General features: G+C 73.9%; 57 protein-coding genes and 1 pseudogene (2 of these 58 cut by a window edge). 37 read left to right on the top strand and 21 right to left on the bottom strand.

Going from position 1 to position 56,770, the window contains the following annotated elements:
- Both V6U77_RS04605 and V6U77_RS04600 read left to right on the top strand, forming a co-directional pair.
- Positions 1-163, top strand: the end of a protein-coding gene (locus V6U77_RS04605) for an HAD family hydrolase (protein WP_334604918.1). Its footprint begins 461 nt before the window's first position; only the last 163 of its 624 coding nucleotides appear in the window; its start codon lies beyond the left edge, outside the window; its stop codon occupies positions 161-163.
- A 34-nt stretch (positions 164-197) separates the two neighbouring features.
- Positions 198-584: a cold-shock protein gene (locus tag V6U77_RS04600; RefSeq protein WP_334604917.1), complete on the top strand. Its 387-nt coding sequence runs from the start codon at positions 198-200 to the stop codon at positions 582-584.
- Here V6U77_RS04600 and V6U77_RS04595 read toward each other — a convergent pair.
- Positions 545-1,405, bottom strand: coding sequence for a 1,4-dihydroxy-6-naphthoate synthase (locus V6U77_RS04595; RefSeq protein WP_334604916.1), 861 nt, complete (start codon positions 1,403-1,405; stop codon positions 545-547). The two genes, V6U77_RS04600 and V6U77_RS04595, sit on opposite strands and share 40 nt — an antisense overlap.
- A 398-nt stretch (positions 1,406-1,803) precedes the next feature.
- Here V6U77_RS04595 and V6U77_RS04590 point away from each other — a divergent pair, with 398 nt between their 5' ends.
- Positions 1,804-2,676 (top strand): GNAT family N-acetyltransferase, encoded by an 873-nt coding sequence (locus tag V6U77_RS04590; protein WP_334604915.1) that lies wholly within the window; start codon positions 1,804-1,806, stop codon positions 2,674-2,676.
- Here the strand turns inward: V6U77_RS04590 and V6U77_RS04585 are convergent.
- Positions 2,659-3,324, bottom strand: a complete 666-nt coding sequence (locus tag V6U77_RS04585; protein WP_334604914.1) for a futalosine hydrolase — start codon at positions 3,322-3,324, stop codon at positions 2,659-2,661. The genes V6U77_RS04590 and V6U77_RS04585 overlap by 18 nt on opposite strands.
- Before the next feature lie 265 nt (positions 3,325-3,589).
- Positions 3,590-5,000 (bottom strand): annotated as a pseudogene (locus tag V6U77_RS04580) (MFS transporter); the annotation flags it as partial.
- Between the two features lie 87 nt (positions 5,001-5,087).
- Here V6U77_RS04580 and V6U77_RS04575 point away from each other — a divergent pair.
- Entirely contained in the window at positions 5,088-5,927 is an 840-nt protein-coding gene (locus tag V6U77_RS04575) for a DUF3027 domain-containing protein (RefSeq protein ID WP_334604912.1), read from the top strand.
- Positions 5,928-5,973: 46 nt separating this feature from the next.
- Here the strand turns inward: V6U77_RS04575 and V6U77_RS04570 are convergent, their stop codons facing one another.
- Positions 5,974-6,222 (bottom strand): DUF2530 domain-containing protein, encoded by a 249-nt coding sequence (locus tag V6U77_RS04570; RefSeq protein WP_334604911.1) that lies wholly within the window; start codon positions 6,220-6,222, stop codon positions 5,974-5,976.
- An 87-nt stretch (positions 6,223-6,309) separates the two neighbouring features.
- On the opposite strand from V6U77_RS04570, the gene V6U77_RS04565 reads away from it, so the two are divergent.
- The 5 genes from V6U77_RS04565 to thpR all read left to right on the top strand — a co-directional run bounded on the left by V6U77_RS04565 (position 6,310) and on the right by thpR (position 10,916).
- Positions 6,310-7,788 (top strand): NCS2 family permease, encoded by a 1,479-nt coding sequence (locus tag V6U77_RS04565; protein WP_334604910.1) that lies wholly within the window; start codon positions 6,310-6,312, stop codon positions 7,786-7,788.
- A 121-nt stretch (positions 7,789-7,909) separates the two neighbouring features.
- Positions 7,910-8,359 carry a MarR family winged helix-turn-helix transcriptional regulator gene (locus V6U77_RS04560; protein ID WP_334604909.1) on the top strand — a complete coding sequence of 150 codons (450 nt, stop codon included), beginning with the start codon at positions 7,910-7,912 and terminating at the stop codon, positions 8,357-8,359.
- A gap of 68 nt (positions 8,360-8,427) precedes the next feature.
- Entirely contained in the window at positions 8,428-9,711 is a 1,284-nt protein-coding gene (locus V6U77_RS04555) for an MFS transporter (protein ID WP_334604908.1), read from the top strand.
- Between the two features lie 102 nt (positions 9,712-9,813).
- Positions 9,814-10,326, top strand: a complete 513-nt coding sequence (locus tag V6U77_RS04550; protein ID WP_334604907.1) for a hypothetical protein — start codon at positions 9,814-9,816, stop codon at positions 10,324-10,326.
- A gap of 11 nt (positions 10,327-10,337) precedes the next feature.
- The gene (gene thpR / locus V6U77_RS04545; protein WP_334604906.1) at positions 10,338-10,916 is read left to right on the top strand and encodes an RNA 2',3'-cyclic phosphodiesterase; all 579 of its coding nucleotides are present in this window, start codon (positions 10,338-10,340) and stop codon (positions 10,914-10,916) included.
- A gap of 10 nt (positions 10,917-10,926) precedes the next feature.
- On the opposite strand, the gene V6U77_RS04540 is transcribed toward thpR, so the two are convergent.
- From V6U77_RS04540 to V6U77_RS04525, 4 genes are all read right to left on the bottom strand, one after another.
- Positions 10,927-11,913 (bottom strand): aldo/keto reductase, encoded by a 987-nt coding sequence (locus V6U77_RS04540; RefSeq protein ID WP_334604905.1) that lies wholly within the window; start codon positions 11,911-11,913, stop codon positions 10,927-10,929.
- A gap of 151 nt (positions 11,914-12,064) precedes the next feature.
- Positions 12,065-13,147 carry a septation protein SepH gene (sepH, locus tag V6U77_RS04535; protein WP_334604904.1) on the bottom strand — a complete coding sequence of 361 codons (1,083 nt, stop codon included), beginning with the start codon at positions 13,145-13,147 and terminating at the stop codon, positions 12,065-12,067.
- A 188-nt stretch (positions 13,148-13,335) separates the two neighbouring features.
- Positions 13,336-14,463 (bottom strand): phosphoserine transaminase, encoded by a 1,128-nt coding sequence (gene serC / locus V6U77_RS04530; RefSeq protein WP_334604903.1) that lies wholly within the window; start codon positions 14,461-14,463, stop codon positions 13,336-13,338.
- Positions 14,464-14,765: 302 nt separating this feature from the next.
- Entirely contained in the window at positions 14,766-15,872 is a 1,107-nt protein-coding gene (locus tag V6U77_RS04525; protein ID WP_334604902.1) for a citrate synthase 2, read from the bottom strand.
- A gap of 285 nt (positions 15,873-16,157) precedes the next feature.
- Here V6U77_RS04525 and pdxH point away from each other — a divergent pair, with 285 nt between their 5' ends.
- The 6 genes from pdxH to V6U77_RS04495 all read left to right on the top strand — a co-directional run bounded on the left by pdxH (position 16,158) and on the right by V6U77_RS04495 (position 21,113).
- The gene (pdxH, locus tag V6U77_RS04520) at positions 16,158-16,787 is read left to right on the top strand and encodes a pyridoxamine 5'-phosphate oxidase (RefSeq protein ID WP_334604960.1); all 630 of its coding nucleotides are present in this window, start codon (positions 16,158-16,160) and stop codon (positions 16,785-16,787) included.
- Positions 16,784-18,091: an MFS transporter gene (locus tag V6U77_RS04515; RefSeq protein WP_334604901.1), complete on the top strand. Its 1,308-nt coding sequence runs from the start codon at positions 16,784-16,786 to the stop codon at positions 18,089-18,091. Before pdxH ends, V6U77_RS04515 begins: the two co-directional genes overlap by 4 nt.
- 53 nt (positions 18,092-18,144) lie before the next feature.
- Positions 18,145-19,074 carry an aldose 1-epimerase family protein gene (locus V6U77_RS04510; RefSeq protein WP_334604900.1) on the top strand — a complete coding sequence of 310 codons (930 nt, stop codon included), beginning with the start codon at positions 18,145-18,147 and terminating at the stop codon, positions 19,072-19,074.
- Between the two features lie 13 nt (positions 19,075-19,087).
- Positions 19,088-19,690: a nitroreductase family protein gene (locus V6U77_RS04505; protein ID WP_334604899.1), complete on the top strand. Its 603-nt coding sequence runs from the start codon at positions 19,088-19,090 to the stop codon at positions 19,688-19,690.
- 199 nt (positions 19,691-19,889) lie between these two features.
- Entirely contained in the window at positions 19,890-20,195 is a 306-nt protein-coding gene (locus V6U77_RS04500; RefSeq protein ID WP_089002310.1) for a type II toxin-antitoxin system VapB family antitoxin, read from the top strand.
- Positions 20,196-20,348: 153 nt separating this feature from the next.
- Complete coding sequence (locus V6U77_RS04495; RefSeq protein ID WP_334604898.1) at positions 20,349-21,113, top strand: DUF4230 domain-containing protein; 765 nt, start codon at positions 20,349-20,351, stop codon at positions 21,111-21,113.
- Between the two features lie 90 nt (positions 21,114-21,203).
- Here the strand turns inward: V6U77_RS04495 and V6U77_RS04490 are convergent, their stop codons facing one another.
- Positions 21,204-21,410, bottom strand: a complete 207-nt coding sequence (locus V6U77_RS04490; RefSeq protein WP_334604897.1) for a PspC domain-containing protein — start codon at positions 21,408-21,410, stop codon at positions 21,204-21,206.
- A gap of 311 nt (positions 21,411-21,721) precedes the next feature.
- On the opposite strand from V6U77_RS04490, the gene V6U77_RS04485 reads away from it, so the two are divergent.
- The 9 genes from V6U77_RS04485 (at position 21,722) to V6U77_RS04445 (ending at position 34,131) form a co-directional block, all read left to right on the top strand.
- Complete coding sequence (locus V6U77_RS04485) at positions 21,722-23,092, top strand: L-serine ammonia-lyase (protein ID WP_334604896.1); 1,371 nt, start codon at positions 21,722-21,724, stop codon at positions 23,090-23,092.
- A gap of 59 nt (positions 23,093-23,151) precedes the next feature.
- The gene (locus V6U77_RS04480) at positions 23,152-23,979 is read left to right on the top strand and encodes an ABC transporter permease (protein ID WP_334604895.1); all 828 of its coding nucleotides are present in this window, start codon (positions 23,152-23,154) and stop codon (positions 23,977-23,979) included.
- A gap of 2 nt (positions 23,980-23,981) precedes the next feature.
- Positions 23,982-24,728 (top strand): ABC transporter ATP-binding protein, encoded by a 747-nt coding sequence (locus tag V6U77_RS04475; protein WP_334604894.1) that lies wholly within the window; start codon positions 23,982-23,984, stop codon positions 24,726-24,728.
- Entirely contained in the window at positions 24,725-26,698 is a 1,974-nt protein-coding gene (locus V6U77_RS04470) for a DUF5941 domain-containing protein (protein ID WP_442934370.1), read from the top strand. Before V6U77_RS04475 ends, V6U77_RS04470 begins: the two co-directional genes overlap by 4 nt.
- A gap of 16 nt (positions 26,699-26,714) precedes the next feature.
- Entirely contained in the window at positions 26,715-28,919 is a 2,205-nt protein-coding gene (locus V6U77_RS04465) for a bifunctional glycosyltransferase/CDP-glycerol:glycerophosphate glycerophosphotransferase (RefSeq protein ID WP_334604893.1), read from the top strand.
- Between the two features lie 215 nt (positions 28,920-29,134).
- Positions 29,135-30,433 carry an ABC transporter ATP-binding protein gene (locus V6U77_RS04460; protein WP_334604892.1) on the top strand — a complete coding sequence of 433 codons (1,299 nt, stop codon included), beginning with the start codon at positions 29,135-29,137 and terminating at the stop codon, positions 30,431-30,433.
- A 49-nt stretch (positions 30,434-30,482) separates the two neighbouring features.
- On the top strand, positions 30,483-30,947 hold the full coding sequence (locus V6U77_RS04455; protein ID WP_334604891.1) for a DUF4442 domain-containing protein: 465 nt from the start codon (positions 30,483-30,485) through the stop codon (positions 30,945-30,947).
- Between the two features lie 62 nt (positions 30,948-31,009).
- Positions 31,010-31,762 carry a beta-phosphoglucomutase family hydrolase gene (locus V6U77_RS04450; protein WP_334604890.1) on the top strand — a complete coding sequence of 251 codons (753 nt, stop codon included), beginning with the start codon at positions 31,010-31,012 and terminating at the stop codon, positions 31,760-31,762.
- Positions 31,759-34,131, top strand: coding sequence for a glycoside hydrolase family 65 protein (locus V6U77_RS04445; protein WP_334604889.1), 2,373 nt, complete (start codon positions 31,759-31,761; stop codon positions 34,129-34,131). The genes V6U77_RS04450 and V6U77_RS04445 overlap by 4 nt, the downstream gene beginning before the upstream one ends.
- A 73-nt stretch (positions 34,132-34,204) precedes the next feature.
- Here V6U77_RS04445 and V6U77_RS04440 read toward each other — a convergent pair whose 3' ends face one another.
- Positions 34,205-34,381: a hypothetical protein gene (locus V6U77_RS04440; RefSeq protein ID WP_334604888.1), complete on the bottom strand. Its 177-nt coding sequence runs from the start codon at positions 34,379-34,381 to the stop codon at positions 34,205-34,207.
- A gap of 168 nt (positions 34,382-34,549) precedes the next feature.
- Between V6U77_RS04440 and V6U77_RS04435 the strand changes: the two genes are divergently transcribed.
- Positions 34,550-35,209 carry a dienelactone hydrolase family protein gene (locus V6U77_RS04435; protein WP_334604887.1) on the top strand — a complete coding sequence of 220 codons (660 nt, stop codon included), beginning with the start codon at positions 34,550-34,552 and terminating at the stop codon, positions 35,207-35,209.
- Between the two features lie 14 nt (positions 35,210-35,223).
- Here V6U77_RS04435 and V6U77_RS04430 read toward each other — a convergent pair whose 3' ends face one another.
- Positions 35,224-36,348, bottom strand: a complete 1,125-nt coding sequence (locus tag V6U77_RS04430) for an AI-2E family transporter (protein ID WP_334604886.1) — start codon at positions 36,346-36,348, stop codon at positions 35,224-35,226.
- Between the two features lie 199 nt (positions 36,349-36,547).
- Between V6U77_RS04430 and V6U77_RS04425 the strand changes: the two genes are divergently transcribed.
- The 3 genes from V6U77_RS04425 (at position 36,548) to V6U77_RS04415 (ending at position 38,404) form a co-directional block, all read left to right on the top strand.
- A complete protein-coding gene (locus V6U77_RS04425) occupies positions 36,548-36,730 on the top strand; it encodes an antitoxin (protein ID WP_089002298.1) in 183 nt (60 codons plus the stop codon).
- Positions 36,731-36,956: 226 nt separating this feature from the next.
- Entirely contained in the window at positions 36,957-38,162 is a 1,206-nt protein-coding gene (locus tag V6U77_RS04420; RefSeq protein ID WP_334604885.1) for a cytochrome P450, read from the top strand.
- A gap of 5 nt (positions 38,163-38,167) precedes the next feature.
- Positions 38,168-38,404 carry a ferredoxin gene (locus tag V6U77_RS04415; protein WP_334604884.1) on the top strand — a complete coding sequence of 79 codons (237 nt, stop codon included), beginning with the start codon at positions 38,168-38,170 and terminating at the stop codon, positions 38,402-38,404.
- Between the two features lie 67 nt (positions 38,405-38,471).
- On the opposite strand, the gene V6U77_RS04410 is transcribed toward V6U77_RS04415, so the two are convergent.
- From V6U77_RS04410 to eccB, 9 genes are all read right to left on the bottom strand, one after another.
- Positions 38,472-39,074, bottom strand: coding sequence for a hemerythrin domain-containing protein (locus V6U77_RS04410; RefSeq protein ID WP_334604883.1), 603 nt, complete (start codon positions 39,072-39,074; stop codon positions 38,472-38,474).
- A gap of 163 nt (positions 39,075-39,237) precedes the next feature.
- A complete protein-coding gene (locus tag V6U77_RS04405) occupies positions 39,238-39,897 on the bottom strand; it encodes a C39 family peptidase (RefSeq protein ID WP_334604882.1) in 660 nt (219 codons plus the stop codon).
- Between the two features lie 332 nt (positions 39,898-40,229).
- Positions 40,230-40,637, bottom strand: coding sequence for a pyridoxamine 5'-phosphate oxidase family protein (locus V6U77_RS04400; RefSeq protein ID WP_334604881.1), 408 nt, complete (start codon positions 40,635-40,637; stop codon positions 40,230-40,232).
- A 31-nt stretch (positions 40,638-40,668) separates the two neighbouring features.
- Positions 40,669-41,019, bottom strand: a complete 351-nt coding sequence (locus tag V6U77_RS04395; protein WP_334604880.1) for a YkvA family protein — start codon at positions 41,017-41,019, stop codon at positions 40,669-40,671.
- 46 nt (positions 41,020-41,065) lie between these two features.
- On the bottom strand, positions 41,066-41,884 hold the full coding sequence (locus V6U77_RS04390) for a hypothetical protein (protein ID WP_334604879.1): 819 nt from the start codon (positions 41,882-41,884) through the stop codon (positions 41,066-41,068).
- 237 nt (positions 41,885-42,121) lie between these two features.
- Complete coding sequence (locus tag V6U77_RS04385; RefSeq protein WP_334604878.1) at positions 42,122-42,502, bottom strand: hypothetical protein; 381 nt, start codon at positions 42,500-42,502, stop codon at positions 42,122-42,124.
- A 190-nt stretch (positions 42,503-42,692) separates the two neighbouring features.
- Positions 42,693-43,976, bottom strand: coding sequence for a WXG100 family type VII secretion target (locus V6U77_RS04380; RefSeq protein ID WP_334604877.1), 1,284 nt, complete (start codon positions 43,974-43,976; stop codon positions 42,693-42,695).
- On the bottom strand, positions 43,969-44,310 hold the full coding sequence (locus tag V6U77_RS04375) for a hypothetical protein (protein ID WP_334604876.1): 342 nt from the start codon (positions 44,308-44,310) through the stop codon (positions 43,969-43,971). Before V6U77_RS04375 ends, V6U77_RS04380 begins: the two co-directional genes overlap by 8 nt.
- A 134-nt stretch (positions 44,311-44,444) precedes the next feature.
- Positions 44,445-45,992, bottom strand: coding sequence for a type VII secretion protein EccB (gene eccB, locus V6U77_RS04370; protein ID WP_334604875.1), 1,548 nt, complete (start codon positions 45,990-45,992; stop codon positions 44,445-44,447).
- 258 nt (positions 45,993-46,250) lie between these two features.
- On the opposite strand from eccB, the gene V6U77_RS04365 reads away from it, so the two are divergent.
- On the top strand, positions 46,251-47,324 hold the full coding sequence (locus V6U77_RS04365; RefSeq protein WP_334604874.1) for a type VII secretion protein EccE: 1,074 nt from the start codon (positions 46,251-46,253) through the stop codon (positions 47,322-47,324).
- Positions 47,325-47,346: 22 nt separating this feature from the next.
- Here V6U77_RS04365 and eccD read toward each other — a convergent pair whose 3' ends face one another.
- A complete protein-coding gene (eccD, locus tag V6U77_RS04360) occupies positions 47,347-48,744 on the bottom strand; it encodes a type VII secretion integral membrane protein EccD (protein ID WP_334604873.1) in 1,398 nt (465 codons plus the stop codon).
- Between the two features lie 168 nt (positions 48,745-48,912).
- On the opposite strand from eccD, the gene eccCa reads away from it, so the two are divergent.
- The 8 genes from eccCa to V6U77_RS04320 all read left to right on the top strand — a co-directional run.
- On the top strand, positions 48,913-52,875 hold the full coding sequence (gene eccCa / locus V6U77_RS04355; protein ID WP_334604872.1) for a type VII secretion protein EccCa: 3,963 nt from the start codon (positions 48,913-48,915) through the stop codon (positions 52,873-52,875).
- 95 nt (positions 52,876-52,970) lie between these two features.
- On the top strand, positions 52,971-53,393 hold the full coding sequence (locus tag V6U77_RS04350) for a YbaB/EbfC family nucleoid-associated protein (protein WP_334604871.1): 423 nt from the start codon (positions 52,971-52,973) through the stop codon (positions 53,391-53,393).
- An 18-nt stretch (positions 53,394-53,411) separates the two neighbouring features.
- Positions 53,412-53,705 carry a hypothetical protein gene (locus V6U77_RS04345; RefSeq protein ID WP_334604870.1) on the top strand — a complete coding sequence of 98 codons (294 nt, stop codon included), beginning with the start codon at positions 53,412-53,414 and terminating at the stop codon, positions 53,703-53,705.
- Positions 53,706-53,736: 31 nt separating this feature from the next.
- A complete protein-coding gene (locus tag V6U77_RS04340) occupies positions 53,737-54,462 on the top strand; it encodes a hypothetical protein (RefSeq protein WP_334604869.1) in 726 nt (241 codons plus the stop codon).
- 45 nt (positions 54,463-54,507) lie between these two features.
- Positions 54,508-54,753, top strand: coding sequence for a hypothetical protein (locus V6U77_RS04335; RefSeq protein WP_334604868.1), 246 nt, complete (start codon positions 54,508-54,510; stop codon positions 54,751-54,753).
- Between the two features lie 169 nt (positions 54,754-54,922).
- Positions 54,923-55,231, top strand: coding sequence for a WXG100 family type VII secretion target (locus V6U77_RS04330; protein ID WP_089002280.1), 309 nt, complete (start codon positions 54,923-54,925; stop codon positions 55,229-55,231).
- A gap of 28 nt (positions 55,232-55,259) precedes the next feature.
- On the top strand, positions 55,260-55,538 hold the full coding sequence (locus V6U77_RS04325) for a WXG100 family type VII secretion target (RefSeq protein ID WP_334559164.1): 279 nt from the start codon (positions 55,260-55,262) through the stop codon (positions 55,536-55,538).
- Between the two features lie 82 nt (positions 55,539-55,620).
- A protein-coding gene (locus V6U77_RS04320) for a S8 family serine peptidase (RefSeq protein ID WP_334604867.1) crosses the window boundary here: on the top strand, positions 55,621-56,770 show its 5' portion. Its footprint extends 329 nt past the window's final position; only the first 1,150 of its 1,479 coding nucleotides appear in the window; its start codon is at positions 55,621-55,623; the stop codon falls past the right edge of the window.

Genomic DNA, 56,770 nt, shown 5'->3' with positions numbered 1-56,770 from the left:
CATGGTGGCCGCCGGGGCGGCGGGCGTACCCGGAATCGCGCTCGCCACCGGCCCGTGCACCGCCGACGAGCTGCGCGCGGCCGGCGCGGAGGTGGTGCTGGATGATCTCACCGGATTCCCGGGGGCACTGGACGGCATGATCCGGCTAGCCTTGGGGCGGTAGACGTCTCAAGCTCAAGCGAAGCAGGGGTTCTCAGGTGCCGACGGGTCGAGTGAAGTGGTATGACGCGGCCAAGGGATACGGGTTCGTCACCAGCGACGAGGGTGGCGACGTGTTCCTGCCCAAGGGCGCGCTACCGGCGGGTGTCGCCGACCTCAAGGGCGGTCAGCGGATCGACTTCAGCGTGGTGGACAGCCGCCGGGGCTCGCAGGCGATGGGGGTCAAGCTGCTCGAGGCCCCGCCGTCGATGGCGGAGCTGCGTCGCCGGCCGGCGGAGGAACTGCACGGCCTCGTCGAGGACATGATCAAGGTGCTGGAGGCGAAGGTGCAGCCGGACCTGCGCCGGGGGCGCTTCCCGGACCGCAGGACGGCGCAGAAGATCGCTCAGCTGGTCCACGCGGTCGCCAACGAGCTGGAGGTCTGAGGCACCAGCCCGGCGTCGGCGGCCCGGCCGAGCAGCGCCTGGACGGCGGCGAACCCCGCGTCCCCCAGGTCGGCGGTGAACTCGTTGACGTAGAGCCCGATGTGCCGGTCCACCACGTCGGGCTCCATCTCCTGCGCGTGTGCCAGCACGTACTCCCGGCTGGCGGCCGGGTCGGCCCAGGCCCGGCGCACCGACTCGCGGATCCACCCGGCCGCCGCCTCGGGGTCGACCGCGCCGCGCCGGGCCAGGATGGCGCCGAGGGGGATGGGCAGGCCCGTGTCGGCCTCCCACCACTCGCCGAGGTCGACCAGGGCGGTGAGGCCGTGCCGCGGGTAGGTGAACCGGGCCTCGTGGATGACCAGCCCGGCGTCGTACCGGCCGGCGGCGACGCCCGGCATGATCTCGTGGAACGGCACGACCTCGATCCGCGCCGGGGGCCGCTCGGCCGCCCAGAGCCGGAAGAGCAGGTACGCCGTGGTCCGGTCGCCCGGCACCGCCACCGTGGCACCACTCAGGTCGGGCCGGCCGGGGCTGTCGGGCTGGCCGGGGTCGCGGTCGCCGCGGGTCAGCACCAGCGGGCCGCAGCCACGGCCGAGCGCGCCCCCGCAGGGCAGCAGGTGGTAGTCGTCCAGCAGCCACGGCAGCGCCGCGTAGCTCACCTTGACCAGGTCGAACGCCCCCCGCTCGGCGGCCGTGTTCGTGACGTCCACGTCGGCGTACGTGACGTCGACCGGCGGGGCGCCGGGCACGAGGCCGTGCACCAGGGCGTGGAAGACGAACGTGTCGTTGGGGCAGGGCGAGATTGCCAGGGAGAGCGCCACTCCCTCACGGTATCCCCGCCCCTCCCACGGACGAGACGTGCCCGGCGGGCGGGGCGCGTGTTCCGCGCTGTCGGCAGACCTCGTCCGACGGCCCCTTTCGAGCTGATGTCGTAAACGATTCAGCCCCGCCCGCCCGCCGCGTGTGGCGGTGAAATTCAGGTGTGACAGGGACATGGGCACCCGTTACGCGGCACGGTCGGCAAGCGGCTCCTGATGTCGCAGACGATTCAGCTCGACAGCGTCGTGGCAGCGTCCTCGTCGCTCGTCGGCCGGGCGGTCCTGGCCGGTTGCCACCGTGCGACGGTCCGAGCCGCTGGCGGCCGACGTTGTCCACAGGTTTGTCCACAGGCGGTGGGTAGGTGTTGAGGAGTCCGCGCTGCGCCGGGAAGCATGTTCTCGTGGCAGAGCTGACGGAAGCCGTCGACCTTGGCGCGGCCCTGCGGGCCCTACGACGCCGCGCGGATCTGAGCCAGCGGGAACTGGCCGAGCGGTCCGGGGTGCCCCAGGCGACCCTGGCCCGGATCGAGTCGGGCCGGGCCGCCGATCCACGGTTCCGCACGGTGGAGCGGCTCGTCCGGGCCGCCGGTGGGGAAGTGCCGATCGGCGTACGCGACACCGCACCCGTACCAACCGCCGACCTGTCGCTGCCGGCGGTGCCGCACGACGCGTTGCGGGACGGAGCAGGGCGTCGCTATCCGGCGCACCTCGACGCCTGGGAGGTGAAGGAGCCGAAGGACTGGCCGGGTGCCTGGTGGGCGAACTGGTACAACCTGCCGCCGGCGCTCTGGCCGTTGCCGGTGCCGCCGGCCACGTACCAGCGGAATCGTCGATACCGGGACCGGCGCCGACGTGCCGAGGAGATCCGGCGGACGGTACGACTGCGTCGGGTGACGGGCGGCGGCCTGCCGTCGACGTCGTGGCGGTTCGTGGCCGAGCTGCCGGGTGGCGAACTGGTCGGTGAGCTACGGGCCCACGAGCGCAGCCCGCACCTGATGGACGGCGACGACCCGAGCGACGAGCGGGAGGTCGTGCTCGACGGTGTTCTCGTCGCCGAGGACTGTCGACGGCTCGGCATCGGGCGCCGGTTGGTCGCGATGCTCTCGGCCGAGATGGACCGCTCGGGCATCCGTACCGCCCACGCGATCGCCGAGGGCGGTGGGGTCGACCTGCTGCTCGCCTGCGGATACCACTTCAAGACGAGCCGGCCGTGGGCCTTGCGGCACGACCGTCGGCCCGCGGCTGCGAACCGACTGTCAGGACCGGCCGGGTGAGGTCAGGGCCGCGGCGGCGGTGGTGAGGGCGGCGAGCGCCTCGCGCATGCGCCAGGCGTCGCGGTCCCGGGGGCCGATCGGGTTGGAGACCGTACGCAGCTCGACGAAGGGGACGCCGGCCTGCGCGGCGGCGACGGCCACGCCGTACCCCTCCATGGCCTCGGCGACGGCGTCGGGATGACGCCGGCGCAGGGCGTCCGTGCTCGCGGCGGTGCCGGTCACCGTGCTGACGGTGAGTACCGCGCCCACCGTCGCCGTCGGCAGCTCGGCCCGCAGGGCGGCCAGCAGCCCCGGGTCGGCGGCGAGCGCGAGGCCGCCACCGAGCCACTCCGGCGGCATGCCCAGCTCGTCGACCGGGAGGAAGCCCGTCGGTGACTCCGCGCCCAGGTCGGCGGCGACGGACACGGAGCCCAGCACCGTCGCACCGACCTCCGCCCGGCCGGCGAAGCCGCCCGCCACGCCCGCGCTGACCACCCCGCCGTACGGGCGCCCGGCCGCCTCGGCCAGCACCAGCAGCCGGGCGGTGGTGGCGGCGGCGACGGCGGGCCCGACCCCCACCGGCAGCACCGTCGTCGACGGATCCACGAGGCCCGCGCGGATCGCCTCGGCCTCGGCGGGTACGGCCGTGACCACCAGCAGGCCCGTCACGGCACGGGTCCCTGCGGTTCCCGCCGGGTCTCGTCGTCCGCGCCGCCGGGCCCGCCGACTGCCGACGACGGTCGGTAGATGTGGTAGCCGGGCGGGGCGAGGGCCGGGTCGTCCAGCGGCGAGCCGCCCTGCGCCGGGGCGGGCGAGACGGGCGCCACCCCCGTCTCGGGTCCGGCCTCCGCCTCGGTGCCCGCGCCGCTCGTGGTGCCCGCGCCGCTCGTGGTGCCCTTGTCGTCTCCGGCGGTGCCGGCGTCGTCCCCGCCCGTGTCGTCGGCCAGTTCCTCGTCGGCGAGCGGGCGACCGGCCAGGCGCTCGGCGCGCAGGCGACTCGCCACCACCACACCCCGGACGGCGGCCAGCGTGCCGGCCCCGGCGACGACGGCGATCCCCACGCGGCCGTCGAAGGGCACGAGGCCCAGCCCGCCACCGGCGACGAACGCGAGCATCAGCACCGTCTCGGAATGGGCGAACGAGCTGGCCCGCAGCCGCTCCGGGATGCGTTCCTGGATCGAGGCGTCGACGGCCAGCTTGGAGATGCCGCTGATCAGCGCGGCCACCAGGCAGAGCAGGGCGACCATGGGCAGCGAGAACATCAACGCGGCGAGGATGCCCACCCCGCCCACGATGATCATGCCGCTGGACTGGATCGCGACGGGTCGGTGGATGCGCAGCCGGGTGCCGATCGCGGTGGCGAGGAAGGTGCCCACGGCCAGCGCGGCGCCGACGAGGCCCAACGCCCCCTCGTCGCCCAGGTCCCGGCCGAAGACGACGGTGGTCAGGTCGCCGGCCTTGATCGCGAAGGCCAGGAAGAGCAGCAGGAAGCCGTACGTCCCGCGCAGCGTCGCGGCGCCGATCAGGGTGGCGATCACGAGTCGGCCGGCCGGCCGCCCCCGACCCAGCGGGCGGTCACCGTTGCGCCGGCCGAGGGCCCGCAGCGGGCGGGGCACCCGCTCGGGCGGCTCGGAGTCGGCCTTCGGCGGCAGCCGCAGGGAGACCACCATGCCGACCAGGAAGATGATCGAGGCGACCCGGAGCGGCCACTGCGGCCCGAACCAGAAGGCGGCCAGCCCGATCGGGGCGACCAGGGCGCCCGCCACCGTGCCGTAGACGCTGGCCCGGGCGCCCACCTGGGAGAGCCCGAGCCCCTCGGGCAACAGCCGCGGGACGGCCGCCGAGCGGGCCACCCCGTACGCGCGGGAGAGCGCCAGCACGCCGAAGGCCGCCGGATAGAGGCCGAAGCCGTGGATGTAGTCGGAGATCAGCCAGGCCAGGAAGGCCCGGCCGAGCATGGTGGCGGCCAGCGCGTAGCGGCGGCCGTGGCGGAAGTGGTCGAGCAGCGGGCCCACCACCGGGGCGAGCATGGCGAACGGCACCATGGTCACCAGCAGGTAGAGCGCGACCTTGCTGCGCGCCTCGCCGAGCGGGACGTTGAAGAAGATCGTCCCGGCCAGGCCGATGGCGATCAGCGTGTCACCGGCGCAGGAGACCGCGTGCAGGTCGAAGAGGCGGACCATGCCGACCTCGCCCCCGGCGCCCCGGGCGCGGGCCCGGCCCGCCCGGCGGGTCATCCACCGCCCGCCGCTGAGCGAGCCGCGGAACAGCAGGCGGACGGCCTTGATGCCGGTGCCGACGGTCCGCCCGAGTACGGACCGCCCGGAGCGGGAGAACAGCGGCATGTCCACCATCCTCGCCCATCCGGTCCGCCCGTGCCGCACCACTGTCCCAGAACGTCATCGGCGGGTGCCTGTCGGTCGGCGGTACGCATGGGGAACAATGGTCGGGTGACCAGGCCTGCCTCCGCCCGTGCCGCTCGTCTCGACCAGGTCTGCGCCGCCGCCGTCGAGGTGGCACGTGACGCCATCACCGAGGTCGACCCCTCGGACATCGGCGACCACCTGCAGGCCGTCGCGGAGGGCGACCGACTCGTCACGCACTACTTCGAGTGTCGGCTCGCCGGCTACCGGGGCTGGCGGTGGGCGGTGACCGTCACCCGCGTGCCGCGCAGCCGGCACGTCACCGTCTGCGAGACGGTGCTGCTCCCCGGCACGGAGGCGATGCTCGCCCCCGGCTGGCTGCCGTGGCAGGAGCGGCTCAAGCCGGGCGACCTCGGCCCCGGTGACCTGCTGCCCACCCCGGCGGACGACGACCGGCTCCAGCCCGGCTACCTGCTCTCCGACGACCCGGCGGTCGAGGAGACCGCCTGGGAGCTCGGGCTCGGCCGGGCCCGGGTGCTCTCCCGGGAGGGGCGCATCGAGGCCGCCCAGCGCTGGTACGACGGCGACCACGGCCCGTCGGCCGCGATCTCTGCCGCCGCCCCCGCCGCCGCCCGCTGCGGGACCTGCGGCTTCTACCTGCCGCTCGCCGGTGCCCTGCGCCAGGCGTTCGGGGCCTGCGGCAACTTCTACGCCCCCGACGACGGCCGGGTCGTCAGCGCCGACCACGGCTGCGGGGCGCACTCCGAGACCCTGATCGAGGCGGCCGAGACCCCGGTCGACGAGATGCCGACGGTCTACGACGACAGCGCGGTCGAGCCCGTGGCGGTCAGCCGGGCACCGGGCTCCGTCGAGGCCGCGGAGCCGGCGGAGCCGTACGGCCACCCCTGACACCACGGGCCGCGGCGCCGGCCTCCGGACCGGCGTCTGCGCAGGTTCAGCGGCCGGCGCGACGGCGACGCCGGTTGGCGTCGTGCCGCATCATCACGGCCAGACCGGGGAAACCCCACAGGAAACCGGCCAGGCAGGTCCACAGCCAGTTCTGGTGACCGTGGGTGGCCAGCCAGTCGCGGAAGAAGAGCAGCAGCACCAGCCCGGCGAGCGCCCAGGCCGCCATCCCGGCGAGGGCGAACGGCACCATCGGCGGGTCGAGCGGCTCGGGCCGCGGTGGCTGCTCCTTCGGCACGCGGCAAGCGTACGCGATCAACTTTTCCTGGTGGCCGGTGATCTGCGACGATGCGCGCGACAACGGAAGATCACCTGCGAGGATCTGATGAAAGTAGCGCCGCCCGAGAACGGCACACCACCCGACGCAGTGCACCCGCGTAACGGTTTCGACCGGTACTTCGAGATCTCCGCCCGTGGCTCGACGATGAGCCGCGAGGTACGCGGTGGCCTGGCGACCTTCTTCACGATGGCGTACATCGTGGTGCTCAACCCGCTCATCATCGGTGGTGCCGTCGACGGCGACGGCAAGAAACTCTCCATCGCCGCCCTCGCCGCGGCAACCGCCCTGGTCGCCGGCCTGATGACCATCCTGATGGGCGTGGTCGGCCGGTTCCCGCTGGCACTCGCCGCCGGCCTCGGCGTCAACGCGCTGGTCGCGTACGAGATCGCCCCGGAGATGACCTGGGCGGACGCGATGGGCCTCGTGGTGATCGAGGGTCTGATCATCGCGGTGCTGGTGCTGACCGGCCTGCGTACGGCGGTGTTCCGCTCCGTGCCGACGCAGATGAAGACGGCGATCGGCGTCGGCATCGGCCTCTTCCTGACCATCATCGGCCTGGTCGACGCCGGGTTCGTCCGCCGGGTGCCGGACGCGGCGAACAGCACCGTTCCCGTGGGGCTGGGCATCGACGGCAGCCTCGGCAGCTGGCCGATGCTGGTCTTCGTGGTGGGCCTGCTGCTGACCGTCGTGCTGCTGGTGCGCCGGGTCAAGGGCGCGATCCTGATCGGCATCCTCGGCTCCACCGTGCTGGCGATCATCGTCGAGGCGGTCGCGAACGTCGGGCCGTCCTTCGTCGACGGCAAGCCCAACCCGAAGGGCTGGGCGCTGAACGTCCCCGAGCTGCCCAAGACCTGGGTGGACGTGCCGGACCTGTCGCTGCTCGGCAACTTCAACGTGTTCGACTCGTGGGGCCGCGCCGGCTGGGTCGTCGTGCTGATGTTCGTGTTCACCCTGCTGATCACGGACTTCTTCGACACCATGGGCACGATGGTGGCGGTCGGCCAGGAGGGGAACATGCTCGACGAGCGGGGCACCCCGCCGCGGGCCAGGGAGATCCTGCTGGTCGACTCGATCGCGGCGGCGGCCGGCGGTGCGGCGAGCACGTCCAGCAACACGTCGTACATCGAGAGTGCGGCCGGTGTGGCGGAGGGTGCCCGTACGGGCGTGGCCAACCTGGTCACCGGCGGGTTGTTCCTGCTGGCGATGTTCCTGGCGCCGCTGGTCGTGGTGGTGCCGTTCGAGGCGGCGTCCACCGCGCTGGTGGTGGTCGGCTTCCTGATGATGACCGCGGTGCGGACGATCGACTGGTCCGACTACGAGATCGCCCTCCCGGCGTTCCTGACGATCGTGCTGATGCCCTTCACGTACTCGATCTCCAACGGCATCGGCGCCGGCCTGATCACGTACGTGGTGGTGAAGCTCGCCCGGGGCAAGGCCCGGGAGATCCACCCGCTGCTGTATGGGGTGGCCGTCCTCTTCGTGCTCTACTTCCTGCGTGGTCCGATCGAGGCCCTGGTCTCCTGAAACACCGCTGGCTGCGGGCCGGGTGGCCGAATCGGGTACCCGGCCCGGAGCAGGGCGAACTTCTCGTGAGCGTGGTCATATCAGTGGTCATTCGCCAAGCTAATTAGTTAGGCTAACTATCGTGACGGAGCGGACGGTGACGGCGAAACGCGTGCCACCGGCGCAGCTGGCACCTCAGCTGCGTGATGCGATCACCCGGCTGAACCGACGGGTCCGCCAGGCCCGGCCGGTCGGCGACCTCACGGTCACCCAGCTCTCCGCACTCACCAGCCTCCGGCTGGCGGGTGCGTTGACGCCACGGGAACTGGCCGATGTGGAACGGGTGCAGCCGCCCACGATGACCAGGATCGTCGCGAAGTTGGAGGAGCGCGGGCTCGTGCAGCGCACCCCCCACCCGACCGACGGCCGGCAGGTCATCCTGGCGGTGACCGAGGGGGGACGGGCGGTGCTCGACCAGTTCGAGCGCGTCCGTGACGAGTGGCTGGCCCGCCGGCTCGACGAGCTGACCGAAGCCGAGCGGGACACCCTGCGGCAGGCCGCTGAGATCCTTCAGCAGCTCGCCCGCGCCTGACCCGCGCGTCGTGCCACCGCGCCGTCCGACGTCGATGACGCGTACGACCGCGAGGAGGCGCACCAAGAGTGCAGGCGAAGCTCAGCACGATGTTCCAGTCCCTACAGGTCCGCAACTACCGGCTCTTCGCATCCGGGCAGCTGATCAAGCTGATCGGCGTCTGGATGATGTTCATCGCCCAGGACTGGCTGGTCCTCGAGCTCACCGACAACTCCGCCACCGCGCTGGGCGTGGTCACCGCACTCCAGTTCACCCCGGTGCTGCTGCTCACCCTGCTCTCCGGGCGGCTCGCCGACCGCTATGACAAGCGGATGCTGCTCTTCTTCGCCAACGCCTTCTGGACGGTGCTGGCGCTCGCCATGAGCCTGCTGGTGATCACCGGGCTCGTGCAGCTCTGGCACGTCTTCGCGTTCGCGGCCCTGCTCGGCGTCGCCAACGCCGTGGAGACCCCGGTCCGGCAGGCGTTCGTCTCCGAACTGGTCGGCACGCCGCTGCTGCCGAACGCGCTCTCGCTGAACGCGGCCGTGTTCAACTCGGCCCGGATCGTCGGCCCGGCCGTCGCCGGCCTGGCCATCGCCGCCTTCGACGTCGGACCGGTCTTCCTGTTCACCGCGCTCAGCTCGATCGCCCCACTGGTCACCGTGATCCAGATGCGCCCCGCCGAGCTGCACCGCGACGCCCTGCCGCCGCGCGACGAGCGGGCGTCGGCCAAGGTGGTCGACGGCCTGCGCTACGTCTGGCGCCGGCCCGACCTGCTGCTGCCCATGGCGATGATGTCGGTGATCGGCATGTCGCTGTTCAACTTCCAGCTCACCCTCGCCGCGCTGGCCAAGACCGTGTTCGAGACCGGTGCCGCCTCGTTCGGGCTGTTCAGCACCGCGCTGGCGGTCGGCGCGCTGGTGGGGGCGCTCGCCGGCACCGGGCGGCGCAGCCGCCCGTCGGTCTGGCTGGTGCTCGGCGCGGGGGTCGGCTGCGCCAGCTTCGGCACGCTGGTGGGGCTCGCCCCGGCGTACTGGATGGTGGTGACGCTGCTGCTGCCGACCGGGTTCTTCATGGTGTTCTTCGCCCAGGCGGCCAACCAGCGGGTGCAGCTCGGCACGGACGCCGCCTTCCGCGGCCGGGTGATGGCCCTGTGGGTGCTGGTCTTCCTCGGCACCAACCCCGTCGGCGCGCCGCTCATCGGCTGGGTCGCCGAGACCTACGGCGCCGGCGCCAGCATCTGGATCGGTGGGCTGATCTCGCTGGCCACCGTCCTGGCCGCGCTCACCTGGCAGCTCCGCCGCTCCGGCGCCCGGCTGCGCTTCCGCGTCCTGCCCATGCCGCGCTTCTACGTCACCTCCGCCGACTGCTGAGCGCCCCGCCCGCCAGGTGGGGACGATCCGCTGTGCGCCACCGCTTCCGTGGATGCCGCGAAAGCGGTGGCGGTAAGGGGGAAAGAGGCTTAGCGTCGATACGTGGAGCCCGGGCGCGCGCTGCTGCTGATCCTGGCCTTCGTCGCCGTGGCCAGCCTGCCGGCGGTGATCGCCCTGGTCTTCTGTGCGGACGAGATCATCGACCGGATCGCCTGCGCGTACGCCGAGTGGCGTGAGCGCCGCCGCGAGCGGCGCACCATCGCCCGGCTGGACCGGGCCGTCGAGGCCGACGTGCTGGCCCGCGACATCGACCTCACCGACTTCGACCGGCCCGACCGGCGCCCGTTGGAGGAACTCGCCGCCGACCTGCGCCGCCTGCGCGGCGGCCACGGGGCCGGCGCGGACGGCCGTCAGCCCGTCTGGCACGGCCTGATCCTCCAGGCGTACGACGACCGGCTCCGGCTGGCCTGCCGGGCCCTCGGGCTCGCCGAGCACCTGACCGAGCTGCAGGGCCTCGACCTGGAGCTGGAACGGGTCCGGGTGGAGGGCCTGCTGCACGCCGCCGGGCTGACCCTGCCCGCCGCCCGGGCCGGCCATCGGCAGCGCCACCGCTGAGGACGGGCGGTGTGAGGCTCTTCGTCGCGCTCTGCCCGCCGCCGGAGGCGGTCGCACACCTCGGCGCGCAGGTCGCCCGGCTGCGCGTCGGCGCGGCTTCCGCCGCCGGGATCAACGTCCGGCTCGCCGACCCGGCGAAGGCACACGTCACCCTCGCCTTCCTCGGCGACGTCGAGGCGGACCGGCTGGTCGCCGTGGAGAGCGCGCTCGGGCTCGCCGCCGAGTGGGCCCGGGACGGCCGCCAGGCCGCGCCTCGGCTCCGGCTGGCCGGCGGCGGGCGGTTCGGGCGGGGCCGGTTCACCGTGCTCTGGGTCGACCTGCGGGGCGAGGTGGAGCCGGTGCAGGTGCTGGCCCGGCTGATCCGTTCCCGACTGCGGCACGCCCGCCTGCCGTACGACGAGAAGCCGTTCCGCCCGCACCTGACGATCGCCCGTCCCGGCGACCGCGTGCCCCCGGTCGACGTGGCGGCCGACCTGGCCACCCTCGACGGCTACGAGGGCCCGCAGTGGCCGGCCGGCGAGATGGTGCTCGTGCGCAGCAACCCCGGCCCCCGCCCCACCTACGAGCGGCTGGCCGCCTGGCCACTCTGACCCGGTCGCCTCACCAGGCCCAGGCCTCCGGCCCGGGACCGCCGTTGCCGACGGGCGGGAAGAGCTCGTCCAGGCGGGTGAGGGTGTCCTCGTCGAGGCTGACGGTCAGGGCGCCCAGGGACCGGTCGAGCTGGTCGGCGGTGCGCGGCCCGATGATCGGCGCGGTCACCCCGGGTCGCGACAGCAGCCAGCCGAGGGCCACGTCCGCTGGGTCGTGACCGAGGTCGCCGCAGAGTTCCTCGTACGCCTCGATGGTCGGCCGGTGCGCGGCGAGCGCGTCGGCGGAGCGGCCACTGGCGCCGCGCGCGGCCCCGCCCTCGGCCATCTTGCGCAGCACCCCGGCGAGCAGCCCGCCGTGCAGCGGCGACCACGGGATGATGCCCAGCCCGTGGTGCTGCGCGGCGGGCACCACCTCGAGCTCGACGTGCCGGGTCATCAGGTTGTAGATGCACTGCTCGGAGACGAGGCCGAGGAAGTGGCGCTTGCCCGCCGCCTCCTGCGCCACCGAGAGGTGCCAGCCGGCGAAGTTGGACGATCCGACGTAGAGGACCTTGCCCTGGGCGACCAGGGTCTCCATGGCCTGCCAGATCTCCTCCCACGGCGTGCTGCGGGAGACGTGGTGCATCTGGTAGAGGTCGATGGTGTCGGTCCGCAGGCGGCGCAGCGAGTCCTCGCAGGCCCGGACGATGTGCCGGGCGGAGAGGCCCTGCTCGTTGGGCCAGTCGCCCATCTTGCCGTAGACCTTGGTGGCCAGCACGACCTTCTCCCGCCGGCCGCCGCCCTGGGCGAACCAGCGCCCGATGATCTGCTCGGTGATTCCCTCACCGGTCTGCCAGCCGTAGACGTTGGCGGTGTCGAAGAAGTTGATCCCGTGCTCGAGGGCCCGGTCCATGATCGCGAAGCTGTCCGGCTCGGTGGTCTGCGGCCCGAAGTTCATCGTGCCGAGGCAGAGGCGGCTGACCGACAGGCCCGTGCGGCCGAGGTGCGTGTACTCCATGAGGCCACCCTGCCACGGCCGCAGGCCGAGTGCCTCGCGACGACCCGGCCGACGGGCCGCCGGCGTACGTGCCGTGGCGGTGCTCGGCCAGGGGCGGCGAGGGTGGCGTCGCGGCGACTCCGGCGACCGGGTGGTCGCCGGAGTCAGGCGGTCACGAGGACTCGCGGGCCGCCGGGCCGCTGCCGAAGAGCACGTCGTCCCAGCTCGGCAGGCGCTTGCGCGGCTTGCCGCCGGCGTCGGTCGACTCGCCCGCCGCTGCCGCCGGCGCGCCCGTGCGCCGGGGCCGGAGCACCGCCAACGACGGCACGGCCGGCACCTCCTTGGGCGCGTCGGAGTCGTCGTCGAACGCGGAACCCTGGCCACCGCCGAGCAGCGCCGCGGCCCCGCCGCCGACCGGCCGCTGGCGCGGCGCGTCCTGCCCGGCCAGGGCGGCCGGGGTGCGGGGTTCGAGCCCGCGGCCCGAGGTGGAGCCGAGCGGACGGTCGAGGGAGGCGAGCAGGGCGTCCCGCCCGGCGCGGATCGGGTCGCGCCCGGGGCGGCTGTGCTCGGCCGCCGCCGGCAGGCCGTGCCCGCCCCGGCTCGGCTCACCGCGCGACGGGCCGGGCAGCGCGTGGCCGCCCCGCTCCGGCGCCGGCTCCTGGCCGAGGATCGGGGTGGGCCGCTCGGCGCAGAGGTATTGCGCCATGTCGTCGTGCGGGGTGACCGCCTGGCGGGTCTTGTCGAGATCCCAGATCGCCTGCGCGGTCGCCTTGCCCGAGGGCCAGGTCGCCACGATCCGCCAGGTGCCGTCGTCGCGGCGCCACGCGTCCCAGGAGATCTTCTCGGTGTCGATTCCATGCTGGGCCAGCCGGCCGTTGACCACCTCGGCGAGCGGGGTGGGCTTCTCCGCGCCCTTGAGCCGGGTGCGCCGGGCGTGCTGGGCGAGCATGGCCCGCTCCTGGAGCACCGGGCCGGCGTAGCGCAGCACCCGGTCGACCGGCACGCCGGCGATGCGGGCGACGTCCTCGGCGGACTCGCCGGAGCGGATCTTCGCCTGGATGTCCCGTGGGGAGAGTGAGGGCACCGGGTCGGCGGCCGTCGTCGGGGCCACCGCGAGCGGCGGGGCGCCGGGCTCGGCGTGCAGCGCGCCGGCGATCCGCTCGTCGATGGGCAGGGCGAGCAGTCGCCCGACCTCGTCGGCGAGCACCAGGGCCTGGCCGTCCTCGGAGAGGGCGACGAAGCGTACTGGGCGCATGGCGTTGCCTCCGTCCCGCTTCGCTGGCCGTCACGCCACGAGCCGGCCACCCGGGCGTCCTCGCACCACCGTACGCGCATCTGCCCGCAGGTGGGGGATGCGACACCCGCATGTCGCGACTGAGCTGCGACGATGATCACGGTCGGTGGCCGCCGTGCGCGTCGGCGGCCACCGACCGTGACGGCGGTTCAGAGTCGCTCGACCACGTAGTCGATCGACGCCGTCAGGGCCTCGACGTCGGCCGGCTCGACGGCCGGGAAGAGCGCGACGCGGAGCTGGTTGCGGCCCAGCTTCCGGTACGGCTCGGTGTCGACGATGCCGTTGGCCCGCAACGCCTTGGCGATCGCGGTGGCGTCGACGGACTCGGCGAAGTCGATGGTGGCGACCACGTTGGAGCGCAGCGCCGGGTCGGTGACGAACGGCGTCGCCACGTCGGAGCGCTCCGCCCAGCCGTACACGATCGCGGCGCTCTCGGCCGTGCGCTTGGCCGCCCAGGCCAGCCCGCCCTGGGAGTTCATCCAGTCGGTCTGCTCGGCGGCCAGGAAGATGGTGGCCAGCGCCGGGGTGTTGTAGGTCTGCTCCAGCCGCGAGTTGTCGATCGCGGTGACCAGGTCGAGGAAGGCCGGGATGTAGCGGCCCGACGCCTTGATCTCGGCGGCCCGCTCCAGCGCGGCCGGGGACATCAGGGCCAGCCACAGCCCGCCGTCGGAGCCGAAGCACTTCTGCGGGGCGAAGTAGTAGACGTCGGTCTCGCCCACGTTGACGTCCAGGCCGCCCGCGCCCGAGGTCGCGTCGACCAGCAGCAGCGAGCCGGGATCGGCGCCGGCGACCCGGCCGATCGGCACGGCGACGCCCGTCGAGGTCTCGTTGTGCGGGGTGGCGTAGACGTCCACCCCGGCCTCGGCGGTCAGGGTGGGGGCGGTGCCGGCCTCCGACTTGCGGACGGTGGGCTCGCCGAGGAACGGGGCGTCCTTGACGGACTTGGCGAACTTCGCGCCGAACTCGCCGAAGCTGGCGAACTGGGCCCGGTCGCGGACCAGGCCGAACGTCGCCACCTCCCAGAACGCCGTGGTGCCGCCGTTGCCCAGCACCACCTCGTAGCCCTCGGGGAGGGAGAAGAAGTCGGCGATGCCACGGCGCAGTCGGGCCACCTGGTCACGGACGGTCTTCTGCCGGTGCGAGGTGCCCAGGTAGCTGGTCGCCACCTCGGTGAGGGCGGAGACCGCCGCCGGACGGACCTTGGACGGCCCGCAGCCGAACCTCCCGTCGGCGGGCTTGAGGTCGTCGGGAATCCGGATGGTCGGTGCGTCAGCCACGGTTGTCGAGATCCTTCCGCATGGGCGAGGGCGGGCCCGGTGTTCAGGCGGGCGCGGATCGACGGCGGACGCGCGCGCAGGCGCACGACGTGGCCGGGACCCGGGCCCGGTCCGGCGACACTGCCGGCCTTCATCCTCCCACCCGTGCGGGCCGCTCCGACCGCTGGTCCCACGCCCGGGTGTGAGGCGTCCACCACAACCCGCGGCGGAGGGCAGCAGGGCGTCGCGCCTGGTCGCGCCCGGACACGCGGAAGGGTTCCTCCCCGTCGGCACGCGACGGGGAGGAACCCTTCCACCACCTCTCAGACGCCGTGCGGGATGGCGTCCCAGCCCTCGACGTCGCTGGGCTTGCGGGTGCCCGGGCCGACGTAGCGGGCCGACGGGCGGACCAGCCGCTGGAGCTTCTTCTGCTCCAGGATGTGCGCGCTCCAGCCGCCCATCCGGGCGCAGGTGAACATGGAGGTGAACATGTGGGCCGGCACCTCGGCGAAGTCCAGCACCACGGCCGACCAGAACTCGACGTTGGTGGCGAGCACCCGGTCCGGGCGGCGGGCCTGCAGCTCGGCCAGGGCGGCCTTCTCCAGCGCCTCGGCGATCTCGAAGCGCGGCGCGCCCAGCTCCTTGGCGGTGCGCCGCAGCACGCGGGCGCGCGGGTCCTCGGCCCGGTAGACGCGGTGGCCGAAGCCCATCAGCCGCTCGCCCCGGTCGAGGACACCCTTGACGTAGCCCTCGGCGTCGCCGCTGCGCTCGACCGCCTCCAGCATGCTGAGCACGCGGGACGGGGCGCCACCGTGCAGCGGGCCGGAGAGGGCGCCGATGCCGGAGGAGATGCAGGCCGCGGCGTCGGCGCCGGTGGAGGCGACGATCCGGGCGGTGAAGGTGGAGGCGTTCAGGCCGTGCTCGGCGGCCGAGATGAAGTAGGCGTCGACGGCCTTGACGTGCCGCGGGTCCGGCTCACCCCGCCACCGCTTCATGAAGCGCTCGACGATGGTGGACGCCTTGTCGATCTCCTTCTGCGGCACGGCCGGCAGGCCCAGCCCGCGCGCCGACTGGGCGACGAAGGAGAGCGCGGTGACCGAGACCCGGGCGAGGTCCTCGCGGGCCTGCTCGTCGGAGATGTCGAGCAGCTGGTGCAGACCCCAGTACGGGGCCAGCATCGCGACCGCGGACTGCACGTCGACCCGGATGTCGCCGGAGTGCACCGGCACCGGGAACGGCTCCGCCGGCGGCAGGCCCGGGCCGAAGCGCCCGTCGACCAGCAGCGCCCACACGTTGCCGAAGGAGACCTGGCCGATCAGATCCTCGATGTCGACACCGCGGTAGCGCAGCGCGCCGCCCTCGCGGTCGGGTTCGGCGATCTCGGTCTCGAAGGCTACGACGCCCTCGAGACCGGGTTTGAAATCGGCCATGTCGCTCTCCTGGATCTGCTCGGTGCGCCCGCCCGGGGCTCCGGTCCCGGCCCAGCCGGGCGAGCGCCTTAGGCGACCCTCAGGGATGTGTTCGTGACATCTTGCCTGCTGGGTAACCGGATGCGCGACCCACTGCGACTGTGCTGCACGCGACATCCCCGGTCCGGGCGGCGCGGTCCGCGTCGGTGACACTGTGCGGTACGGGCTGGCCTGCGCCGCAGGGGGTGGGGCGGGCCCACGAGGAGGAGAGGGAACGTGACGGGGGACACAGCCCGGCCGGCGGCCATGCGTAACGAGTACGCCGCGGAGCTGGGCCTTTCCGAGGCCGACCTGGCAACCGACTGGCACGGGCAGTTCGCCCGCTGGTTCGCCGACGCGGTCGCCGCCGGGCTGCCCGAACCGAACGCCATGGTGGTCGGCACCGCCGACGCCGAGGGCCGTCCGAGCGCGCGGACCGTGCTGCTGAAGGGGTACGACCCGGAGGGCTTCGTCTTCTTCACCAACTACGGGTCCCGCAAGGCCGCCGAGGCGGCCGTCAACCCGCACGTGAGCCTCGTCTTCCCCTGGTTCCCGATGCACCGGCAGGTGGTGGTGGCGGGCCGGATCGAGCGGGTCGACCGCGCGGAGACGGAGGAGTACTTCGTCAGCCGACCGCGCGGCTCGCAGCTCGGGGCCTGGGCCAGCACCCAGTCCCGGGTGATCCCCGACCGGAGGGTGCTGGACGAGGCGTACCGGGCGGCGGCGGAGCGGTTCGCCGAGGTCGAGCCGATCCCCGCCCCGCCGCACTGGGGTGGGCTGCGGGTGCGACCGGAGTCGGTGGAGTTCTGGCAGGGCCGGGCCAGCCGGTTGCACGACCGGCTGCGGTTCCGGCTCACCGGGCCCGGGGAGTGGGCCGTCGAGCGGCTCGCGCCGTGACCCAGCTCAAGGGCTCCCGGCCGGGCGGGCTGCGCCGGTTCGCGATCGACCTCAGGCCGCTGGCCGTGCCCGACTACCGGCGGATGTGGCTGGGCAACGGCATCGCGATGTTCGGCATCCAGCTCACCGCCGTCGCGGTGCCGGTGGAGATGTACGCGCTGACCGGCAGCTCGCTCTGGGTCGGACTGATCGGGATCGCGGCGTTCCTGCCGCTGCTGGTCTTCGGGCTCTGGGGCGGGGCGGTGGCCGACGCGCACGACCGGCGCAAGGTGCTCCTGGCGACCGCGGCCGTGCTCTGGGTCGCCACGTCCGGCCTGGTGGTGCAGGCGGTGCTCGGGATCGCCAGCCCGCTGCTGCTGCTCGCCCTGGTGGCGGTGCAGTCGGTCGCCTTCGCGGTCAGCTCGCCCACCCGCAACGCGATCCTGCCCCGGCTGGTGCCGGCGGAGCTGGTGCCGGCGGCGACCACGCTGAACTTCACCACCCACACGGCCGCCTCGGTGTTCGGTCCGCTGGTCGCCGGCCTGATCTTCGCCTGGTGGGGGACGGACCTGGGCCTGCCGCTGGCGTACGCGGCCGACGCGGTGCTCTACACGGTCGCCGTGTGGGCGACCGTGAAGCTGCCGGCCATGCCGCCGGAGCCGGACCCGGACGCGGACCCGGCCGCCACCCCACGCCGGGCCGGGCTGGCCAGCGTCGTCGACGGGCTGCGCTATCTGGCGACCACGCCGGTGCTGATGCTCTCCTTCGTGATCGACCTGATCGCCATGGTGCTGGCGATGCCCCGGGCGCTCTTCCCGGAGATCGCCGAGTCCCGCTTCGGCGGCGGCGCGGCGGTCGGCTGGCTCTACAGCGCGATCGCGGCGGGCGCGATGCTCGGCGGGCTGACCTCCGGCTGGATCGGCCGGCTGCGCCGGCAGGGGCTGGTGCTGGTGCTGGCGGTGGTCGGCTGGGGGCTGGCCGTGGCGGCGGCCGGGCTGGCCGGGCAGCTCTGGCTGATGGTGCTGCTGCTCGCGGTGGCCGGGGCGGCCGACCTGGTCAGCGCGGTGCTGCGGCAGTCGATGCTGCTGGTCTACGCGCCGGACCGGATGCGCGGGCGGCTCATGGGCGTCAACACGGTGGTCATCGCCGGCGGCCCGCGCCTGGGCGACCTGCGGGCCGGTGCGGTGGCGGCCGGCTTCGGCGGCGGCGTCGCCTGGGTCAGCGGCGGGCTGATCTCGGCGGCGCTCGCGGTGCTGCTCGCGGTGGCGTTCCCGGTGCTGCTGCGCTACCGGGCGGCCGCCCGCCCCGGCGGCGACCGGGCGTGACGGGCCCGGTCGGGGCGAGCGACGGCGGGGCGGAAACCGTTAGGGTCCCCCGCATGGACACCTCCGACCAGCGTCCGCCCTCGGGCGCACAGTGGACCATTTCGGCCGCCGGCCACGAGGCCGTCATCGTGGAGGTGGGCGGTGGGGTCCGGACATACCGGCACGACGGGACCGACCACCTCGACGGGTACGCCGCCGACGAGATCTGCCCCGGCTGCGCGGGGCAGGTGCTGGCCCCCTGGCCGAACCGGATCCGCGACGGGCGCTACACCTTCGGCGAGCGGTCGTTGCAGCTCACGCTCAGCGAACCGGACCGGGGCGTGGCCATCCACGGGCTGGTCAACTGGGTGCGGTGGTCGCTGGTGGAGCAGTCGTCCGACGCGGTGACCGTCGGCTACGACCTGCCGCCGCAGCCGGGCTACCCGTGGCCGCTGCGGCTGCGCACCCGGTGGAGCGTCGGCCCCGACGGCCTGCGCGCGGAGCACGAGGCGACGAACCTCGGCGGCGAGCCGGCGCCGTTCGGCTTCGCGGTGCACCCGTACCTGCGGGTGCCCGGGGTCGCGGTGGACGACCTGTCGATGCGGCTGCCCGCCCGCACGCGGTTGCAGGTGGACGGGCGGCTGCTGCCGATCGGGGTCACCCCGGTGGCCGGCACCGAGTACGACTGGACCAGCCCCCGCCGGATCGGCGGCGCCCAGCTCGACCTCTGCTTCGGCGACGTGATCCGCGACGAGGACGGCGGTTCGGTGGTCAGCCTGGCGGCCCCGGACGGCGCGGCGGGCGTGCGGCTCTGGGCGGACCGGGAGTTCGGCTGGTGGCAGGTGTTCACCGGCGACGCCCTGCCCGGCGAGCGGCGGCGCCGCTCCGTGGCGGTGGAGCCGATGACCTGCCCGCCGGACGCGTTCCGCTCGGGGCGGGACGTGATCACCCTGAAGCCGGGCGCGACCTGGCGGGGTGTCTGGGGCGTACGGCCCGGGGTCTGAACGGGGGAGCGTGATGGAGTTCGGCGAGGTGGTCCGGCGGCGCCGGATGGTGCGCAACTACGACCCGGATCGGCCTGTCCCGCCCGACGTGGTGCAGCGGCTGCTCGACCACGCGGTCCGCGCGCCGTCGGCCGGTTTCGCCCAGGGCTGGGGTTTCCTGGTGCTGGAGACGCCGGAGGACCGGGAGCGGTTCTGGACGGCCACCACCCCGGGCGGCGGCGGCCGGGAGCGGTGGCTGGCGGGGATGCGCCGGGCCCCGCTGATCGTCGTGCCGCACGCCAACCGGTCGGCCTACCTGCAGCGGTACGCGGAACCGGACAAGGGCTGGGCGGACCGCTCGACGGAGCGCTGGCCGGTGCCCTACTGGTACGTGGACACCGGCTTCGCCGCCCTGCTGATGCTGCTGACCGCCGTGGACGAGGGGCTGGGGGCGTGCTTCTTCGGCATCCCCGCGCCGCGCCTGGACGCCTACCGCGAGGCGTTCGGGGTGCCGGCGGAGTACGAGCCCGTCGGGGCCGTCACGGTGGGCTACCGTGCGCCCGACCACCGGTCACCGTCGCTGCGCCGGGGGCGCCGCCCGGTGGACGAGGTCGTCCGGCGGGGGCGGTGGAGCTGACCGGCGCCGGACACCCGTCACCTGTCCCGTCCGGTGGCGAACCGGACGGCGGGTGGCGAAACTGGCATCGGGGAGCAGAACGCGGTGTGGTGCGGCCGGCTACGCTGGCACGGCCATCGGTGCCGCGGGTGCGGCGCCGCGCCGCGACCCGACCCGGTGTCGCGGGTCGGACCGGCCAGGGGGAGGGGAGCGTGCCGTCGTGATCTTCAGAGCGGTCCGGGACGGGCGTCCCTACCCGGAGCACAACCTGACGCTCAAGCAGTGGGCGGAGATCCCGCCGAGGCCGCTGCGCCTGGACCAGTTGATCACCACCAAGCGCGAGCTGGCGCTGGACAAGCTCCTCGCCGAGGACTCCACCTTCTACGGCGACCTCTTCCCGCACGTGGTGCAGTGGAACGGCGGGCTCTACCTGGAGGACGGGCTGCACCGCGCCCTGCGTGCGGCGCTGCAGCAGCGCAACCAGATCCACGCCCGGGTGCTGGTCCTCTCCGGGCCGATCGAGTGAGCCCGGCCCGCCGGTCGCCCGACCCGTCCTGACCTGCGGTTTCGCCGGATCGACGCGGCGGGGCCGCCCGGTGGCACCCTTCGGCGAGCGGCTGTCGCACCGGAGCCGTACCGTCATTCCCAGACGACGTGTCTGACGAGGACGGTGAGGGCCATGGCCCGCGACGGCGACATCAACGAGCCCACCAGGGAGTTCCCCGGCTACCCCACCGGCGAGGCGCTCAAGGAACGGTCGGCTGTCCCGACCGAGCCCGAGCCGGGCGCGCCACCGCCGGCCGGCGGGCCCGCCCGCGGCCTGCTCTGGGTGCTCGGCGCGGCGGCGCTGGCGGTGGTGGTGCTGCTCGGCGTGCAGGCCACCGGCCTGCTGCCGGACTTCCGCAACCCGTTCGCCAAGGAGCAGACCGACCGCAGCCAGCCGCCGCTGCTCAAGTCGATCCAGGATCTCAGCCGCTACGTCGCGGCCGAGGGTAACTTCCAGGTGGTGGTCGATCTTCAGAACGACCGGCGCAACGTGCCCGACTGGCTGCTCAGCCAGCGCACCCTCTTCGTGGGGGCGGGCAGCGTGGAGGCGTACGTCGACTTCACCAAGATCTCCGAGGGCGCGGTGGTCCAGTCGGCCGACGGCAAGTCGGTCGAGATCAGGCTGCCGGCCCCGCAGCTCGGCAAGACCAACCTCGACCTGGAGAAGAGCTACGTCTTCGCCGAGGAGCGCGGGCTGCTCAACCGGGTCGGCGAGCTGGTGAAGGGCGACCCCAACCGGCAGCAGCAGGTCTACCAGCTCGCCGAGGAGCGGATCACCACCGCCGCCCGCGACAGCGGCCTGACCCAGCGGGCCGAGGAGAACACCCGCAAGATGCTGGAGGGGCTGCTCCGCTCCCTCGGCTACGAGAAGGTGACGGTCACCTACACCGCCCCGTGACGGCGGACCCACCGACGCGACGGCGCCCGCCCCGCTCGACGGGACGGGCGCCTCGTGCCCACCCCCGCGTCGGGCGGGGGCGGGTGGGGCTCAGTAGCGGGTGGCGGCGTAGCGGTCCTCGTTCGGCATCAGGACCCAGAGCACCAGGTAGACGACCACCTGGGTGCCGGGCAGCAGCAGCGACAGCAGGAACAGCAGCCGGATGAAGCCGGCCGACCTGCCGAAACGCTGGGCCAGGCCGGCGCAGACGCCGGCGATCATGCGCCCCTGACGGGGGCGGACCAGTTTGCGACTCATCGTCGTACTCCCACTCTGCGGCGTTCGCCGCCTCTGCCCTCAACGGTAGGAAGGGGTGGCCACCGCGCCCTCGGTCGAGAGGAGGACCGGTGGCGCCCGTACCCGTAGGTGGTTACCCGGGAACCCGTCCCGCGACGCCCCCGGACCCGGCCGGTCCGGGCGGCCGTCGTGATCGACGGGCGGCCGGTGAGCTGGGCGGGTAGGCTCGCCGGTCGGGCGCCCACACCCCCGGGTGCCGGACGGCCGCCCGGACCGGGCCGGCCACGACCGTGCCGCGGACCCACGAGGTACGACGGCGAGGAAGTGCAGCCATGATCAGCGTTTTCGACCTCTTCAGCGTCGGCATCGGGCCGTCCAGCTCCCACACGGTGGGGCCGATGCGGGCCGCCCGGACCTTCGCCGCCGGGCTCAAGGCCGACGGGCTGCTGACCGGCACGACACGGGTGCAGGCGGAACTCTTCGGCTCGCTCGGCGCCACCGGGCACGGCCACGGCAGCGATCGGGCGGTGCTGCTCGGGCTCGCCGGCGAGGCGCCGGAGACGGTCGACACCGACACGGTCGACGCGCGCATCACCCGCATCCGCGCCGAGCGGCGGCTGAGCCTGCTCGACGCCCACGACATCGACTTCGACCCGGACCGCGACCTGGTGCTGCACCGGCGCCGGTCGCTGCCGTACCACCCGAACGGGATGACGTTCGCCGCGTACGACGACGGGGGCGCGGAGCTGCGGGCGCGGACGTACTACTCGGTCGGCGGCGGGTTCGTGGTGGACGAGGCGGCGGCCGGGGCGGACCGGATCAAACCCGACGCCACCCGGGTGCGGCACCCGTTCCTCACCGGTGCGCAACTGCTCGGCGTGACCGCGTCGACGGGGCTGTCGATCAGCGAGGTGATGCTCGCCAACGAGCTCTCCTGGCGCAGCGAGGGCGAGGTGCGCGGCGGCCTGCTGGAGATCTGGCGGGTGATGCGCGAGTGCGTCGAGCGGGGCTGCTCCCGGGACGGGGTGCTGCCCGGCGGCCTGAAGGTCCGCCGCCGCGCCGCCGAGCTGCGCCGCAGCCTGGAGACGGAGTCCGATTTCGCCGACCCGCTGCGGGCGATGGACTGGGTGACCCTCTTCGCCCTCGCCGTCAACGAGGAGAACGCGGCCGGCGGCCGGGTCGTCACCGCGCCGACGAACGGGGCCGCCGGGATCATCCCGGCGGTGCTGCACTACTACACCCGCTTCGTGCCGGGCGCCTCCGCGGAGGGCGTGGTCCGGTTCCTGCTGGCGGCGGGCGCGATCGGCGTGCTGTTCAAGGAGAACGCCTCGATCTCCGGCGCCGAGGTGGGCTGCCAGGGCGAGGTGGGTTCGGCCTGCTCGATGGCCGCCGCGGGGCTGGCCGAGGCGCTGGGCGGCACCCCCGAGCAGGTGGAGAACGCCGCCGAGATCGGCATGGAACACAATCTCGGGCTGACCTGCGACCCGGTCGGTGGGCTGGTGCAGATCCCCTGCATCGAGCGGAACGCGGTGGCTAGCATCAAGGCGATCGCGGCCGCCCGGCTGGCGCTGCGCGGCGACGGGGTGCACCACGTCTCGCTGGACAAGGTCATCAAGACCATGCGCGAGACCGGCGCGGACATGAAGGTGAAATACAAGGAGACGGCGCGCGGCGGACTGGCCGTCAACGTGATCGAGTGCTGAGGGGGCGTTCGTTCACCGGCTGCTAGCCTGTCGACCGTCCGGTGAGGCGGGAGGCGGCGGTGACCTCTGGCGTCGCGGCGTTGTGGGCGCACCGCACCTCGCTGCGCATCCTCGTCCGGCGCGACCTCGCCGTGAAGTACCAGCAGTCCGTGCTCGGGTACCTCTGGTCGCTGATCGAGCCCCTCGGCATGGGGGCGATCTACTGGTTCGTCTTCGGCGTCCTCTACTCCCGCGACACCAACCGCCACCTCGGTGACGCGGCCGACTCGTACCCGCTGTTCCTGCTCACCGGGATCTTCGCCTGGATGTGGACCAGCTCGGCGTTGAGCGAGGCGACGAACGCGTTGACGGGGCAGGCCCGGCTGATCACGACGATGAACGTGCCCCGGCAGGTCTTCCCGATCGGCCGGGTCACGGGCCGCTTCGCCGAGTACGCCGCCGGCCTGCCGATCCTGCTCGCCGCCGCCGTCGGGTACGCCGCGGCCGGGCGGGTCGAGCCGGGCTGGTCGATGCTGGCCCTGCCGCTCGCGGTGGCGGTGCAGGCCGTCCTGCTGGTCGGCCTGGCGCTGCTGCTCTCGGCGGTCAACGTGCTGATGCGCGACGTCGAGCGCTTCATGCGGCTGGTCATCCGGGTGCTCTTCTACGCCACCCCGATCATCTATCCGCTGAGCCTCGTGCGCGACGCCGACCTGCCGGGCTGGCTGAAGGTCGCCTACGAGCTGAACCCGCTGGTCGGCATCTTCCAGCTGCACCACGCGGTCTGGTACCCGGACGAGTTCCCGGACGCCCGGCTGCTCGCCACCGCCGTCGGTGTCAGCCTGCTGGTGCTGGCCGCAGGCTGGTGGTCGTTCCGCCGGCTCGAGCCCGCCGTGCTCAAGGAGCTGTAGGGGTGGCCGAGGCGATCATCGAGGCGGAGGGGCTCGGCATCCGGTTCGTCCGCAACCGGCGGCGGCAGCTGCGGCTGCGGGAGCTGTTCATCCACCGGGGGCGTCGCGCCGCGGACGACGGCCGGTTCTGGCCGCTGCGGGACGTGTCGTTCTCGGTCCGGCCCGGGGAGACCGTCGGCGTGGTGGGCCGCAACGGCACCGGCAAGAGCACGCTGCTGCGGCTGATCGCCGGCGTGCTCATTCCCGACGAGGGTCGGATCCGGGTACGCGGGGACGTCGCGCCGCTGCTGGAGCTCTCCGCCGGGTTCTCCGGCGACCTGACCGGGCGGGAGAACCTCTACCTGGTGGGTGGTCTGCACGGGCTTGCGGCGGGCTACCTGCGGCGGCACTTCGACGACATCGTCTCGTTCGCCGGTGAGCAGGTGGAGCGGGCCATCGACACGCCGGTGCGGCACTACTCCTCCGGCATGAAGGTCCGGCTCGGCTTCGCCATCATCTCGCACCTGCCGCACCCGGTCCTGCTGATGGACGAGGTGACCGCGGTCGGGGACGAGGAGTTCCGCAAGAAGTGTTATGCGACGATCGACCGTCTGCTCGGGGAGGGGCGCACTCTGGTGCTGGTGTCACACAACGAAAAGGATCTGACCCGGTTCTGCCGTCGGGGGCTCTACCTCGACGCCGGCCGGCTGAGCGTCGACGGCACGATCGCCGAGGCGCTGCACGCGTACCACGCCGCGGTTGCGCGGTGACGCTCGCGATCGTGCTCGCCGCCGACGCCAAGGCCGCGAGCCTGCCGACCCGGTCGGGCGAGCCTCTCGCCGACCGCCTGGCCGACCAGCTCCGCCGCGCCGGGGCGGACGAGGTGCGTCACGCCGCCGACCTCGGCGAGCTGGCCGCCCTGGCCGACGCGGCCACGCGCCCGGTGCTCGTGACGGGCGCCGACCTGGTCGCGCACACCGCCGTCCTGCGGCACCTGGCCACCAGCCCCGTCGGGCCGACGGTGGCGCTGGTGCTCACCGACCCGCCCGGCGAGGGCCGCACGGCCGTGCGTGAGGAGCGCGGTCAGGTGGTCGGGGCCGGGCCTCCGGAGGCGCTGGACGGCGGGGCCACCGGCGTCTTCGGCGGCGCGCTGCGGGTCGGTGTCGACGACCTGCCGTCGCTCGCCGCCGCCGCCCGCGCGGCCGCTGCCGCGCCGTCGGTGTCCGGGCCCGCCGTGGACCGGCTCTTCGCGGGCCTCACCGGGCTCGGCACGTTGACCTTCGCCCAGCGCGTACGCCTGCTCGTGGCGCGCCGGGTGGGCGACGCGGCGGGGCTGGCCGCCGCGGAGGCGGCCGTGGCCGCCGTCGACGAGGACCGGGCCGAGCTGAGGCTCTCGGTGAAGGAGCGGGACGACTTCTTCACCACGTTCTTCGTCAGCACCTGGTCGCCGTACGTGACGAAGGCGTCGGCGAAGCTCGGGCTCGGCCCCACCGCCGTCACGATGATCTCGGTGGCCTTCGCGGTGGCCGCCGCCGTGCTCTTCGGCACGGGTGGCCGGGTGGCGCTGGTCGCCGGGGCGGTGCTGCTCTACCTCGGCTTCGTGCTCGACTGCGTGGACGGCCAGCTCGCCCGCTACACCCGGCACTTCAGCGCCTGGGGCGGGTGGCTGGACACGATGGCCGACCGGGCGAAGGAGTACGTGGTCTACGCCGGCCTCGGCTACGGGGCCACGCAGGCCGGCTTCCGGTACGGCTGGGCGCTGGCGATCGCCGCGATCACGCTGCAGACCGTGCGGCACATGACGGACACCTGGTACGGCGTGCTGCACGACGAGGCGGCCCGCCGGCCGAAGACCGTCGGCACCGCCGGCGGCGGCATCGGCGACAAGCTGAACGCCGCCTCCAACCGGGTGCAGGCCGACACGGGCTCGGTGTCGTACTGGCTGAAGCGGACGGTGGTCTTCCCGATCGGGGAGCGGTGGGCGCTGATCGCGATCACCGTGGCGCTGTTCGGCCCGCTGGTCAGCCTGTACACGGTGCTGGGCTGGGGGGTGCTGGCCTTCGCGTACACCGGGGCGCTGCGTACGCTGCGGGCCCGCTGGATGCGGGTGCCGGTGCTGGACACGGTCGACGCCACCCTGCACCGCGACGACGGGCCGCTGGCCCGGCTCCTGCCGGTGCTGCGGCCGGTGGGGCCGCTGGCGCTGGCGGTCGTCGCGGCGCTGGGCCCGGCGGCGCTGCTGGTGGCGGCGCTGCTGACCCGCGACGGGGCGGAGGGCCTGCGCTGGGCGGTGCCGGTCGCGCTGGTGGTGCTGCTGGCCGCCGGGCTGGGTGCGGGCGCGGCGCACGACGGGCCGCTGGACTGGCTCGTGCCGGCCGTGCTGCGGGCGGGTGAGTTCCTCTTCGCCGTGGCGGTCGGGGTGGTGGGCGACGTGCCGCCGTGGCTGATCTTCGGGTACGTCTTCGTGCTCACCCTGCACCACTACGACCTGACCGCGCGGCTGGAGAAGCGGCAGTCCGCCCCGCCGCTGCACGGCGCGACGCTGGGCTGGGAGGGGCGCTCGGTGCTGCTGACCGTGGCGGCAATTGCCGGTTTTGCGGGCATCGGCATGGCTACACTCGGTACGTACCTTCTCGTGGTTTTCGTGGGGAGTGTCGCCCTCGCCTGGGTCGTCCTGCCCGCCCGCGCCGCGCGGGCGTCGGTGGGCCTGGTCGGCGCGGGAGGCCGCTCGCCGGGCTGACGACAGGGGCCGGCCGATGACTCTGATCAGCTTCGTCGTGCCGGCCTACCGGGTGCAGGGCTACCTGCGCGAGTGCCTGGACTCCATCCTCGACCAGCCGGTCGCCGACTTCGAGGTGATCGGCGTCGACGACTGCTCGCCGGACGACAGCGGCGAGATCCTCGCCGAGTACGCGGCCCGCGACCCTCGGGTGCGCGCCGTGCGGCTGGCGGAGAACGTCGGGCTCGGTCCGGCCCGCAACATCGGGCTGGACCGGGCCGCCGGCGAGTACGTCTGGTTCGTCGACGGCGACGACTGGCTCGCCCCGGAGTGCCTGCCCGAGGTGGTCGCGCGCCTGCGCGCCACCCGTCCCGACGTGCTCCTGGTCGACCACGTCCGGACGCACTGGAACAACGCCGTCAGTCGCAGCGCGATGGCGGAGGTGTTCCCGCAGCCTCCCGGCGACGAGACCTTCCGGCTGCGGGACCGGCCCGAGACGCTGCGGCTGCTGCACACCGCCTGGAACCGGCTGGTCCGCCGGCAGTTCCTGCTCGACGAGGGACTGCGCTTCGCCCCCGGCTGGTACGAGGACGTCTCGTTCAGCTACCCGGTGCTGATGGCCGCCGAGCGGGTCGGCGTGCTGGACCGGGTCTGCGTCAACTACCGGCAGCGCCGGACCGGGGCGATCACGAGGACCACCGGCGAGCGACACTTCGAGGTCTTCGGCCAGTGGCACCGGGTGTTCCGGCTGATGGACGACCGGGGCCCGGCCCTCGACGACCTGCGTCCCGCGCTGTTCGAGCGGATGATCTGGCACTACCTGACCGTGCTCGGCAACGGGCAGCGGATCGCCCCCGAGCTGCGCCCGGCCTTCTTCGCCCAGATCACCGCCGACCACGCGCGCTGGCTGCCGACGGGCGGCTACCCGGCGCCGGCGGGTGCCGAGGGGCTCAAGCACCGGCTGGTGGCCGCCGGCCGCTGGCGTACGTTCAGCGCGCTGCGCACCGCCTACCGGGCGCGGGACGTGGCCCGGCGTACCGCGCGGGGCACGAGGCGGCGGGTCGCGCCCCCGGCCCGGCGCGCGGCCCGGCTGGCCCGGGACATCCTGCTGCGCGAGTACTACCGGGCCGAGCTGCGCCGGCCGGTCGACCCGACGCTGGCGGTCTACGCGGCCTACTGGTACCGGGGGTACGCGGACAACCCGGCGGCCATCTTCGAGGCGGCCCGGCGGCTGGCGCCCGGCATCCGTGGGGTGTGGATCGTGCGGCGGGACCGCGTGCACACCGTGCCCGAGGGTGTCGCGTACGTGGTCGCCGGCACGCCCGCGTACTACCGGGCGCTGGCCCGGGCGCGGTGGCTGGTCAACAACGTCAACTTCCCGGACTTCGTCCGCAAGCGGCCGGGCACGGTGCACGTGCAGACCCACCACGGCACGCCGGTGAAGGTGATGGGGCTCGACCAGCAGCGGTACCCGATCGGCGCGGTCGGGATGGACTTCGCCGGGCTGCTGCGCCGGGTGGACCGGTGGGACTACAGCGTCAGCGCGAACAGCTTCTCCAGCCAGATGTGGGAGCGCGCGTACCCGGCCGCGTACACCACCCTGGAGGTCGGCTACCCGCGCAACGACCGGCTGGTCACCGCGACCGACGAGGAGGTGCTCCGGCTGCGCGCCGGGTTCGGCCTCGGGCCGGGCGAGCAGGTCGTCCTGTACGCCCCGACGCACCGCGAGCACCTGCCCGGCTACCGGCCGCCGTTCGACGCGGAGCGGCTGCTCGACGTGCTCGGCCCGGCCGGCCGGCTGCTGGTGCGCAGCCACTACTTCCACGACCGGGACCGCCGCGCCCGGCGCCCGGCCGACCGCGACCGGGTACGCGACGTCAGCGGCCATCCGTGCGTGGAGGACCTCTATCTCGTGGCGGACGTGCTGGTCACGGACTACTCCTCGGCGATGTTCGACTACGCCGTGCTCGACCGCCCGATCGTGCTCTACGCCCCCGACTGGGAGGCCTACCGGCTGGCCCGTGGCGTGTACTTCGACGTGACGGCGGAGCCGCCGGGCGCGGTGGTCACCAGCTTCGCCGACCTGCTCGAGCTGTTCCGTGCCGGCGCGGTCGACTCGGAGGCGGCGCGCAAGGCCCGGCAGCGGTTCCGGGCCCGGTTCTGCGCGCTCGACGACGGCCACGCCGCCGAGCGGGTGGTCCGGCGGGTCTTCCTCGGCGGGCGGGCCGACGCCGACCGGTAAGCGCGCGAGCCGGCGCCGGGACCACGACCCGCGCGGCGCCCGTGCCCCGGGACCCCCGCCCGGCAGGACGGACCCGCCGGTGGTGGCCCGTCTGGCCAGGTGGGGCGTGACAGGGCCGTCACGAGCCGAACATGGCACGTTTACCCGATGTGCGAACCGGATGATCCTCGTCACAGTCATTCGGGGTTCGCCCGACGAGCTGGGGGGAGGGCACGGTGACCGCCGTCGCGCTCAAGGATGTCACGAAGGTGTTCAGGGACGGCACCCTCGCCGTCGACAACGTCAACCTCGACGTCAACGACGGCGAGTTCATGGTGCTGCTCGGCCCGTCGGGCTGCGGCAAGTCCACCGTGCTGAGGATGGTGGCCGGGCTGGAGGACCCGACGTCGGGCGCGGTGATGCTCGACGGCGAGCTGACCAACGACCTGCCTCCGCGCGACCGGAAGATCGCGATGGTCTTCCAGGACTTCGCGCTCTACCCGCACATGACCGTCGGCGACAACATCGCCTTCCCGCTCCGGCTGGCCGGGCTGGAGCCCGAGCCGCGCGGCGAGCGGGTCACCGACGTGGCCAGCGCGCTCGGCATCGGTGACGTGCTCGGCCGCAAGCCCAGCCAGCTCTCCGGCGGGCAGCGGCAGCGGGTCGCCATGGGTCGGGCGATCGTGCGCCGGCCGGGCGTGTTCCTGATGGACGAGCCGCTGTCCAATCTCGACAGCGGGCTGCGGGCCGAGCTGCGCGCCGAGATCTCCGGCCTGACCCGGGAGCTGGGCGTCACCACCCTCTACGTCACCCACGACCAGGCCGAGGCGCTGACCATGGCCGACCGGGTCGCCATCATGCGCAAGGGCGTCCTGCAGGACGTCGGCACGCCCACCCAGGTGTACGGCCGCCCGGCGACGCTCTACGTGGCCGCGTTCCTCGGCAGCCCGCGGATGAACCTGCTGGAGGCCTCGGTCTACGTCCACCTCGACCGCTACGTCACCCTCACCCTCGGCGACCAGGCGCTCCACCTGCCGTGGGACGACATCCGCAGCCGGGCGGTCGCGCACTACCACGGGGAGCGGATCGTGGTCGGCCTGCGGGCCGAGGCGCTCACCCCGGTCGCGCCGGACACCCAGGGGGCGGTGCTGCACGGCCGGATCCGCTACCTGGAGCACCACGGGCACGAGTCGCTCGCCTTCCTCGACGTCGGGGCCACCGCGATCGTGGTGGACGAGATGGGCGCCAAGGTCGACGAACCCGCCGGCCAGCGTCGGAGCCGGGGCCGCTTCGGGCAGGCCGTGCAGCGGCTGACCCGGCGCGCCGCCGGGGAGGAGCCCGCCCCGGCCTCCGCCGCCCGCACCAGCGTGCTCAACGACCCGGGGCGACACCACCGTCGCCCCGCCGAGTTGGCGGTCCGGCTGGCGCCGTACCCCGGGGTCTCCGCCGGTCACCCGCTGGCCGTCTCCGTACGCATGGACGCGCTGCACTTCTTCGACGAGCGTGGCGACCGCATCGACGTGGGCTGGCGCTGACGCGGGACGCCTCCTTGCCGAGGAAGTTACCGGCAAGTAACGTCGGGTCATGACCATCGACTCGCGCCAGGTGGCGGCCGGCCTGCTGGAGGCTGTGCCGTTCGCCCGTACGCTCGGCATCGAATTCGTCGAGGTGGCCCCCGAGGCGGAGGGCGGCGTACGGGTGACCGTCCGACTGCCCGACTCGCCGGCCATCCACAACCACGTCGGCGGCCCGCACGCCGGGGCCATGTTCACCCTCGGCGAGACCGCCTCCGGCGCGGTCGTGCTGGCCGCGTTCGGATCGCTGCTCGACCGGGCCACGCCGCTGGCCGTGCGGGCCGACATCGCGTACCGGAAGCTGGCCATGGGCCCGGTGCGGGCCACCGCGCGCCTCGCCCGACCGGTCGCCGAGGTGGTCGCGGAACTGGAGTCCGGCCGCCGGCCGGAGTTCCCGGTGCAGGTCGAAATCGCCACCGAGGAGGGCAAGCCGACCGGCGAGATGACCGTGGTCTGGACGCTGCGCCCGCACTGAGCGGCGGCGGCAAGCGGACGGAAAGCGGTTTGCGGGTCCGGAGGTCTGGATAGATTCGTACCGTGTTGGGCCTGCCTGCTCATGTGACCGCCTGTCTCTTCGATCTGGATGGTGTGCTGACGCAGACCGCCCGGGTGCACAACGCCGCGTGGACCGAGACGTTCGACGCCTTCCTGCGCCGACACGCCGTCGCCACCGGCCAGGAGTTCCGCCCCTTCGATCCGGGGCCGGACTACAACCGCTACGTCGACGGGCGGCCGCGCGCCGACGGGGTGCGCACCTTCCTCGCCTCCCGGGGCATCGTGCTGCCCGAGGGATCACCCGACGACCCGCCGGAGGCGGACACCGTCAACGGCGTCGGCAACAGCAAGAACGTGCTGCTGCTGGAGCGGCTGCGTACGCACGGGGTGGACGTCTATCCCGGCTCCGTCGCCTACCTGGAGGCGGCCGTCGCCGCCGGCCTGCGCCGGGCGGTCGTCACGGCCAGCGCGAACGGCCGGGAGGTGGTGGCCGCCGCCGGACTGGAACCGCTGCTGGAGGCCCGCGTGGACGGGCTCGTCGCCCGTGCCCAGGGGCTGCGCGGCAAGCCGGCCCCGGACACCTTCCTGGCCGGCGCGAAGCTGCTCGGGGTCGACCCGCGCGAGGCCGTCGTCTTCGAGGACGCCCTCGCCGGGGTCGCCGCCGGGCGGGCCGGCGGATTCGGCTACGTGGTGGGCGTCGACCGGGTGGGCCAGGCCGCCGAGCTGCTCGCCCACGGCGCCGACGTCGTGGTCACCGACCTCGCCGACCTGCTCGACCCCGGGACACCCGCGTGATCCGGGAACGCGCCTATCCGGTCGAGCCATGGCACGTGCGGGAGACGCGGCTCGACATGGACGTCCTGGCCCAGTCGGAGTCCGTCTTCGCCCTCTCCAACGGGCACGTCGGGCTGCGCGGCAACCTGGACGAGGGGGAGCCGCACGGCCTGCCCGGCACCTACCTCAACTCCTTCTACGAGCTGCGCCCGCTGCCGTACGCGGAGGCCGGCTTCGGGTTCCCCGAGTCCGGTCAGACGATCGTCAACGTGACCAACGGCAAGCTGATCCGGCTGCTGGTCGACGACGAGCCGCTCGACGTGCGCTACGGCGAACTCCTCGCCCACGAACGGGTCCTCGACCTGCGCGCCGGCACCCTGCACCGGGAGCTGCACTGGCGCTCCCCGGCCGGGCGCGAGGTCAAGGTCCGCAGCACCCGGCTGGTCTCGTTCACCCAGCGCGCCGTCGCCGCGATCAACTACGAGGTCGAGGCGGTCGACGGCCCGCTGCGGCTGATCCTGCAGTCGGAACTGGTGGCCAACGAGGCGCTGCCCCCGCAGAGCAAGGACCCGCGGGTCGCGGCCGTACTGGAGTCGCCGTTGCAGGCCGAGGAGGAGCTCACCACGGCCGACGGCGGGCTGTTGATCCACCGGACCAAGGTCTCCGGGCTGCGGGTGGCCGCCGCCATGGAACACGAGGTGTACGCCCCGGCGCGCAAGACCATCCAGTCCGAGGGGTACGAGGACTGGGTGCGTACCACGATCGGGTGCGTGCTCCAGCCGGGCGAGAAGCTGCGCGTGGTCAAGTACCTCGCGTACGGCTGGTCGAGCCGCCGGTCGCTGCCGGCGATGCGCGACCAGGTCGAGGCCGCCCTGACGGGGGCGCGCCTCGACGGCTGGGACGGGCTGCTCCGGGAGCAGCGCGAATATCTCGACGAGTTCTGGGACGCCTCCGACGTGGTGGTGGAGGGCGACCCGGAGATCCAGCAGGCCGTCCGGTTCGGCATGTACCACGTCCTGCAGGCCGGTTCCCGGGCGGAGCGGCGGCCCATCGCCGCGAAGGGCCTCACCGGCCCGGGGTACGACGGGCACGCGTTCTGGGACACGGAGATGTTCGTCCTGCCGGTGCTCACCTACACCCACCCGGCAGCCGTGCGGGACGCCCTGCACTGGCGGTACGCCACCCTGGCCGCCGCGCACGAGCGGGCCCGGACGCTCAACCTGGAGGGCGCGGCGTTCCCCTGGCGCACCATCGAGGGACCGGAGTCGTCGGGGTACTGGCCGGCGGGCACCGCCGCCTTCCACATCGCCGCCGGCGTCGCCGACGCGCTGCGGCGCTACGTGCAGGTCACCCAGGACACCGAGCTGGAACGCGAGATCGGGCTGGAGCTGCTGGTGGAGACCGCCCGGCTGTGGCGGTCGCTGGGCCACCACGACCGGCACGGCCAGTTCCACATCGACGGGGTCACCGGCCCCGACGAGTACACGGCGGTGAAGAACGACAACATCTACACCAACCTGATGGCGCAGCGGAACCTGATCAGCGCCGCCGACGCGGTGATGCGCTACCGGGACGAGGCGTTCCACCTCGGCGTCACCGACGAGGAGGCGGCCGCCTGGCGGGACGCGGCGGCGTCGATGCACATCCCATACGACGAGGAGATCGACGTCCACGAGCAGGTCGAGGGCTTCACCCGGCTGCAGGAGTGGGACTTCGCGCACACGCCGCCGGAGAAGTACCCGCTGCTGCTGCACTATCCGTACTTCGACCTCTACCGCAAGCAGGTCGTCAAGCAGGCGGACCTGGTCCTGGCGATGCACTGGCGGGGCGACGCGTTCACGCCGGAGCAGAAGCTGCGCAACTTCCTCTACTACGAGCGGCGTACGGTGCGCGACTCCTCGCTGTCGGCGTGTACCCAGTCGGTGCTGGCGGCCGAGGTGGGCCACCCGGAGCTGGCGCACATCTACCTGCGCGAGGCCGCGCTGATGGACCTGCACGACCTCAACGAGAACACCCGCGACGGCGTGCACATGGCCTCGCTCGCGGGCGCCTGGATCGCCCTGGTGGCCGGGTTCGGCGGGCTGCGCGACCACGACGGCAACCTCTCCTTCGCGCCGCGCCTGCCGAGCCGGCTCGGCAAGATGGAGTTCTCGCTCCAGTGGCGCGGGATGCGGCTGCGGGTCGACGTCCGGCCGCACCAGACCACGTACGCGTTGCGCCACGGCGATCCGGGCGACGTGCTGGAGCTGCGGCACCACGGCGAGTCGGTCCGGGTGGTGTGCGGGGAACCGGTGACGATGCCGATCCCCCCGGCGGAGGTGTCCGGGCCGGCCCCGGAGCAGGCCCCGGGCCGCGCTCCGCTGCTGCGCCTGCCGGAGAGCGAGCCGTGACGGGCCGCCGGCCCGCGTAGGTCGTGACGGGCCGGCGGCGCCGGTGGTGCCGCCCGGGACGGCGGCGGTGCGGTCAGACGGGCTTGCCCTGCGACGGCCGGCCGGCCGCGTCGTGGGGCGCCATCGCCCGCGGGTCGTCGGCCGTGCGCGCCTCGGCCGCGTCGTCCGCCCAGTCCCGGCCGCGTTCGGTGTCCTGTTCCCGCCGGTCCCGGTCGGTGTCCTGCTGCCGGGTCTCCCGCTGCTGCGCCATGGCGTTCCTCGCGATCCGTCGGGGGCGCGGTTGCGCCGGTACGGTCTGCGGTCACCCGTCGCCTACCCGGGCCCCTCGGCGGCAAACGCCGCGTGCGCCGGGCCGCTTGCCGGCGCCGGCGGCGGGTATGCGGCCGGGCGGGGACGACCGAGGACGTACGGAGGCGAGATGGACGTGCGCAGCAGTGCGGTGACGATCCCGGCGGGCGACGCCGAACTCCCGGCCGACCTGCTGGTCCCGGAGGATCCGGCCGGCGTGGTGCTCTTCGCGCACGGCAGCGGCAGTTCCCGGCACAGCCCGCGCAACACGGCGGTGGCGCACGTGCTCAACCGCAGCGCCCTCGGCACCGTGCTGGTGGACCTGCTGACCCCGGCCGAGGACCAGGTGGACGCGCGGACCGCCGAGTTGCGCTTCGACATCCCCCTGCTGGCGGGTCGGCTCGCCGCCGTCGTGGACTGGCTGGCCGCCGAGCGGCCCTTCGGTGCCGTGCCGATCGGGCTCTTCGGGGCCAGCACCGGGGCCGCCGCCGCCCTGGTGGCCGCCGCGGACCGACCGGACCTCGTCGGCGCGGTGGTCTCCCGGGGCGGCCGTCCCGACCTGGCCGGCCCGGCCCTCGGCCGGGTACGCGCGCCCACGCTGCTGCTGGTCGGCGGCCGGGACGAGCAGGTGATCACGCTCAACGAGCAGGCGCAGGACGCGCTGCCGGCGACGGCCGAGCTGACGGTGATCCCGGGGGCGACCCACCTCTTCGAGGAGCCCGGCGCCCTGGAACAGGTCGCGCACTGCGCCGCCGACTGGTTCGCCACCCACCTGCCCGCCGCCCGCTGAGGGGCGCCGAGGGATCAGGCGGGGGCCGGGGGCATGGTCGTCGGGGACTGGCGGTGCCGCTGGACGGTGTCGACGACCCGCCAGAGCACGGCGGTGATCGGCACCGAGACGAAGGCCCCGGCGATGCCGGCGATCAGGGTGCCGGCGGTCACCGCCACCAGGATCACCGCCGGGTGCAGGCGCACCTGACGCTTCATGATCAGCGGCTCGAGCAGGTTGCCCTCGATCTGCTGCACCGCGATCACGGCGGCCAGGACGAGCAGCGCGGTCACCGGCCCCTTCGCCGCGAGGGCGACCAGCACCGCCACGGCGCCGGCCACGGTAGCCCCGATGATCGGGACGAAGCCGCCGAAGAAGGTGATGAGCGCGAGCGGAAGGGCCAGCGGCACGCCGAGCAGCACCAGCGCCAGGCCGATGCCGATCGCGTCGATCGCGGCGATCATCATCGTGCCCCGGCTGTACGCCCCCAGCGTCCGCCAGCCGACCCGGCCCGCCTCGGCGGTCACCGTGCGGTTCGGCCCGGTCGCCCGGGACAGCGTCCAGTGCCACATGGACCGGCCGTCCTTGAGCAGGAAGAACAGCAGGACGAGCGCGAGCAGCGCCGAGCCGACCACCTCCGCCGCCGTCCTGGCGCCGGAGACCGGGTCGACCGAGCCCTGCCCGACCCCCTGGCGGGCCTGGCCGAGCAGCCGGTCGAGCTGCTGGTCCGTGACCGGCAGCGTCGAGGTCACGAACTCCCGGGTGCGTCGAAGGCCCTGCCCCAGCTCCTGGCTCAACTCGCTGAACTGGCCCGCGGTGAGGCTCCACACCAGCGCGCCGACGCCGAACAGCAGGCCGAGCAGCAGCAGCACGGTGAGCAGGGCGGCGAGGGCGCCGGGCAGGCGCAGCCGGCGCAGCGCGAGCTGCACCGGGTCGAGCAGCGCGGCGAGGAAGACGGTGGCGGCCATCGCGATGGCCAACGGCGCGAGCAGCACCGCGATCCTGCCGAGCAGGTACAGCCCGGCGACGATCACCACCAGGCAGGCGCTCCACACGACGGCCGAGCGGACCAGCCAGGGAAGCGCGGCCCAGGTCTGCCGGGCGCCCGTGCCCCGGTCCGTCGGCCCCCCGGGCGCCCGCCCGGCATCGTCAACGCCCACGTCGACCCTCCTCGATCTCCGGCGAGTCGGTACCCGGTCGGCGTCCTTCCGACACCCGTTCCCTGCACGCTAGATGGGCGGACGGGCCGTCGGGGGCCGTCCGACCGTTTCCCGGTCGCCCGCCGGTCGCCCCCGCGTCGCGTTTGCGCCCGCGGCCCCAGGGAAGGCAGAGATCGGACCCGGATTCGAGGAGGACCCGATGAGCGACTTCATGGACAAGGCCAAGGACTTCGCCGACAAGCACGACAAGCAGGTCGACCAGGGCCTGGAGAAGGGCGGCGACATGGCCGACAAGCGCACGGGCGGCAAGTACGACGAGCAGATCGACAAAGGCGTCGACCAGGCCCAGACGCGTACCGGCGAGGGCGACCAGGTCCGCTGATCCCGCTCCCGTCACCCCGGGCCCCGGCCCGGGGTGAGGGGTGTCCCGGGTCGCCGCGCGGTCGGCGGCCCGGGACACCCGTGTGGTGACCGATCGACGCGTACCGCTAGCCAAGGATCGACCACTCTCGCTACTATCCGCAGTCGGAACATGACTCAACGTGGAGTCGTCCCCGACCGGACCGGTGCCCACCCCTTGGGGCGCCGTGACGAGAGGAAGTCATCCGGTGACCGAGGCCCCCGAGGCGACCGTCCCACGGCGCTATCCGTTCAGCGACCCCGACCGGCTCAACCTCGACCCGCGCTACGCCCGGCTGCGTCGGGAGGAACCGCTCTGCCGGATCCAGCTGCCGTACGGCGAGCCGGCCTGGCTCGCCACCCGGCACGCCGACGTCCGGACCGTGCTCGGCGACGCCCGGTTCAGCCGGGCCGCCTCAGTGGACCGGGACGAGCCCCGCAACTCTCCCCATCGGCAGGACGGTGGGATCCTGTCGATGGACCCGCCGGAGCACACCCGGCTGCGGCGACTGGTGGCGAAGGCGTTCACCGCCCGGCGGGTGGAGCAGCTGCGACCCCGGACCAGGCAGGTGGCCGACGAACTGGTCGACGGAATGCTCGCTGCCGGCGCGCCGGCGGACCTGGTGGAGCACCTGGCCACCCCGCTGCCGATCCGGGTCATCTGCGACCTGCTCGGCGTTCCCGTGGCCGACCAGGACCGGTTCCACACCTGGTCCGAGGCGATCGTGTCGACCACCTCCCTCAGCCCGCAGCGGGCCCAGGAGTACATCGACAGCCTGTTCGCGTACATGGGCGAGCTGATCGCGCGGCGTCGTGAACAGCCCACCGACGACCTGCTCGGCGCGATGGTCCGGGCCCGCGACGCGGACGACCGGCTCGAGGAGGACGAGGTCGTACGGCTGGCCGCCGGGCTGCTCGCGGCCGGGCACGAGACGACGGTGACGCAGATCCCGAACTTCGTGTACGCGCTGCTCACCCATCCCGACGAGTGGGCCCGGCTGCGGGGGCGGCCCGACCTGGTGCCGGGCGCCGTCGAGGAGCTGATGCGGTTCGTCCCGCTCGGCGCGTCCTCGGCCTTCGCCCGCTACGCCCTGGAGGACGTCGAACTCGGCGGCGTGCTGGTGCGGGCCGGCGAACCGGTGGTGGTGTCGATCCCGTCCGCCAACCGGGACGAGACGGTCTTCCCCGAGGCGGACCGGCTGGACCTGACCCGGCGGACCAACCCCCACCTCGGCTTCGGGCACGGGGTGCACCACTGCGTGGGCGCCCAGCTCGCCCGGATGGAACTCCAGGTCGTCCTGGAGACGCTGATCGCCCGCACGCCCGAGCTGAGGCTGGCGGTGCCGGAGTCCGAGCTGACCTGGAAGAGCGGCCTGCTGGTCCGGGGGCTCGTCGCCATGCCGGTGAGTTGGTGAGCCCGATGGGTGCGACGGACGAGCAGTGGCGGCTGCACGTGGACCCGACCCGGTGCATCGGGTCGGGGATCTGCGCGGGCACCGCGCCGAAGCACTTCGTGCTGGTGGGCGGGCTGGCCCGTCCGCTGGCCGAGCGGGTCGCGCCGGACGACGCGGTGCTGGACGCTGCGGACTCCTGCCCGATGGAGGCGGTCATCGTGTCCGAGGCGGACGGCCTGCGCCGGATCGCGCCGGAGCCCTGACCCGCCCCGCAGGCCGTACGCCGGTGGCCACGCCCTTCAGGGGCGTGGCCACCGGGAGCGGGGACGGTCAGCGCTGCTTCTCGCCCAGCTCCGCCACGGAGGTGGCGCGACCGCTCAGGGCGTCGCGCATCCGGTCGACGAGGCCGGCGCCGGGGTTCAGCAGCCGGTTCGCGGGCGGCCGGTCGGGTGCCGCCGGATGCGGCCGGGTCGGGGCGGTCTTCTTGGTCGCCTCCACCTTCTCGGCCAGCTCCACCATCTCCTCGTGGGCGACCGCGGCGCGCAGGCGGGGGAAGAGGTCCGACTCCTCGTCCTTCACGTGGTGGCGGATCGTGCTGGTCAGGTGCCCCAGCAGGTCGTCGAAGCGTGGGTCGGACGGATCGAGCGACTCCAGCTCCTTCATCGTCCGCTCGGCGTCGGCGTGCTCGGAGATCTCGTGCTCGGCGATCTGGTCGCCGTCCGGCAGCGCCTTGCGGGCGGTCGGATAGACGTGCATCTCCTCGGCGACGGCGTGACGGACCAGTTCGGCGATCACCACGTCGGCGAGCTGCCGGCGGTGTTCGGGGGTGCCCTGCCGGCTCTCCAACTGCACGAAGAGCGCCTCGACCTCACGATGGTCGGCGGTGAGGACGTCCACCACGTCCTGACCCGCGACGTGTTCGGGATTGCTCATGTCTGCCCCTTACCGGTTGCGGAACGGTCGGCTGCGAGAGCCTGGTACCCGCGAACCGTCGACCGAACCCACCGCGCCGTCGATCGATGTCACTCAGCGCCGGGCGCCGGCACCCGGGCGAGACCGGGCGCCGGCGCGGAGCAGCGTCCCCCGTCGGTCTGGATCAGGACGAGTAGCCGCGCTCGGCGATCCAGTGGGCGACCTTCTCCAGGGTCATCCAGTACCCGCCCTCGGGGGCGGCCGGGTCGGCGAGGCGGATCAGGTCCCCGCCGTCCCGGTAGCCCACCAGGGTCAGGTAGTGCCCACCCTCGTACGAGTGGGGGTTGCCGCTTGTGTCGACAGTGGTGCCCTTGACGTTGGCCACCACCGGGCGGCCCTCGTCGAGGGCCGTCACGACGTCGGACCGCAGCCGCTCGACCTGCTCCGGCTTGGCCACCGAATCGCGGATCTCGGTGGTCCGGTACCCGCGGCCGGTCAGCTCGTTGAGCACGCGGGTGATGTCCAGGGCCGAGGCGGTGCCCGCCTCGGTAGTGCCCAACCTCTTCGCGACCTCGTCCTGGGAGAGCACGCTGCCCAGCGCCGACAGGGCGATCCGGGTCGCGGCCGGGCCGCAGTAGTAGAAGTTGGGCTGGGCCTGGTACTGCACGCCGACCGTGCGCTCGGCACGCCGGTCGGCACGGCCGTCCCGGTCGGTGTGCGCCAAATCGACCGGGACCACCGCCGCCGGTGCGGCCTGGGCGGTGACCGGCGGGCCGGCGAGGCATCCGCCGGCCACCAGCAGGCCGGCGACGGAGAGGCCGCTCCTCTGCACGATCGAGTTCATGGTCGGGCTCCAATCGGGGGTTGGCGCCGCCGGAGGGCGGGCGCACAGCACCGGGAGAGGCGCTCGGCTCGGGGACTCCAACGGCCCGCAGCGGTGGGCCCACGGGTCTCGCCGGATGCAACGGCCCTGCTCGGCAGGGCATTCCGGGACGTCGGCCGGGCGTGCCGGCCGCACGTCGGAATTCAACCGGGCCGGGGGCAGCACGATTCCGGCGTACGGATGCCCCGCGTCACAGCCGGTGCGGTGCCGGGCCGGCGCGCCGACCCACCCCGGAACGGCGGACGGGACGGCGCTGTCGGAGAGGGATGCTCCGGGACGAACCGGTCAGACGGTCACAGGCTGCCCAGCAGGCGGGTCACCGCGATCTCGATGACCACCCGGTCCGGATTCGGGCGGGGCGTCCGATAGCGCTCGGCGTACCGGCGCTCGGCCTCGGCGACGGCCGACCGGTCGGAGCGTACGACGGCCCGACCCTCGATGGTGAGCCAGCGTCGCCCGTCGACGTGGCAGACGGCCACCGGGGCGCCCGCGGGGCCGGCGGCGGCGACGTGGCGCGCCTTGCGGGACGCGCCACCGGTGATCACCCGAGCGAGGCCGGCCGACGCGTCGAACGTGACGCCCACCGGAACGACGTGCGGGGTGCCGTCCGCCCGCAGAGTCGTCAACGTGGCCAGGTGCCGTTCCCGACAGAACGCCTCGACCCGCTCGTCGTCAGGTGCCAGTCGATGGTCGCCGGGCATGTCCGTCCCCTGTCTCGCGCTGCGGCACCGATCATGGCACCCGGCGCCGGGCCGGGTCCGGGTCGGCCGGCAGGCCGGGTGCGGCCGGCACGTCGGGTGCGCCGGTCAGCGGGTGGTTGGCGGCGCGGCGCTGCCGCACCAGCCGGCCGAGGTAGAGCAGCGCGCCGGTCAGCACCGCCATGTCGTCCAGGTAGATGGGGTCGGGAAGCAGGTCGATCGGCAGGACGGTGTAGAGCAGCGCGCCGTAGAAGGCGACCTTGCCGCTCACCCCGAGCGTGCCGAGCAGCCGGCGGGTGCGGATCACGCGGACGGCCAGCACCACCGCGCCGACCAACGTGACGACCGCCACGATGCCGACGACTATCCACGCCTCCCTGGACACACCGTCACGCTAGCCCAACCGACCCCGTTCCGCCCGGCCCCGCCGGTCAGTAGGCGACGACCGCCGCCCGGCCCCGGGCCACCGACGGCACGTCGCGGCCGGTCACCACCGGGAACTCCCGGGTCTGCTCCACCGTCGCGGCGCCCTCGATCAGCGGCAGCAGCGACGGCGACTCCTCCGGACGGCGGTTGACGGCGGCGAACGCCTCGTCCCGAAGGCTGCGGGCCGCCTCGGCGGCGGTCTCGGCGGCCCGCCACGCGGCCTGCTCCCGCTCCCGGGCCGCCCGCTGCCGGGCGAGCAGGTTGTCGCGTACCGCCCGGCGCAGCACCAGCTCCTGCTCGACCGGGTGCAGCCGCGGGTCCCAGCCGTCGCGGTGCGCGAAGACGTCGCTGAGCTGCTCCACCGACAGCTCCTTGCGCCAGTACGCGTCGAGGGCGGCCCGGTGCAGGAAGCGCTCGCGCTCGGCGTACTCGGCGGGCGTGCGGACGGTACGGGGGAGGGGCATGGCCGCGGTGGACCCCAACCTCCGGACGTCCGCCTCGGCGGCCTCGTACGCCTGCCAGGCCGCCTCGACCTCCTCCTGGGCGGTCAACCACTCGGCCCGCAGCCGGGCGGCGGTGGCGGCGGCCCGTTCCGCGGCGACGGAGACCTCACCCGCGTACCGGGAACGTTCGCGCGCCTCCTCGGCCCGTTCCAGCTCGCTCGGCATCGCGGCGCGCCGGATCCGGGAACCGGCGTCGAAGCGGAGCCGGCCGGGCCGCAGCAGCAGGCCGGCCACGGTGACGGCGACGACGCCGAGCAGGCTCAGCCAGATCACGGCGGCCCGGGGAACGTCGAGAAGGACGGAGGAGAACGCGTCTTGCATGGTCAGCACCTCACGGTCGATCGAGGGAATCGACAGGGTCTGTGCCCGGCGTGCGGGCGGGTGGGCTTCGGGCGCGCGTGCGGGGCGTACCGCGACGTGGCCGCCACGGCGGCGGACTCACGGGTGACGCCCGGCGTCGGCGACCGGAGCTGAGGGCGGAGGCGGTCGGGCCGGCGTCGTGCGACTGCGGCCCGTCGTGGCGGCGCCCTGCGGGTGTGGAACCGGGTGGCCGACGGGTCAGGCGGCGGGCGGACCGCGCCGGGCGGGGACGCCGCGACCGGGGTCGCGGGCAAGCCCGTCCTGGTGGGCGAGCGGAACGGCGGTGGTGTCGGTCGACGTCTCGTGACGGAGCGTCGACGGGGCGGCGGTAGCACCGCTGACCTGCTCGACCACCGGCTCGCGGCGCGGCAGCGACAGGGTGGGTCGGGTGTTCGCGGCGATCGGGCCGGCGGTGGTGACGGCGGCCGACCCGGTGACGGACGATGCCGGGGCCGGTGCCGCGCTCGCGCCTCCGAGACCCACGGCGAGCACCAGCGCGGCGACCGCCAGTCGGGTCAGCTCACGCAGGGAGCGCAGCGTGACCGACCAGAACGGGTCGACGGACGCTACGGACGGCACCCGTCCAACCTATCGTCCGGAAGCGGCTCGTGCAGGGCGGTGCCGGCCCGGGATCGGGTGACCGCCGCCACGGTGTCCGAAAAGGATCGTCGGGCGGGAGCGGGCGTGCCCGCCCGGGAACGACGCCGGACGTGCGACGGCCCACCCGGTGCTACGCGCGCCGGGTGGGCCGTCGTCGTGCCGGTGTGCGTCAGCCGTCGGTGCCGAGCACGGGCGGAGCGGCGACCGTGCCGTCCCCCCAGACCATGTCGTCCTCCGTCAGCCAGGTCAGCCGGCCGTCGGTGTCGTCGTCGTGGGCCGCCTGGGTGCCACCCAGGACGCCGGGGCGGTTCGCCCCGGCGCGTGCGCCGCCCGGACGTCCCGTCGCGCTGGCCGCCCGGTCGCCGTTGGTGCCCTGTCGTGCCCCGTTGTCGAAGCGCCGGCCCATCCCGGTCGCGGACCGGTTGTCGGCCACCGGACTGCCGCCGGCGGACCGGACCATCGAGGTCGGTGCGTTGCCGCTCGCGGCGAGGGCCCCGGTGCCGAGCACGCCCGCCGGGCCGCCCTGGCCGCCGAACTGCAGGCCCGAACCGCCGGCCGAGGCCGTCGAGGTGCCGCCCAGCCCGACGGGACCCGTCGTGGCGGGCGCGCCGGTCAGCGGCGTGGCGCCGGCGAGGGAGGTGCCGGCCGTGACGCCGCCGGGAGTGCCGGTGACCGTGCCGCCGGCTCCGCCGTCGCCCGGATGCACGCCACCGACGGCGCCCGGGACGATCGTCCCGGAGCCCCCGCCACCCGGCCCGGAGCTGGGACCCGCGGGGGCGGCGACGGTGGCGCCGCCCGGCTGCCCGGCGAGCCCGGAGGCGGTCGGCGCGGCCGTCGGCGTGGTGGCGCCCGGGCCGCTGCGCGGGGTCGTCGAGGGACCGCCGCTGTTCACGCCCGGGGTGTCCGGGTGCGGTGGCGGCGGCGGGACGATCCGGCCGTAGGCCGAGAGGTCGTAGCCGGCGGCCAGCTCGGCCACCACGTTGACCATGCGCTGGTGCGCCTTCTCCTGCTCGGCCTTGTCCTGCTGGTGGCCCAGCAGCCCGCCGACCAGCATGCCCGGCACGCCGAACACGGCGCCCTTGGCCGCCCCGGAGACCGCCTGGTCGTGGTCGTCGGTCTCGGCCGGGCTCTCCGCCTGCGCGCGGGCGGTGCGCAGCTCGCCGGCCATCAGGGTCAGGCCACGACTCACGTCGGCCATGCCCTCGCCGAGCTTGTCGGCGTAGTCGGTGACGAGCGTCAACCGCCGCTGGAACTCCTGCGAGGCCGAGCCCGTCCAGGTGTTGGCGAGCTTGTCGAGGTCGCCGCTGAGCTCGCGGGACAGCCCGTCGAGCATGCCCTTGAGCGCCGTCCACTGCGCGGCGACGCCGTCGATCTGGCCCGGCTGGCCGGCCATCACGCCGTCGTAGAGCTGCTGGTGGCTGACCGACTGGTAGCGCTGGGTGTATTCAGACACGCGGTTCCTCCTTCCGCTTCAACGCTTCGTCCACCCCGTTCAGCGCGGCGGCGATGTCGGCGGAGTTGGCCGCGTTGCGCTCCTCGGCGGTGCGGTAGTTGGCCAGGATCGTCGCGGTGGCGCTCTGGGCCGCCTTCACCGCGGCCCGCAGCCGGTCGACCTGGTCCACGTAGGACTGGTGGATGTCGGAGTAGCGGCGGGAGTTCTCGGTGGCGTCGGCGAACGAGCCCAGCGCCGGGGGCCGGCACTGCATCTCGGTGCTCAGCTTCCGCAACGCCTTCTCCGCCTCGGTCAGCCGGTGGGCCAACTGCTGGTGGAAGTCTTCCAGGGACATCAGGTCGACTGTCGTGCGCCCGGTCATGGCAGCATCCCCGTACGTCATCGTCGATAACCGTTGGCAGGGCTCAGGTTAGTCGACCGGTGCGACGCGGGCGACCCGCTACCGGTGTCGATCCGTCAGGTGCTAACTCAGCCGTCCGTTTCCGGGCCCGGGGACGACGCGCCGGACGAGGCCGGTGCCCGGGACGCGGGCCCGTCGGAGGGCGTCGTCGACGCGCCGGACCTGGCCGGCGTGGGGCTGCCCGCCGGCTTCGCCGGGGCGACCGCGGGGGCCGACGGCGCGGGACCGGGCACGAAGTGGGCGAGCGCGTCGTCCCGCGAGAGGGTCGGCCCCGCGGGCACGAGGGCCAGCAGCGACGCGGGTACGGCCAGCGGGGTGACCCCCTCGTAGCCCAGCGCGGACATGGCCCCCACGCCGAGCGGGTGGCGGACGCCCTGGGCGCTGATCAGGTGGACCGTGGCGCCGGGGGCCGCGGCGCCGCTCTCGCCGGAGCCGGGCGTGGCCTGCACGAGCACGCCCTTGCCGCCGGGCAGCAGCACGCCCTCGGCGGTGCGTACGCCGTCGCGTGCGCTCTGCCGCACCGGAACCGCGCCGGACGCGGCCAGCTCCGCCGGCACGCGGTCGAAGACCTCCAGCGTGGTGGTGGGCGGCCCGCCGTCGGCGCCCGCCCGGTAGGTCGCGCAGAGCACCGTCCGGCCGGCGGTGACCGGGTGCAGCGCGGGCAGGGTCTGCGGCATCCCGGCCTCCTCCGCCCGCTGGTCGGTCAGCAGCTTGCCGGCCTGCGCCGGGGTGATGTCGGTGACCTGGCCGCCGTCGCGCAGCAGCAGCAGCGCGCTGATCTCGCCGATCGCGGAGAGGCCCTCCCGGGTGAGCACGTAGTGCTGGCCGGCCGCCCGGAAGACCTGGCCGACCTTGGCCGGACGCTCGGTCAGGGTGCTGACCTCGTCCTGACCGGCGATCGTGGGCTTGCGCATGACCGGCCCGGCCGGCACGGCGTTGAGCAGTTGCTGTCCCACGGGCAGGCGGGGCGCGTTGGCCATCCGCAGCGCGGCGAGCGCGGAGTCGCCACCCGTCACCTGCAACCGCGTGTCGCCGGTGAGCAGGTGCCGCTGGCCGTCGGTCTCCACCAGCACGGCCCGGTCGCCGAGCGGCGCCCCACCGGGCAGGGGGCGGTCGATCACCACGCGGGTGCCGGAGCGGCGGGGGTCGGCCGGGTCCGGCACGTCGCACACGGACCAGGGCAGGCCGGTCAGGGACTTGCGGTCCGGCAGCGCGTCGGGGGCGCCGACGATGCCGACCGTACGCCCCCGGGGCCGCTCCCGGATCGACGCCTGGGACATCGTGCGCACCGGCGGGGCCGGCTCGTTGATGATCAGCCGGGCCGAGGCGTAGTTGAGGGTCGGGTGCAGTTTCCCGTCGACGAAGACGTACGTCGCCCCGGTCTCCCGCTCGATCACCAGGGTGTTCGGCTCCAGCGGCGCCGTGTTGCCGGTGAACTGCCCGTACGCTCCGACGCCGCCGAGCACCACGGCCGCGGCGATCACGCTGCCGAAGACCGCCATCCCGAGTCGCCGCATCGGCAGGTTGCTGGTCTCGGGGTCGCCCGACAGCAGCGCCGAGACGATCCGGCGGGTGACGAAGCGGTACGCCTGCACCTGGTCGCGGCGGGTCCGCATGACTTACCTCCGGCGGGGGTGGGTCCGCGACGAGCAGGTCCGGGTCGGTGTCGCGGGCTTCCCTACGATAAGGGGCCGTCGACGGATCACCGGGACCAGCGCCCGGGACGATCCGGCGGAGGCCCCGCCGTCCAGAGAGGACTGTCAGCGATGACGCAGGTTCAGGCGCCACCCGGTCGTCCGGCACCGCAGCCGTCCGGCGTCGCCCAGCGGCCGGTGGTCCCGGCCGACCGGCGCGACCGTGGTCGGATCGGGCCCGTGGCCGTGGGACAGCTCGTGGTGCTGGAACTCTGCGCCCTGGCCGTCTGGGCGGCCCTGGGCGGGCCGGACTGGCTCGCGGCCGTCGTGGGGGTGCTGTCGCTGGCGCTGGTGGCCGCGGTCTTCACCCGCCGGGGTGGCCGCTGGTGGTATGAGGACCTGCTGCTGCGCCGGCGGTTGCGGCGGCGCCGGGAGGAGGCCAGGAGCACGGTCGCCGCGGGCGGCGGGGCCGATCCGAGGCTGGCAGCCCTGGCCCCGGAGCTGACTGTGACGGAGCTCACGGACCGCGGCACCCGCCTCGGTATCGGGCAGGACGCGCAGGGCTGGTTCGCGGCCCTGGCGTTGCAGGACCGCGCCGGTGCGCCCGCCGGATCGGTCGAGGCGGCGGTGATGGACCGCGCGCTGCGCGTGCTCGCCGACTTCACCGGCCCGGTCACCCGCGCCCAGGTGGTCTCGCACACCCTGGTCTGGTACCCGGCGCCGGGGGCGCCGCCCGCGGCACACCGGACGGTCTGGCTGGCCCTGCGGCTCTCCGTGCGCGACGCCCGCGTGGAGACCGTCAGCCGGGGCGGCGGCATGCCCGGGGTGCACCGCACGCTGGCCGCCGGGATCGGCCGGCTGGGCAAGGCGTTGACCGCGGCCGGGCTCGCCCACCGGCCGCTGAGCCGGGACGAACTGCGCGCGGCGGTGGTCTCGGCGGCCGGGCTGGACCTCGCGCCGACACCGCCGGCGGAGACCTGGACCGGACTGCGCGGCGGCGGCTGGACCCAGCGCTGCCTGGTCCTGCGGCCCCGGGCCGACGCGCCGTTCGGCCCGCTGGTGGACGCCGTGACGTCGACGTCCGCCCCGTCGCACACCCTGGCCGCCGTGGTGCTGCCCGGCGGGCGGGTCGCCCCGCCGATGCTCCGGGTGGCGGCGCTCGACGACCACGTGGAGGCGCTGGTCAAGGCCGTACGGGAGGTGGCGCGCCGCTGCGGCGCCCCGGCCCGCCCCGTCGACGGACAGCACGGCCCGGGCGTCTACGCCACGGCCCCGGCGGGCACCACCATCGCGACCCTGTCCCCGACCGACTGAACGTGCGGGGACGCCACGGCGGTCAGGGCCGGAGGTTGACGATCCAGCCGTAGAGCCCGACGACCCAGAAGGCCAGCGGCACCAGCGCGATGATCAGCATGATCTCCACGATGTCGAGCAGCCGGCCCCAGACCGGGGAGATCCGCTTGCCGGCCACGGTGAGCCCGTAGATCAGGCTCACCACGGCCGCGAGCACCAGGCCGCCGAGGATCAGGCCGAGGCGTACCGTCGTCGAGCCGTTGCCGAACGTGGCGGCGGCGGTCAGGCCCAGCCCGGCGGTGCCGGCGAACAGCACCGGGGTGCGCTGGGCGCGGCCGAGGAAGGGGCGGGCCCGCAGCAGCGACAGCAGCGCCAGCACGAGACAGAGCAGCACCGCCGGCAGGCTGGCGTGCAGCGCGAGCACCACCTGGGCGCCGAGCACCAGCAGCGACACCGTCCAGAGCAGGCCCGTCAGGAACTCGTCGGCCCGCTCGCTGAGCTGCAGGACCTGCGGGCCGTCCACCGACTCGGTGTCGCTCTTCAGGTCGTCGGGACCGGTCGGGATGGACGGCACCGGCAGCCGGGCCAGCCGGTACGCCGCCATCGGCAGCGCCGGCACCGCGCCGAACGCGACAGCGGCGACGACGGCGGCGGCCGCCGGCGCGTGGGTGTCGAAGACGAGGCTGACCAGCGCGCCGAACCCGGTGCCGGCGCTGACCGCGACCGCCCCGAAGAAGAGCGGAAGCCGGTCGCCGACGGCCAACGCGGCCACCGCCGCGCAGACCATCACCGCCGTGGCGCCGAGGAGCACGTGCGGGGCGGCCAGCCCGGTCAGCGGGCGGTCGCCGGCGAGCAGCAGCAGGCCGCCGACGCCCGCGTACGCCAGGCCGACGGCCCCGAGCACCGACCCGGTCGCGCTGTCGGCGGTGGCCCGGGACAACACGGCCGCGGAGACCACCAGGGCGACCGCGACGACCAGCGCGGCCAGCGCGCCGGGCAGGTGCGGCGGCCCGGTGAGGAGCGCCGCCAGCGCGCCGGCGCCGAGCGCCGCGGCGGCGAAGAGCACCGCGAAGGACCGGGTGGTGCCCACCTGCCAGGCGCCGGGACGCTGGTTGGTGGCGGTGGCCACGGCGTCGACCACGTCGTCGAAGACGATCTCCGGCGCGGTGGCCGACCGGGGGTTGAAGTAGAGCACCTCGCCGTCGCGGATGCCGAGCTGTGTGGCGGTACGACCGCCGTCCAGCGGCTGGCCGCCCAGCCGGGCCAGGCTCCAGCCGCCGTGCCGCACCCCCTCGTCGGCCAGGTCCTCACCCGCGTAACGCAGCAGGGTCGGCAGCAGGTCGGCGAGCGGGACGTCCGACGGCAGCGCGAGGTCCATCCGGGTGCGGGGCGCCACGATGGTGATCCGGCTCAGGCCGCCGGTCGCCGTCTTCGTCGCCACAGTGGCCTCCTCGCGCTCTCTACGATCACCCCTGGCCGACGGGTGCCGACGCACGGGTTCCTGACGCCCACGGGAGATTACCTACGATGGCGGGCACGTACGATGCCCACCCGACGACTCCGGTCGCTCGCCGAACTTCATCAGGGCCGCTTCTGGGAGGAGACAGCCGTGAGCACGGTGGTGTTCCGCCGGCTCCCGCGTCAGCCGGGGCCAGCGCTGCCGCGGGGCGAGGTGCTGCTGGAGTCGCCTCCGGAGCTGCCCGAGCCGACCCCGCGCGGGATGGGGCAGCTGCTGATGATCCTGCCCATGATGTGCGGCGTGGGCGCCATGGCGTTCCTCTACGCCGGCCGGGGCGGCGGCACCATGACGTACATCGCCGGCGGCCTCTTCGGTGTCTCGATGCTGGGCATGGCGCTCGGGTCGCTGAGCAACGGCAACAACGACAAGGCCGAGCTGAACGCCGACCGGCGCGACTACATGCGCTACCTGGCCCAGATGCGCAAGCGCACCCGGCGCGCGGCCGAGCAGCAGCGGGCGGCCATGGCCTGGCGGCACCCGGAGCCGGACGCGCTCTGGTCGATCGCCGCCTCCCGGCGGCTGTGGGAACGGCGGATCACCGAGGACGACTTCGGCGAGACCCGGATCGCCACCGGCCCGCAGCGGCTCTCCGTGGAGATCGTCCCGCCGGAGACCAAGCCGGTCGAGGACCTGGAGCCGATGAGCGCCATCGCGCTGCGTCGCTTCGTGCGTGCCCACTCGTCCGTGCCGGACCTGCCGACCGCCCTGTCGGTGCGGGCGTTCAGCCGGGTGGTGCTGCGCGGTGACCGGGAGCCGGTGCTCGACCTGACCCGGGCCGCGCTCGGTCAGCTCGCCACCTTCCACGCCCCGGACGACATGGTCGTCGCGATCGTCGCCGCACCGGACCGGCAGCCCTCCTGGGACTGGGTGAAGTGGCTGCCGCACAACCACCACAGCGCCCGGACCGACGCGGCGGGCGCCCGCCGGATGGTCTTCGCGAGCCTCGCCGAGGCCGAGGAGGCGCTCGCCGGCGAGCTGGCCGGCCGGCCCCGCTTCGCGCCCGAGGCGAAGCCGCTGACCGCGGCGGCGCACCTCGTGGTGGTGATCGACGGCGGCGAGGTCTCGGCGGCCTGTCAGCTCATGGGGCCGGGACTGCTCGGCGCGACCGTGATCGACCTCTCCGGCACCGTGCCCCGCGACGCCGGACGCTGGCTGCTCTGCCTCGACGTGGGCGACGGCGACTCCCTCGAACTCGTCCGGGGCACCTCCTCGTCGCGGCTCGGCCGGCCGGACCGGCTCACCGAGACGGCCGCCGAGGGGCTGGCCCGGCAGATCGCCCCCTTCCGGCTGTCGCAGCAGCAGACCACGTCGGAGGAGCCGCTGGCCAAGAGCATGGAGCTGCCGGACCTGCTCGGCGTCGGCGACGCCGCCGCCGTCGACGTGCAGCAGACCTGGCGCCCGCGCAGCCACCGCGACCGGCTGCGCATCCCCCTCGGCGTCGGGCCGGACGGCAACGTGGTCGAGCTGGACTTCAAGGAGTCCGCGCACGAGGGCATGGGCCCGCACGGCCTGATCATCGGCGCGACCGGCTCCGGCAAGAGCGAGCTGCTGCGCACGATCGTCGGCGCGCTGGCGGTGACGCACTCCTCGGAGGAGCTCAACTTCGTCCTGGTCGACTTCAAGGGCGGCGCCACCTTCGCCTCGCTGGACGCGCTGCCGCACACCAGCGCGGTGATCACCAACCTGGCCGACGAGCTGCCGCTGGTCGACCGCATGAAGGACGCGCTGGCCGGCGAGATGACCCGCCGCCAGGAGGTGCTGCGGGCCGCCGGCAACTACGTCTCCCGCTACGACTACGAGAAGGCCCGCGCGGCGGGCGAGCCGCTGGACCCGATGCCCAGCCTGCTGATCATCTGCGACGAGTTCAGCGAGCTGCTCGCCGCGAAGCCCGACTTCATCGACCTCTTCGTGATGATCGGCCGGCTGGGCCGGTCGCTCGGCGTGCACCTGCTGCTGGCCAGCCAGCGGCTGGAGGAGGGCAAGCTGCGCGGCCTGGACACCCACCTGTCGTACCGGATCGGTCTGCGTACCTTCTCCGCGGTGGAGAGCCGGATCGTGCTCGGCGTGCCGGACGCGTACGAGCTGCCCAACGCCCCGGGCCACGGTTACCTGAAGACCGACACCAGCACCATGCTGCGGTTCCGGGCCGCGTACGTGTCCGGGCCGTACCGGGCCCCGGGGCAGGCCGCCGCCTCGTCGCGGGCGCTGGTGCAGCGCCGGATCGTCCGGTACGGGGTCGACTTCGTGCCGGTGCAGAACCCGACCCTGCCGGCGCCGGACGCGCCCGAGCCGGAGCAGCCCGCCGACGGCAAGGCCGTGGCGATGCTGGACGTGCTCATCGACCGGCTGAAGGGGCGGGGCCGCCCGGCGCACCAGGTCTGGCTGCCGCCGCTGGCGGAGCCGCCGGGCCTGGGCGAGCTGCTGCCGCCGCTGAGCGTCGACGGGAGGTTCGGCCTCTGCACCGCCTCCTGGGTGGGGCGCGGGCGGCTGGCCGCTCCGGTGGGCATCGTGGACCGACCGTACGAGCAGCGCCGTGACCCCATGCTGGTGGACCTGGCCGGCGCCGGCGGCAACGTGGTGATCGTCGGTGCCTCGCTCAGCGGCAAGAGCACCATGCTGCGTTCCATGCTCGCCTCCCTCGCGCTCACCCACACCCCGCGCGAGGTGCAGTTCTTCTGCCTCGACTTCGGCGGTGGCGCGCTGCGCAGCCTGGACGGGCTGCCGCACACGGCCGGCGTGGCCGGGCGGCGGGACACCGAGGCGGTACGCCGGACGGTGGCCGAGGTGGTGGCCGTGCTGGACGAGCGGGAGAACCGGTTCGCCCAGCACGGCATCGACTCGGTGGCCAGCTACCGCCGGCGCCGGGCGGCCGGGGAGTTCGCCGACGACCCGTTCGGCGACGTCTTCCTCGTCGTCGACGGCTGGAACACCCTGCGCCAGGAGTACGAGGAGCTGGAGCAGACCATCACCACCCTGGCCAACCGTGGCCTGGGCTTCGGCGTGCACGTGGTGCTGACCGCCGTGCGGTGGGCGGAGATCCGGATCAACATGCGGGACCTGCTCGGCACGAAGCTGGAGCTGCGCCTCGGCGACCCCAACGAGTCGGAGATCGACCGGCGGGCCGCGGCGAACGTCCCGACCGGCTCGCCCGGACGGGGTCTGACCCGCGACAAGCTGCACTTCCTCACGGCCATCTCCCGGATCGACGGTCGGCGCGACATCGACGACCTGACCGAGGCGTCCATCGCCCTGTCCCGGCACGTCGCCGAGGCGTGGAAGGGCCAGCCGGCGCCCAAGGTCCGGCTGCTGCCGCGCCGGCTGCCCCTCAGCGAGCTGGCCCGGGTCGTCGACCGCTCGGCGCCCGGCCTGCCCATCGGCGTCAACGAGTCGGCGCTGGCCCCGGTCTACCTCGACCTCGTCAACGAGCCGCACCTGACGGTCTTCGGCGACGCCGAGTGCGGCAAGACCAACCTGCTGCGACTGATCGCGCGGGGCATCACGGAGCGCTACACGCCGGCGCAGGCGCGGCTGGTCATCGCCGACTACCGGCGCGGTCTGCTCGGTGCCGTCGAGGGGGACCACCTGCTCGACTACGCGCCGTCGAACCAGGTGTTCGCGCAGGGACTCGGCTCGATCCGCAGCGCGCTGTCCAACCGGCTGCCCGGCCCGGACGTCACCACCGCGCAGCTGCGCGACCGCAGCTGGTGGAAGGGCCCGGACCTCTACATCCTGGTCGACGACTACGACCTGGTCGCCTCGGGCGGCAACAACCCGCTCAGCGCCCTGCACGAGCTGCTGCCCCAGGCCCGTGACATCGGCCTCCACCTGATCGTCACCCGGCGGGTGGGTGGCGTGGCGCGGGCGCTCTACGAGCCGGTCCTGCAACGCCTGCGCGAACTGGACCAGCCCGGCCTGCTGATGTCCGGCAACCGGGAGGAGGGTGCGGTCTTCGGTACGCTGCGGCCGAGCCCGCAGCCGCCGGGCCGGGGCACGCTGGTGCGCCGACGCGACGGCCAGCAGCTCATCCAGACCGCCTGGGCGGAGCCGGCCTGAGGTCTCCCGCCGATGCGGCGGTCGGCGGGACCGCCCCGGTGTGACGGCATCCGGTAACCTGCGGCACGAGCGTCGCAGCCGACGAGAGGACCGTTTTGAGCACATCGTGGACGCCCGGCGGCGCGGGAGCGGCCGGCCTGCAGGGTCTCCTGCAGCAGGCGCAGGAGCAGCAGCGCCGGCTCGCCGACTTCCAGCGGCAGCGCGCCGAACTGCGGGTCGTCGGGGAGAGCCCGGACGGCCTGGTCCAGGTCACCGTCGACGGTGACATGAAGGTCGGCGACATCGAGATCAACCCCCGGGCCATGCGGCTGGACAGCTTCACCCTGGTCGAGTCGCTCCAGGCGGCGATCGACGCCGCCTACGCCGCGCACGCCGAGCGGCAGCGCGAGCTGGTGGAGGAGATGGTCGGCGGCGCGGACCTGATCCGGCGGGCCGAGGCGGGGAAGGTGACCCCCGAGGAGTGGTTCCGCCAGTTCGGGGTGGACATCAACGACCCGCTGCGCCGGCTGCGCGGCTGACGACGAAGGGGGAGGACAGTGGCGAACACGGTCGACGTCGGCGCGATCAGAGGTGCCGGGAAGAAGCTCGCCGCCGAGGACGGCCCGAAGGCGTTCCTGCGCAACGCGAAGGAGAAGCTGGACGAGGTCAAGCTCTCCGGCATGTCCATGACCGTCCTGGGCATCGGCACCGTGGGCAGGCACAACGCGGTGATCGACGAGCACGTCGACAACCTGAGCAAGGGCATCGAGCACCTGCAGAGGGCGGCCGACAACCTCGAGCAGACCGCAAGCAACTGGGAGAAGTCGGACCAGCCCTGGGTGGTCAAGTGACCTCGCGGGCGCAGGACGCAGGGAGGCGCTGATGCCGGAGATCCTGATCGCCAATTCCTCGGGCTCGGTGGTGGGGACGCACAGTGTCGCGGCACAGACCGCGCCGGTGCGTACGCTGGCCGGGGCGGCCCGCGCCAACTGGATGTGGCTGGCCGGTGCCGGCATCCTCATCGCCGCCATCGTCCACCTCGAGTCCTTCGACAACGACGAGATCTCCAAGGCCGTCAAGAACTGGGGCGACGCGGCCACGTATCTCGGCGGGGACCAGTTCGGCAAGGCGATGGAGAGCGTGCCGCCGTCCGCCGAGGAGTGGAACTTCGAGGACCGCGAGGCGTTCGACACGTTCGTGCGGCAGCTCAACATGGAGGTCGCGGCCCTCGCCGAGGCGCTCAACGCCAACAAGGACGCGTTGCAGGGCCTCCAGGACCACTACAACTCCGTGATCGACGCTCTGGTCGCCGTGTTGACGACGATCCTGATCGCGGTGATCGCGGCGGTGGCGCTCCAGGCCTTCCCGCCCACCATCCCGCTGGCGAACGCGATCGGGGTGGCCGGCCTGACCGCCAGCATGGCGATCATCGCGCTCGTCTTCCAGGACATCGGGGCGGCGCTCTCCACCATCGGAAGCTCGTTCCGGGGGGCCGAGGTGCACCAGTTCACCGCCGAGTCCAGGCCGGGCTTCGCCTCGGGACCCGACCCCGACATCAAGGACATCAAGATCGACTGGGTGCAGGATTCGGGGTTCTACACGGCCTGAGCGGCCGAACGAAAGGTGGGCGGCGCCGTGGCGTGGCAGACGGTCTTGTTCGGATACGCACTGGTCGCCCTGCCGGTCTTCCTCGTGCTCGGGCTGGTCGCGCAGGTGACCGGCTCGCGCCCGGCCCGGCGGGCGGCGGAGATCGTCGTGCTCAGCAGCGCGGCCGCGTTCGCGGTGGCTCTCGGCTCCGTCGCGGACGACGCGATGCAGTGGACCACGGTAGTGATGCTGGTCGTCATCTTCGTGGGGGGCCTGGTGATGCACGTCCGCTCGTACTCCCGTTCCTCCTAGCGGATCCGGCCGTCGAGCGGCTGGCTGCTGGGCCGGCCGGGGCAGGGCTGCGCAGACTGGACGACGTCCGCTACGGTCTTGGCTGAGTGTCCGTCGGTGGGGTGATTGCCTTGCGGCGGGGGAGGACGCGGCGACTGCGCCGCCACAAGAAGACGGAAGGGTGTGAAGCATGGCGTTCGAGGTCGAAGCAGCGACTCTGCATACCGCCGCGGGTGACGTGCGCTCCACGCGCAGCGATGTCGACGGCGAGCTGAAGAAGCTGTGGAACGTGGTCGACGACCTGGCCATCGCCTGGAAGGGGCAGGCGTCCACCGGCTTCCAGTCGCTCATGCAGCGCTGGAACGAGGACACGGGCAAGCTGCTGACGGCGATGGACAACATCGCCGACCTGCTCGACAAGTCGGGTACGACGCACCAGGTGAACGACGAAGAGCAGCAGCAGATGCTGGACAAGTTCCACTCTGCACTCAACCCGTGATCCGCCGACACGAGCAGGGGAGGAACTCATGAGCATCAAGGTCGACTACGCGGTCCTCGAGAACAGCAACCAGCAGATGATGGCCATCTCGCGGACCATCGACGAGAAGCTGGACACGCTGCGTTCGATGCTGTCCAAGCTGCAGTGGGACGGTGAGGACCGTGCCGCCTACGAGCAGCACCAGGCGCAGTGGGACGCCGCCGTCCGGGACATCAACAAGATCCTGAACGACATCGGTGGCGCGGTGGGCATCGCCCGCGAGAACTACGTCAGCACCGAGATGAGCAACGCCAAGGCGTGGAACTGACACAATCGCCGACGCGGCTCCGGTCCGGTTCGACCGGACCGGAGCCGCGTCGCGTTGTGCGCCGATAGGTCCTGGGAGAATCATGCGTGCGAGGAAGCCTTCGCGGCCCGCGCTCAGGCTGGCCGTCGCCGCGCTGGCGTTGGCCGTGGGCGCCGGTTCCGGTCCACTGGCCGCGCCTGCTCCGGCACACGCCGACACGGTGCGCGGCCTGCAGTGGTACCTCGACACGATGAAGATCCCGCAGGCCCACAAGCTCACCAAGGGCAAGGGCGTCACCGTCGCGGTCATCGACAGCGGCGTCGACGCGAGCCTGCCCGACCTGCGCGGCCAGGTCCTGCCGGGCAAGGGCGTGGGCGCCGCGACCGCGGCCGACGGCCGGCGCGACGACGACAGGAAGTTGGCCCACGGCACGGCGATGGCGGGCATCATCGCGTCGCGAGGTGGCGGCGTGATGCGGTGCCTCGGCATCGCGCCCGAGGCGCGGATCCTGCCCGTCGCGCTCGGCAGGCCCTTCGACACGGGAGACGTCGCGGAAGCCGTCCGGTGGGCGGCCGACGCCGGCGCGGACGTGATCAACCTGTCCATCGGATCCGACGCGCAGCCCAGCCCGGAGGAGGTCGCGGCCGTCCGGTACGCCCTGGACAAGGACGTCGTCGTGGTCGCCTCCGCCGGCAACCGGCAGCAGGGTGACCGGGGCGTCGGCAGCCCGGCGAGCATTCCCGGCATCATCGCCGTGACCGGCCTCGCGAAGGACGGCGGGCACTTCGCCGACAGCGTCGGCGGGCCGGAGGCGGTGCTCGCCGCGCCCATGGAGAAGATCATCTCGCCGCGGCCGACGTACGTTTCGCCCAACGGCTACGGCCTCGGCAGCGGCACCAGCGACGCGGCCGCCATCATGTCCGGGGTGGCGGCGCTGGTCCGCGCGAAGTATCCGGACCTGGACGCGGCCAACGTGGTGAACCGGTTGATCCGCACCGCCCGCGACAAGGGCCCGGCCGGCCGCGACGACCAGTACGGCTTCGGCGCGGTCGACCCGCTCGCCGCGCTGACCCGGTCCGTGCCGGCGGTGGACGGGCACCCACTGCTCGCCGGTGCCACCGAGGGCGCCGGCCCGTCCGCGGGTGCGGCGACGCCGTCGAAGGGCGACGGTCCGGCGGTGTCGATCAGCATGAAGAAGGACACCGGCGCGCTGGTGCAGGGGGCGCTCTGCCTGCTCGTGCCCCTCGCGCTGC

Source organism: Micromonospora sp. CPCC 205546 (genome assembly GCF_036902715.1).
GTDB lineage: Bacteria > Actinomycetota > Actinomycetes > Mycobacteriales > Micromonosporaceae > Micromonospora.
Note: the sequence above shows the minus strand (reverse complement) of the source record. Positions and strands in the feature narration are given on the sequence as shown.

What these genes read in the sequence shown, in the direction of transcription:
- pdxH (WP_334604960.1), top strand. Translation starts at nt 16,158, where the DNA reads ATGCGTAACGAGTACGCCGCGGAGCTGGGCCTTTCCGAGGCCGACCTG.
- V6U77_RS04525 (WP_334604902.1), bottom strand. Translation starts at nt 15,872, where the DNA reads ATGGCCGATTTCAAACCCGGTCTCGAGGGCGTCGTAGCCTTCGAGACC.
- V6U77_RS04575 (WP_334604912.1), top strand. Translation starts at nt 5,088, where the DNA reads ATGGGGAACAATGGTCGGGTGACCAGGCCTGCCTCCGCCCGTGCCGCT.
- V6U77_RS04340 (WP_334604869.1), top strand. Translation starts at nt 53,737, where the DNA reads ATGCCGGAGATCCTGATCGCCAATTCCTCGGGCTCGGTGGTGGGGACG.
- V6U77_RS04495 (WP_334604898.1), top strand. Translation starts at nt 20,349, where the DNA reads ATGGCCCGCGACGGCGACATCAACGAGCCCACCAGGGAGTTCCCCGGC.
- V6U77_RS04405 (WP_334604882.1), bottom strand. Translation starts at nt 39,897, where the DNA reads ATGAACTCGATCGTGCAGAGGAGCGGCCTCTCCGTCGCCGGCCTGCTG.
- eccB (WP_334604875.1), bottom strand. Translation starts at nt 45,992, where the DNA reads ATGCGGACCCGCCGCGACCAGGTGCAGGCGTACCGCTTCGTCACCCGC.
- V6U77_RS04485 (WP_334604896.1), top strand. Translation starts at nt 21,722, where the DNA reads ATGATCAGCGTTTTCGACCTCTTCAGCGTCGGCATCGGGCCGTCCAGC.
- sepH (WP_334604904.1), bottom strand. Translation starts at nt 13,147, where the DNA reads ATGCGCCCAGTACGCTTCGTCGCCCTCTCCGAGGACGGCCAGGCCCTG.
- V6U77_RS04425 (WP_089002298.1), top strand. Translation starts at nt 36,548, where the DNA reads ATGAGCGACTTCATGGACAAGGCCAAGGACTTCGCCGACAAGCACGAC.
- V6U77_RS04455 (WP_334604891.1), top strand. Translation starts at nt 30,483, where the DNA reads ATGACCATCGACTCGCGCCAGGTGGCGGCCGGCCTGCTGGAGGCTGTG.
- V6U77_RS04440 (WP_334604888.1), bottom strand. Translation starts at nt 34,381, where the DNA reads ATGGCGCAGCAGCGGGAGACCCGGCAGCAGGACACCGACCGGGACCGG.
- V6U77_RS04465 (WP_334604893.1), top strand. Translation starts at nt 26,715, where the DNA reads ATGACTCTGATCAGCTTCGTCGTGCCGGCCTACCGGGTGCAGGGCTAC.
- V6U77_RS04505 (WP_334604899.1), top strand. Translation starts at nt 19,088, where the DNA reads ATGGAGTTCGGCGAGGTGGTCCGGCGGCGCCGGATGGTGCGCAACTAC.
- V6U77_RS04435 (WP_334604887.1), top strand. Translation starts at nt 34,550, where the DNA reads ATGGACGTGCGCAGCAGTGCGGTGACGATCCCGGCGGGCGACGCCGAA.
- V6U77_RS04510 (WP_334604900.1), top strand. Translation starts at nt 18,145, where the DNA reads ATGGACACCTCCGACCAGCGTCCGCCCTCGGGCGCACAGTGGACCATT.
- V6U77_RS04330 (WP_089002280.1), top strand. Translation starts at nt 54,923, where the DNA reads ATGGCGTTCGAGGTCGAAGCAGCGACTCTGCATACCGCCGCGGGTGAC.
- V6U77_RS04410 (WP_334604883.1), bottom strand. Translation starts at nt 39,074, where the DNA reads ATGAGCAATCCCGAACACGTCGCGGGTCAGGACGTGGTGGACGTCCTC.
- V6U77_RS04565 (WP_334604910.1), top strand. Translation starts at nt 6,310, where the DNA reads ATGAAAGTAGCGCCGCCCGAGAACGGCACACCACCCGACGCAGTGCAC.
- V6U77_RS04325 (WP_334559164.1), top strand. Translation starts at nt 55,260, where the DNA reads ATGAGCATCAAGGTCGACTACGCGGTCCTCGAGAACAGCAACCAGCAG.
- V6U77_RS04415 (WP_334604884.1), top strand. Translation starts at nt 38,168, where the DNA reads ATGGGTGCGACGGACGAGCAGTGGCGGCTGCACGTGGACCCGACCCGG.
- V6U77_RS04540 (WP_334604905.1), bottom strand. Translation starts at nt 11,913, where the DNA reads ATGGAGTACACGCACCTCGGCCGCACGGGCCTGTCGGTCAGCCGCCTC.
- V6U77_RS04400 (WP_334604881.1), bottom strand. Translation starts at nt 40,637, where the DNA reads ATGCCCGGCGACCATCGACTGGCACCTGACGACGAGCGGGTCGAGGCG.
- V6U77_RS04375 (WP_334604876.1), bottom strand. Translation starts at nt 44,310, where the DNA reads ATGTCCCTGGAAGACTTCCACCAGCAGTTGGCCCACCGGCTGACCGAG.
- V6U77_RS04390 (WP_334604879.1), bottom strand. Translation starts at nt 41,884, where the DNA reads ATGCAAGACGCGTTCTCCTCCGTCCTTCTCGACGTTCCCCGGGCCGCC.
- V6U77_RS04490 (WP_334604897.1), bottom strand. Translation starts at nt 21,410, where the DNA reads ATGAGTCGCAAACTGGTCCGCCCCCGTCAGGGGCGCATGATCGCCGGC.